General features: G+C 60.7%; 47 protein-coding genes and 1 pseudogene (1 of these 48 only partly in view). 25 read left to right on the top strand and 23 right to left on the bottom strand.

From position 1 onward, the window contains the following. Positions 1–366, top strand: partial view of a nuclear transport factor 2 family protein gene (locus tag ISP18_RS16605; RefSeq protein ID WP_380014500.1) — the 3' portion only. Its footprint begins 78 nt before the window's first position; 366 of the gene's 444 nt are visible here — the last part of the coding sequence; its start codon lies off the left edge, out of view; the stop codon is at positions 364–366. A 65-nt stretch (positions 367–431) separates the two neighbouring features. On the opposite strand, the gene ISP18_RS16600 is transcribed toward ISP18_RS16605, so the two are convergent. From ISP18_RS16600 to ISP18_RS16560, 9 genes are read right to left on the bottom strand one after another with little or no spacing between them, the layout of a single operon-like run. Next, entirely contained in the window at positions 432–1,067 is a 636-nt protein-coding gene (locus ISP18_RS16600) for a LysE family translocator (RefSeq protein ID WP_380014497.1), read from the bottom strand. Positions 1,068–1,079: 12 nt separating this feature from the next. After that, entirely contained in the window at positions 1,080–1,676 is a 597-nt protein-coding gene (locus tag ISP18_RS16595; RefSeq protein WP_380014494.1) for a 1-acyl-sn-glycerol-3-phosphate acyltransferase, read from the bottom strand. Next, positions 1,673–2,095: an alternative ribosome rescue aminoacyl-tRNA hydrolase ArfB gene (gene arfB, locus ISP18_RS16590; protein ID WP_380014491.1), complete on the bottom strand. Its 423-nt coding sequence runs from the start codon at positions 2,093–2,095 to the stop codon at positions 1,673–1,675. The genes ISP18_RS16595 and arfB overlap by 4 nt, the downstream gene beginning before the upstream one ends. Before the next feature lie 29 nt (positions 2,096–2,124). Then, entirely contained in the window at positions 2,125–2,844 is a 720-nt protein-coding gene (locus ISP18_RS16585; protein WP_380014488.1) for a pseudouridine synthase, read from the bottom strand. Between the two features lie 12 nt (positions 2,845–2,856). Then, positions 2,857–4,494, bottom strand: a complete 1,638-nt coding sequence (ubiB, locus tag ISP18_RS16580; protein WP_380015873.1) for a ubiquinone biosynthesis regulatory protein kinase UbiB — start codon at positions 4,492–4,494, stop codon at positions 2,857–2,859. Positions 4,495–4,499: 5 nt separating this feature from the next. Continuing rightward, positions 4,500–5,150 carry a ubiquinone biosynthesis accessory factor UbiJ gene (locus ISP18_RS16575; protein WP_380014485.1) on the bottom strand — a complete coding sequence of 217 codons (651 nt, stop codon included), beginning with the start codon at positions 5,148–5,150 and terminating at the stop codon, positions 4,500–4,502. A 38-nt stretch (positions 5,151–5,188) separates the two neighbouring features. Beyond that, positions 5,189–5,659: a tRNA (cytidine(34)-2'-O)-methyltransferase gene (locus ISP18_RS16570; RefSeq protein WP_380014482.1), complete on the bottom strand. Its 471-nt coding sequence runs from the start codon at positions 5,657–5,659 to the stop codon at positions 5,189–5,191. Between the two features lie 39 nt (positions 5,660–5,698). After that, positions 5,699–5,872 (bottom strand): hypothetical protein, encoded by a 174-nt coding sequence (locus ISP18_RS16565; protein WP_380014479.1) that lies wholly within the window; start codon positions 5,870–5,872, stop codon positions 5,699–5,701. A 34-nt stretch (positions 5,873–5,906) separates the two neighbouring features. Beyond that, positions 5,907–6,116 carry a hypothetical protein gene (locus ISP18_RS16560; protein ID WP_380014476.1) on the bottom strand — a complete coding sequence of 70 codons (210 nt, stop codon included), beginning with the start codon at positions 6,114–6,116 and terminating at the stop codon, positions 5,907–5,909. 286 nt (positions 6,117–6,402) lie between these two features. Here ISP18_RS16560 and ISP18_RS16555 point away from each other — a divergent pair, with 286 nt between their 5' ends. Continuing rightward, positions 6,403–6,828 (top strand): DUF4156 domain-containing protein, encoded by a 426-nt coding sequence (locus ISP18_RS16555; RefSeq protein WP_380014473.1) that lies wholly within the window; start codon positions 6,403–6,405, stop codon positions 6,826–6,828. A 7-nt stretch (positions 6,829–6,835) separates the two neighbouring features. On the opposite strand, the gene ISP18_RS16550 is transcribed toward ISP18_RS16555, so the two are convergent. After that, positions 6,836–7,447 carry a TetR/AcrR family transcriptional regulator gene (locus ISP18_RS16550; RefSeq protein WP_380014470.1) on the bottom strand — a complete coding sequence of 204 codons (612 nt, stop codon included), beginning with the start codon at positions 7,445–7,447 and terminating at the stop codon, positions 6,836–6,838. A 52-nt stretch (positions 7,448–7,499) separates the two neighbouring features. On the opposite strand from ISP18_RS16550, the gene ISP18_RS16545 reads away from it, so the two are divergent. From ISP18_RS16545 to ISP18_RS16515, 7 genes are all read left to right on the top strand, one after another. Continuing rightward, positions 7,500–8,069 (top strand): hydrolase, encoded by a 570-nt coding sequence (locus tag ISP18_RS16545; RefSeq protein ID WP_380014467.1) that lies wholly within the window; start codon positions 7,500–7,502, stop codon positions 8,067–8,069. Positions 8,070–8,447: 378 nt separating this feature from the next. After that, positions 8,448–9,512, top strand: a complete 1,065-nt coding sequence (locus ISP18_RS16540) for a LacI family DNA-binding transcriptional regulator (protein ID WP_380014464.1) — start codon at positions 8,448–8,450, stop codon at positions 9,510–9,512. Between the two features lie 35 nt (positions 9,513–9,547). Further along, positions 9,548–12,562: a TonB-dependent receptor gene (locus ISP18_RS16535; RefSeq protein ID WP_380014461.1), complete on the top strand. Its 3,015-nt coding sequence runs from the start codon at positions 9,548–9,550 to the stop codon at positions 12,560–12,562. Between the two features lie 107 nt (positions 12,563–12,669). Next, positions 12,670–14,130, top strand: a complete 1,461-nt coding sequence (locus ISP18_RS16530; RefSeq protein WP_380014458.1) for a glucoamylase family protein — start codon at positions 12,670–12,672, stop codon at positions 14,128–14,130. A gap of 212 nt (positions 14,131–14,342) precedes the next feature. Beyond that, entirely contained in the window at positions 14,343–15,590 is a 1,248-nt protein-coding gene (locus tag ISP18_RS16525) for a sugar ABC transporter substrate-binding protein (protein ID WP_380014455.1), read from the top strand. Further along, positions 15,587–16,465 carry a carbohydrate ABC transporter permease gene (locus ISP18_RS16520; RefSeq protein ID WP_380014452.1) on the top strand — a complete coding sequence of 293 codons (879 nt, stop codon included), beginning with the start codon at positions 15,587–15,589 and terminating at the stop codon, positions 16,463–16,465. Before ISP18_RS16525 ends, ISP18_RS16520 begins: the two co-directional genes overlap by 4 nt. Then, a complete protein-coding gene (locus ISP18_RS16515; protein WP_380014449.1) occupies positions 16,462–17,283 on the top strand; it encodes a carbohydrate ABC transporter permease in 822 nt (273 codons plus the stop codon). The genes ISP18_RS16520 and ISP18_RS16515 overlap by 4 nt, the downstream gene beginning before the upstream one ends. A 129-nt stretch (positions 17,284–17,412) precedes the next feature. On the opposite strand, the gene ISP18_RS16510 is transcribed toward ISP18_RS16515, so the two are convergent. Next, positions 17,413–18,504 (bottom strand): ABC transporter ATP-binding protein, encoded by a 1,092-nt coding sequence (locus ISP18_RS16510; protein WP_380014446.1) that lies wholly within the window; start codon positions 18,502–18,504, stop codon positions 17,413–17,415. 89 nt (positions 18,505–18,593) lie between these two features. Here ISP18_RS16510 and ISP18_RS16505 point away from each other — a divergent pair, with 89 nt between their 5' ends. Then, a complete protein-coding gene (locus ISP18_RS16505) occupies positions 18,594–19,946 on the top strand; it encodes a GH1 family beta-glucosidase (protein ID WP_380014443.1) in 1,353 nt (450 codons plus the stop codon). Between the two features lie 127 nt (positions 19,947–20,073). On the opposite strand, the gene thrC is transcribed toward ISP18_RS16505, so the two are convergent. The 4 genes from thrC to ISP18_RS16485 form a co-directional block, all read right to left on the bottom strand. Beyond that, a complete protein-coding gene (thrC, locus tag ISP18_RS16500) occupies positions 20,074–21,411 on the bottom strand; it encodes a threonine synthase (RefSeq protein WP_380014440.1) in 1,338 nt (445 codons plus the stop codon). After that, on the bottom strand, positions 21,408–22,397 hold the full coding sequence (locus tag ISP18_RS16495) for a homoserine kinase (protein ID WP_380014437.1): 990 nt from the start codon (positions 22,395–22,397) through the stop codon (positions 21,408–21,410). The genes thrC and ISP18_RS16495 overlap by 4 nt, the downstream gene beginning before the upstream one ends. Further along, positions 22,394–23,536 carry a homoserine dehydrogenase family protein gene (locus tag ISP18_RS16490; RefSeq protein WP_380014434.1) on the bottom strand — a complete coding sequence of 381 codons (1,143 nt, stop codon included), beginning with the start codon at positions 23,534–23,536 and terminating at the stop codon, positions 22,394–22,396. The genes ISP18_RS16495 and ISP18_RS16490 overlap by 4 nt, the downstream gene beginning before the upstream one ends. Positions 23,537–23,936: 400 nt before the next feature. Then, entirely contained in the window at positions 23,937–25,967 is a 2,031-nt protein-coding gene (locus ISP18_RS16485; RefSeq protein WP_380014431.1) for a bifunctional 2',3'-cyclic-nucleotide 2'-phosphodiesterase/3'-nucleotidase, read from the bottom strand. A gap of 164 nt (positions 25,968–26,131) precedes the next feature. On the opposite strand from ISP18_RS16485, the gene ISP18_RS16480 reads away from it, so the two are divergent. Next, positions 26,132–27,844: an LTA synthase family protein gene (locus ISP18_RS16480; protein ID WP_380014428.1), complete on the top strand. Its 1,713-nt coding sequence runs from the start codon at positions 26,132–26,134 to the stop codon at positions 27,842–27,844. 83 nt (positions 27,845–27,927) lie between these two features. Here ISP18_RS16480 and nagA read toward each other — a convergent pair whose 3' ends face one another. From nagA to ISP18_RS16460, 4 genes are all read right to left on the bottom strand, one after another. Further along, positions 27,928–29,088, bottom strand: a complete 1,161-nt coding sequence (nagA, locus tag ISP18_RS16475; protein ID WP_380014425.1) for an N-acetylglucosamine-6-phosphate deacetylase — start codon at positions 29,086–29,088, stop codon at positions 27,928–27,930. Next, positions 29,088–30,122, bottom strand: a complete 1,035-nt coding sequence (locus ISP18_RS16470) for an SIS domain-containing protein (RefSeq protein WP_380014422.1) — start codon at positions 30,120–30,122, stop codon at positions 29,088–29,090. Before ISP18_RS16470 ends, nagA begins: the two co-directional genes overlap by 1 nt. 237 nt (positions 30,123–30,359) lie before the next feature. After that, entirely contained in the window at positions 30,360–31,385 is a 1,026-nt protein-coding gene (locus ISP18_RS16465; protein WP_380014419.1) for a LacI family DNA-binding transcriptional regulator, read from the bottom strand. A gap of 94 nt (positions 31,386–31,479) precedes the next feature. After that, the gene (locus tag ISP18_RS16460) at positions 31,480–32,766 is read right to left on the bottom strand and encodes a sugar MFS transporter (protein WP_380014416.1); all 1,287 of its coding nucleotides are present in this window, start codon (positions 32,764–32,766) and stop codon (positions 31,480–31,482) included. A 410-nt stretch (positions 32,767–33,176) separates the two neighbouring features. On the opposite strand from ISP18_RS16460, the gene glk reads away from it, so the two are divergent. The 5 genes and pseudogenes from glk to ISP18_RS16435 form a co-directional block, all read left to right on the top strand. After that, positions 33,177–34,208, top strand: coding sequence for a glucokinase (gene glk / locus ISP18_RS16455; protein WP_380014413.1), 1,032 nt, complete (start codon positions 33,177–33,179; stop codon positions 34,206–34,208). A 134-nt stretch (positions 34,209–34,342) separates the two neighbouring features. After that, positions 34,343–37,153 (top strand): TonB-dependent receptor, encoded by a 2,811-nt coding sequence (locus ISP18_RS16450; RefSeq protein WP_380014410.1) that lies wholly within the window; start codon positions 34,343–34,345, stop codon positions 37,151–37,153. A gap of 143 nt (positions 37,154–37,296) precedes the next feature. After that, the gene (locus ISP18_RS16445; RefSeq protein WP_380014407.1) at positions 37,297–39,132 is read left to right on the top strand and encodes a glycoside hydrolase family 9 protein; all 1,836 of its coding nucleotides are present in this window, start codon (positions 37,297–37,299) and stop codon (positions 39,130–39,132) included. 119 nt (positions 39,133–39,251) lie between these two features. Then, positions 39,252–41,552 carry a beta-N-acetylhexosaminidase gene (locus tag ISP18_RS16440; protein ID WP_380014404.1) on the top strand — a complete coding sequence of 767 codons (2,301 nt, stop codon included), beginning with the start codon at positions 39,252–39,254 and terminating at the stop codon, positions 41,550–41,552. After that, a pseudogene (locus tag ISP18_RS16435) lies at positions 41,549–41,710 on the top strand (DUF5009 domain-containing protein); the annotation flags it as partial. The gene ISP18_RS16440 and the pseudogene ISP18_RS16435, both read left to right, overlap by 4 nt. 49 nt (positions 41,711–41,759) lie before the next feature. Here ISP18_RS16435 and ISP18_RS16430 read toward each other — a convergent pair. Beyond that, positions 41,760–42,395, bottom strand: coding sequence for a Vgb family protein (locus ISP18_RS16430; RefSeq protein ID WP_380014401.1), 636 nt, complete (start codon positions 42,393–42,395; stop codon positions 41,760–41,762). A 9-nt stretch (positions 42,396–42,404) separates the two neighbouring features. Continuing rightward, positions 42,405–43,625 carry a helix-turn-helix domain-containing protein gene (locus ISP18_RS16425; RefSeq protein WP_380014398.1) on the bottom strand — a complete coding sequence of 407 codons (1,221 nt, stop codon included), beginning with the start codon at positions 43,623–43,625 and terminating at the stop codon, positions 42,405–42,407. Positions 43,626–43,755: 130 nt separating this feature from the next. Between ISP18_RS16425 and ISP18_RS16420 the strand changes: the two genes are divergently transcribed. The 4 genes from ISP18_RS16420 to ISP18_RS16405 all read left to right on the top strand — a co-directional run bounded on the left by ISP18_RS16420 (position 43,756) and on the right by ISP18_RS16405 (position 46,323). Beyond that, complete coding sequence (locus tag ISP18_RS16420; protein WP_380014395.1) at positions 43,756–44,523, top strand: DUF899 domain-containing protein; 768 nt, start codon at positions 43,756–43,758, stop codon at positions 44,521–44,523. Further along, the gene (locus tag ISP18_RS16415) at positions 44,501–45,352 is read left to right on the top strand and encodes a DUF2182 domain-containing protein (RefSeq protein ID WP_380014392.1); all 852 of its coding nucleotides are present in this window, start codon (positions 44,501–44,503) and stop codon (positions 45,350–45,352) included. The genes ISP18_RS16420 and ISP18_RS16415 overlap by 23 nt, the downstream gene beginning before the upstream one ends. Before the next feature lie 494 nt (positions 45,353–45,846). After that, positions 45,847–46,167 carry a hypothetical protein gene (locus ISP18_RS16410; RefSeq protein ID WP_380014389.1) on the top strand — a complete coding sequence of 107 codons (321 nt, stop codon included), beginning with the start codon at positions 45,847–45,849 and terminating at the stop codon, positions 46,165–46,167. Between the two features lie 21 nt (positions 46,168–46,188). Next, the gene (locus ISP18_RS16405) at positions 46,189–46,323 is read left to right on the top strand and encodes a hypothetical protein (protein ID WP_380014386.1); all 135 of its coding nucleotides are present in this window, start codon (positions 46,189–46,191) and stop codon (positions 46,321–46,323) included. Between the two features lie 375 nt (positions 46,324–46,698). On the opposite strand, the gene ISP18_RS16400 is transcribed toward ISP18_RS16405, so the two are convergent. Both ISP18_RS16400 and ISP18_RS16395 read right to left on the bottom strand, forming a co-directional pair. Beyond that, positions 46,699–47,316: an RHS repeat-associated core domain-containing protein gene (locus ISP18_RS16400; RefSeq protein ID WP_380014383.1), complete on the bottom strand. Its 618-nt coding sequence runs from the start codon at positions 47,314–47,316 to the stop codon at positions 46,699–46,701. Between the two features lie 14 nt (positions 47,317–47,330). Next, positions 47,331–48,425 carry a transglutaminase family protein gene (locus tag ISP18_RS16395; RefSeq protein WP_380014380.1) on the bottom strand — a complete coding sequence of 365 codons (1,095 nt, stop codon included), beginning with the start codon at positions 48,423–48,425 and terminating at the stop codon, positions 47,331–47,333. A 597-nt stretch (positions 48,426–49,022) separates the two neighbouring features. Between ISP18_RS16395 and ISP18_RS16390 the strand changes: the two genes are divergently transcribed. The 5 genes from ISP18_RS16390 to ISP18_RS16370 all read left to right on the top strand — a co-directional run bounded on the left by ISP18_RS16390 (position 49,023) and on the right by ISP18_RS16370 (position 57,436). Then, positions 49,023–51,335 (top strand): TonB-dependent receptor, encoded by a 2,313-nt coding sequence (locus ISP18_RS16390; RefSeq protein WP_380014377.1) that lies wholly within the window; start codon positions 49,023–49,025, stop codon positions 51,333–51,335. A 366-nt stretch (positions 51,336–51,701) separates the two neighbouring features. Next, complete coding sequence (locus ISP18_RS16385; RefSeq protein ID WP_380014374.1) at positions 51,702–52,118, top strand: DoxX family protein; 417 nt, start codon at positions 51,702–51,704, stop codon at positions 52,116–52,118. A 101-nt stretch (positions 52,119–52,219) separates the two neighbouring features. Continuing rightward, complete coding sequence (locus ISP18_RS16380; protein ID WP_380014371.1) at positions 52,220–53,488, top strand: sterol desaturase family protein; 1,269 nt, start codon at positions 52,220–52,222, stop codon at positions 53,486–53,488. 178 nt (positions 53,489–53,666) lie between these two features. Beyond that, positions 53,667–55,208 carry an amino acid permease gene (locus ISP18_RS16375; RefSeq protein WP_380014368.1) on the top strand — a complete coding sequence of 514 codons (1,542 nt, stop codon included), beginning with the start codon at positions 53,667–53,669 and terminating at the stop codon, positions 55,206–55,208. Between the two features lie 284 nt (positions 55,209–55,492). Then, entirely contained in the window at positions 55,493–57,436 is a 1,944-nt protein-coding gene (locus ISP18_RS16370) for a M61 family metallopeptidase (protein WP_380014365.1), read from the top strand. Positions 57,437–57,671 lie beyond the last annotated feature (235 nt).

Genomic DNA, 57,671 nt, shown 5'->3' with positions numbered 1-57,671 from the left:
CAGGTCATGGAGCCAGTCCATCATTTCTTTGATGCGCTTGGCCGGCAGGACAAGAGCGGAATGCTGGCCGTGGTGGCTCCCAATGTCGAAATCACGAGCGTGCAACAAGGCGAGCTGCGCCGCAGAAATATGGACAGCCTGGCAGAGGCCATCGCTGCGCATCGAGGCGGCGCCATCGCCGAGCACATCCATGATCCCCTTGTGCACATCGACAATGACCTTGCCGTGGTGTGGGCGCCCTACAAATTTACGCTGGACGGTCACGTGAATCATTGCGGCACGGATGTCCTCACTCTTGCCAGGATCGATGGGCGCTGGATCATTATCGGCCTGTCCGACAGCGAGAGAAAAGAAAATTGCCAGTAACGGCGATGTTCTTCGTGTAAACGTTTTTTGCCGTGGGCATGCGCCCGGTTGCGATGCAACCTAGGTCAACTGCGCTGCTGCAGCGCGAGCTTCACGCCAAACGCCAGCAGCACCGTTCCGCATAGCCGGTCCATCCACTGCCCAAGCTGCGGCCGCGCCGTAAGCAGCCGGTGAATGCGTCCACCCATCAAGGCCAGCACAGTCGACCACGTTAGGCCGGTGCCGATAAAGCTCACACCCAACAGCATCAAACCAAGTTGCGGATGCGCAGCGTGCATGGAAACGAACTGCGGCAGGAACGCGAGAAAGAACAGCGCCACCTTCGGGTTAAGCACGTTGGTAAGCATGCCCTGTCGGAATGCTGCGTTGAATCCATTTCCTCGCGTTTCTGTCGGCTGACGCGTGCTGGCGCGCGACAGCAGCATGCGCAAGCCGATCCACACCAGATACGCCGCACCCAGGTACTTCAGTACGCTGAAGGCAAGCGCCGAAGTCATCAGAATGGCTGAAATACCCAGCACCGCGGCCAGCGTATGCACGATGCAGCCGGCGTTGATGCCCAGTGCCGCCGCCATGCCCACCGCGTGTCCTTCGCGCCCGCTGCGCGTGAGGATGTAGAAGGTATCGAGGCCAGGCGTAAGGTTGAGCGCGATGCTGGCGAGCAGAAAGGCTTCGTAGTGCTGAATGCCGAGTGTGCCCATGTTTTCCCCTGTCTATGCTTCGGTGTTGCGATGCTTGCCGCGATACGGACGAAACAGCGCGCGAATCGTGGCCATATCCGCGTCGGGATCGTCGCTGGCGTGGATCACTGGGCCCAGCGTGAAGCTCTTGCTGGGATAGTCGATGAAAATCGGCTGGATCGGTATGTTCGCTTCGCGCGCGATGCGCAGAAAGCCGGATTTCCAATGCGTGACGTGCTTGCGCGTGCCCTCGGGCGTAATGCCCAGCCACATGCGCTCCTGTTCGTTGAAGCGCTTCACCATTTGGCCGACCACGTTCAGAGCCGCCTTGCGGTTGATCGGAATCATGCCGATCGGGCGCAGGATCACACCCAGCGGCCCCTCCAGCACTTCGCGCTTGATCATGATGTTGATGTTGATGCCAAGTGCAATCTTCATCATCAGGCCCCACACGCCGTCCCAATAGGACGAGTGCGGCGCGCCGATCAGGATCACCTTGGGCTCGTCGGGCAGTTGCCCAAGCAGGCGCCAACCGGAAAGACGCAGCAGGCTGCGCATCAGCCACGGCCAGAAGCGGCTGTCGAGCAGGGGGGCTTGCGGCGGCACCGCCGGCAACGTGGCATCGCTCACTCAGGGCTCCAGGAACGCGATCGATTCTGTTTGATCTTCGCCCGCTGCTGCTTGCCTTCCAGGCGGCGCAACTGCGAGCCGCGGGAAGGCGTGGTGGCGATGCGCTGCTTGGGCGCGACCAACGCGCTGCGCAGGATTTCCACCAGTCGTTCGCGCGCATCCTCGCGGTTGCGACCCTGGTCGCGGAAGCGGCGCGCCTGGATCACCAGCACGCCTTCACTGGTCATGCGCCGGTCGCGGCGCGCAAGCATGCGCGCACGTACTTCCTCCGGCAAGGAAGGCGAGTTCATCACATCGAAGCGCAGTTCCACCGCGCTTTCGGTGCGATTGACGTGCTGGCCGCCGGGACCGTCGGCGCGCAGAAAGCGCACGACCAGCTCGGATTCCGGCAGGCTGATGGATCGGCTTACGGGCAACATGCCCTAAGTTTAGCCGGTCGGCATGACGCTTAGAGTCTGGTCAATGTTTCCGCGTCCGGCAGCGACCAACCGAAACGCCCCAACAGCGACTCAAACGCCTTATCGAGCGGCGCCTCCAGCACCATCGGCCGGCCATCGAGCGGGTGCCGGAAGCTCAATCGCCAAGCGTGCAGCAACATACGATGGCAGCCGAAATACTGCTTATAGAGACGGTTGTGATCACTGCGACCATGCTGGCAATCGCCAATCACCGGGTGATGGAGGTGCGCCATGTGCTTGCGGATTTGCCGGAAGCGGCCGGTTTGCGGTTCGATCAGCACCAGCGCATACCGCTGCTGCGGATAGCGGCCCAGCGCGATCGGTACCTCCACCGTTGCCAGCCGACGATACGCCGTGCGCGCTTCGCGTCGCGGACCGGTCTCGCGCGAGCCGGGCAGCGAGTAATCGACCAAGCCCTCGCCCGGCTCCGGCCAGCCGCGCACTACCGTGAGGTATTGCTTGTGCACGTCGCGGCTCATGAACTGCTCACCAAGCGCGGCGGCGATTTCAGCGGAACGCGCGATCAGCAGCACCCCGCTGGTCGCGCGGTCGAGACGATGCGCCAGATACAGCGTGCCGCCGACCTGCTCGCGCAACACGTCGACCAGGAATGTATCGGCATTGCTCACCATTTTCGAGCGATGCACGGCGAGGCCGGCGGGTTTGTTCACCGCGATCAGGGCGTCGTCTTGGTACAGGATCTCGAGCATCGGGGTGCGGTACTACCGACGCATCCATCCATTCACAAACGAAAGCAGCCCGCCCGCGCCCATGCCCAGCGGCAGCCACGGATTTTGATGGTGTCCGAACGTCCACATCACCGTGGCGCAAATAAGCAGCGTCGTACCCAGCAGTGCGCTGCCGGCCACCTCCAACATGCGCCGCACCAGGCGACGCTGATGCAAGAGATGGTCTGCATCATGAAGCAGCTTTTGTTCGCCGGCAGCAATCTGGCGCATGGCGTCGCGCACCAGGTCCGGCCATTGCGGTGCGTTATGGAACCACTCTGGAATGCGCTTGCGGACTTCGCGCAGCGTGCGCAAAGGGCTGTAGCGCTCGCGCAGGATGCGCTTGAGCACCGGATGCGCCACCGCCCAGATGTCGATATCCGGATCGAGCATCCGGCCCACGCCTTCGATATTGAGCAAAGTCTTCTGCAGCAAAATCAATTGCGGCTGCAAGGTGAGTTCAAACCGGCGCGCGGTCTGGAACAGCTTCACCACCAGTTCGGCCAGCGAAATCTGTGACAGCGGACGTGTGAAATACGGCTCGCACACCGTGCGCACGGCCGCTTCCAGTTCGTCCAGCCGTACGCTGGACGGCATCCAGCCCGCATCCACGTGCAGTTTGGCGATGCGTGCATAGTCGCGTTCGAACAGCGCGATGAAGTTCTGCGCCAGCCAGTACTGGTCGGCTTCGGGCAGCGAACCCATGATGCCGAAATCCAGCGCGATGAAGCGCGGTTCTTGCGCGCGCGTCGGGTCCACCCAGATGTTGCCGGGGTGCGCGTCGGCGTGGAAGAAGTTGTCGCGAAACACTTGCTCGTAAAACAGGCGCACGCCCTTGGCGGCGAGCTGCTTGCGATCGATGCCGGCCGCGTCGATGGCGATGATGTCGTCGCAGGACATACCGGTGACGCGCTCCAGCGTCAGCACACCTGCGGTGGTGAGCTCCCAATGCACCTCAGGCACGTAGAGATCCACGCCGCTGATGAAGTTGCGGCGCAGCAGGCTGGCATTCGCGCCTTCGCGCTGCAGATCCAGCTCATTTTCCAGCATCTTCTCGACTTCGCCGACCACATCGAGCGGGCGAATCTTGTCCGCGTTCGGGTGCCAGCGCTGCGCCATCGCGCCGAGCGAATGCAACAGACTCACATCGCGCGCGATGCGCTCGTTGATACGCGGGCGCAGCACTTTCACCACCACGGCGCGGCCGTCGTGCAAGGTGGCGCCATGCACCTGCGAGATCGAGGCGGAAGCCAGCGGCACCGGATCGAAACTAGCGTAGAGCTTGTCGATCGGCAGCTTCAGTTCGCGCTCGATGATGGTGCGCGCTTGATCGCCGGGGAACGGCGGCACCTGGTCCTGCAGCAGTGCCAGCTCGTCGGCGATGTCGGCAGGCACCAGGTCGCGCCGCGTCGACAGGATCTGCCCCGCCTTGACGAAGATCGGCCCCAACTCGTTCAGCGCCAGGCGAATGCGTGCGCCGCGTGAGAGCGGGCGCACGTCCACCACTGGCCGTCCCAGCAGGGGACGCACGAACTTGAGCGGTCGGAACAGATGCGTGGCGTCCACCAACTCATCGAGCCGGTAACGCAATAGCACAATGGCGACGCGCAGCAGGCCGGGGACTACCTTCAGCGGCGTCACGTGCGCGCTCCCCGTTGCAGGCGTTCGAGCCGCGCCAGGCGTGCTTCCAGCCGCTCGGTGCGTTCGCGCAATGTGTCGACATTGTCGAGAAAACCTTCCATTTCGCCCGGCGCCACAGCGATATGTGTTTCATCGCGCAACCATGCCGCACCATCTTGCGTGAGATGCGAGGCGGTTTCGCGCGCATGCGTCAGCCCTTCGCGCACCGCTTTGGCCAGCGGCACGCCGAGCACGTCGCCGAAAGTGCGGGCGAAGGCTTCCTCGAAATCCGGTGCGAAACCGCTGGCGAGTTTTTCGAGCCGCCTTGCCAGTTCCGCATCACCAGCAATCTCCACCTTGCCCGGCGCGAGGCTTTCGTTGTGGCGGCGAAACAGCATCGACAGCAGGCTGCCGGGCGTGGCCGCCACGCGCAGGTCGCTGCGTTCCGGTGCTGGCCCCACCTTCAGGCGACTGTCTTCGACGGTAACGGCCAGGGCCACATCCACGCCCTGCAGATGCAACTGCACGCTGCGCCCGTCGAGCGCGGCGAGCTTGGCCTGGGTGTCGAGATCAAGCGAAAGCGCGTGATTGAGCGCGGTTTCCAGCGCGCGGCCGGCCAGCTTGCGCAGCGGCCGGGGAAGCAGGTTCGGGGCAGGGGTGGCAGTCATGCCCGGAATTGTAGCCGTCTGCGGCGGGCTTGCCGTGATCAGGGATCGATCGCGCCAGGAAAGCCGAGCTGCCGCCACGCCTCGTACACCGCTACGGCCACGCTGTTGGAGAGATTCAAACTGCGGCTGTCTGCGCACATCGGCAATCGTAGCCGTTGTTCGGGCGGCAGCGCGGACAGTACTGCTTCCGGCAATCCGGCCGTTTCGCAGCCGAACAGTAACGCGTCGCCATCATGAAAGCGCGCATCGACGTGCCAGTTGCGGCCGCGCGTAGAAAACGCGAAGACGCGAGGATGATCGAGCGACGCCAGGCAGGTATCGAGATCATCGTGCACCGTAACGCGCGCGTATTCGTGGTAATCCAGGCCTGCGCGTCGTAAACGCGTATCGTCGAGTTCGAAGCCCAGCGGGCGGATCAGGTGCAGCCCGGCGCCAGTGTTGGCGCACAGCCGGATCACATTGCCGGTGTTGGGCGGAATTTCGGGGCGGAAGAGAATGACATGCAGCATGTCGCCATTATCGGATGGACGGGCGACCGCGTGTTGCGATCAGCCGGCCATCCGTGCATGCACTGCCGTTGCGCTGGACGTGGCGGCGATGGTGTGGCCGGTCGTCACCACGTACGAAGCAGGCTTGGCAGTCACCATCGCCAGCAGCGTGAGTCCACAAACCAATACGCAAGCACCGAACAAGCCGCGAAGGAACAGGGTTTCGAATTTCATGGTCATATCTCCAAAATCAGCATCAAGGGATGGATCAGCCCGCCGCGCGCACGCAGATCATGTCGTCGACAATAGGCAGCACGCAGGAAGAAGGCGCCGAGACGAGCAGGTCGACGATCGTGTTGCCGGCGGCAGCCAGACGCATCGGTGCCGGTTTGCTGGTGATCATCGCCGCCAGGATCAGGCCGCAAACCAGCATGCATGCCACGAACAAACCACGCAGGATCAGTGTTTCGAATTTCATGTCCATATCTCCGATTTCGAGGAAAGGGGACTTAAGGTCCTCGCCCTTACATCAGCAATCCCTGTGCCAGCCCTGCTTGCACCTGCAATGCTTTGATATAAAACAATTTGTTCGAACATTGCCGGAGGCGCTGGATTGTCCGCGGACACCGGACACGCCCGATCGGACAGTGTCCGCGGTACGTCGGACGCCGCCGCGCTAAGCCTGCGTTCTGCGACCAGTAATAGCGACGCGCTACGATGCCAAACGGATGTTTTCCCCTTTACTCGCTTTGATGGAGCTACCTATGCGCAAGACTCTGCTGCTGCTCGCACCTCTCGTGCTGCTCGGCGGTTGTACCTGGGGCATCAATCCCGATCCGGGCTCGAGCAGCGTTCGCACGGTGTGGAGCGGCGACGTGCCGGGCTGCCGTGACCTGGGCAAGATCACCGTGTCGGTGATGAGCCGCGTCGGGCCGATCGACCGCAACGACATCAAGGTGCGCGACGAGCTGCAGGTGCAGGCGCGCAACAGTGCGTACGGCATGCATGCGGATACGATCAAGCCGCTGGGCGATCCGGAGAACGGCACGCAGGCCTGGGAGGCTTACGTGTGCGGCAACCACCAGGTGGGTCCGTCCGCGCCGCCGCCGGCACAGAACCCGGGCACGACACCGCAACCACCGCCGCAGCAGGGCGGTGGGTTCCAGACGTATCCCGCGAAGGGCGGCTGAGCTCGACTTACTTGCCGAACACGCCATGCAGATAGCGCTGCATGGCGTACTGCATCTGCAACAGCGCCGCCTGCCGCCCGGGCATGTTCGGCTCCTCCTGAATCGCTGCAGCGCCTTTCATCATCTGCTGCACCACCACGGCGGCTGCATACGTTTCTTCATCCGAACGATGCGGTGCCCGGCGCGCCAACAACGCCTGCAATTCGGCGCGCAGGCGACGGCGAATGCTCAGGCCATCGGCGGCCGGCCGTGGCATGGATTCCACCAGCGACATGAAAGCGCGATGCCGCTTGCGAAAGGCAATCAGGAGCGTGCATAGCTGCTCGGCCCATTCCTCGATGGTCCAGTTCGCCGACGGCTCGGTGAATTTTTCCAGTTCCGCGTAGAGCGCCTGGGCGTATTGCTCAAGCAGCGCGCGCGCCAGCGCTTCCTTGGTGGGAAAGAACTGATACAGCGAACCGATCGCCGCGCCGGCGCGCGCGGCGACTTCGGTCATCGTCGTACCTTCGTAACCCTTCTCGACGAAGCAAGCGCCGGCCGCTTCCAGCAGCGCGGCAACGCGGTCGTGGCCACGTTGGCGCTGGGGCTTACGGGCGGCGGTTGAATTTTGTGAGGGCATCCTCATAAACTCCAAGGTGAGGATACCCTCACTTTATGATCCGGAGAATCCAGTGGAAAAGCTCGATCCGCGCCATACGGCGCTCGTTCTTATCGATTTGCAGAAGGGTATCGTACCGTTCGCGGGCGGCCCCCACACCGGGGCCGAAGTGCTGGACAAGGCCGGATCGCTGATCCATCGCTTTCATGAGCTGGGTTCGCCGGTGGTGCTGGTGCGCGTGGGTTGGTCCGCCGACGGCGGCGATGCCTTGCGCCAGCCGGTCGACCAACCCTCGCCGGGCAGGACTCTGCCGGACGACTGGTGGGAATTCCCTGCAGAGCTCGGCGCCATCGACAGCGACATCCGCATCACGAAACGGCAATGGGGTGCGTTCTATGGCACCGAGCTGGAACTGCAATTGCGTCGCCGCGGCATCGAGCACATCGTGCTGGGTGGTATCTCCACCAACATCGGCGTGGAATCCACCGCGCGTAATGCATGGGAGCTGGGGTTCGGCATCGTATTCGCGGAGGATACGATGAGTGCGGCCAGTGACGAGCATCATGCGTTCGCGATAAAGAACATCTTTCCGCGGCTGGGGCGAGTGCGTTCTGCCGCGCAAGTGCTGGAAATGCTCAATTAATCGTTAGCCCGCAATCGAAGCAAACGTCATTCCGGCCTTCGCCGGAATGACGGCAAGGCAAAACGCCACCACACCCGCTTCTCTTCCTGCCCCATTCGCGCACACGACACGCCTAGGCGACGCTCCGTTCACGCGCATTCCCCCTGCAAACAACCTTTCGTTCACCGCCTGATGCTGCATCGCCGCGTCAACGGGCTTTGCTTGGCGACAGCCGCCTGACGCCAAGCGGCCCTATTTGTGTGAGTTGAACATCCTGCCAAGTTATTGCACTGCAACGAAAAACGTCGCAACAACGGCTTTACAAGCCTCCATGAAAACGTTTACGTTTGCGCCGCCGCTAGGATGTAAGGCCATTCATTTCGCAAGAGGACGCTTTCGATGACGACCAAGAACGCAACCATCAAGGACGTGGCGCGCGAGGCAAACGTCTCGGTCGCTTCGGTATCGCGCGTACTCAACGGCCTAGGTGGCGTCACGCCCGAGACGCAGAAAATCGTGCGTGAAGTGGCGGCGCGGCTGAACTACATCCCGGACAACGCGGCGCGCAGCCTGATCACTGGTCGCACGCATACCATCGGCGCGGTGCTGCCGGATCTGTATGGCGAATTTTTCTCGGAACTGATCCGTGGCATCGACCTGGCAGCGCGTGCGCGTGGACTCCACTTGCTCGTATCCAGCTCACACGACGGCGTAGCTGATGCCGCCGCAGCGGTGCGCGCCATGCGTGGACGCGTGGACGGCATGCTGATCCTTTCCGAATACGTCGATGCAGCGTTCCTCGAACAAAACCTTCCGGAAAAACTGCCGGCGGTGCTGCTAGACAGCCCGGTGAAAAACACGCGCTATCCGGTGCTCAACATCGACAACCGCGCCGGCGCCATTGCCATGGTGCGGCATCTGGTTGAAGCAGGTCATCAGCGCGTGGCCTTCATCACCGGCCCCAAGACCAACTTCGACGCGCAGCAGCGCGAGAAAGGCTATCGCGCCGCCATGGCCAAGTATGCGCCGGACGCGCCGCTGGTGATCGTCGATGGTGATTTCACCGAGGAATCGGGCTATCGCGCCGCGCGCGAACTGCTGGCCAGGAAGCCGCGTCCGCAAGCCGTGTTCGCCGCCAACGACATGATGGCAATCGGTTGCCTTTACGCCTTCAAGGAAGCCGGCATCGATGTTCCGGGAGACATCGCACTGGCCGGCTTCGACGACATTCTGATCGCGCGTTACGTCACCCCGCCGCTGAGCACGGTGCACGTGAGTATCGCCGACCTGGGCCGCCTGGCGCTGGAGCGTCTCGCGGCCTTACTGAACCCGACCGACAAGACGCCTGCATCGGTCGAAACGCTGGGATGCGACATCGTCATTCGCGAATCCTGCGGCAGAAAAGCCGGCGTGACCGTCGCGCCGACGAAGCCGCGCAGGGTGTCGCGACCATCACCTACATAACGATACCCGCAGCACGATTGGGGAGGGGAGAAACAATGAAAGCCGTATCGAATTACCGGAAACTCATGTTGACGCGGTTGATCGCTGCGTCGATCACCGCCACCGTAGCTGTGCCGACGATTTCCTTCGCGCAAAGCTCGGATGCGAACTTGCGCGGTACGGCTGCGCCCAGCGTTACCGTCACGGCCAAAAACGTGGCCACTGGCTACACGCGCACGACCACCTCGGGCAAGGATGGCAGCTACGCGCTGGTGAGTTTGCCACCCGGCACGTATCAGGTCGACGGCGGTCCAGGCACGCAACATACGGTGACGCTGACCGTGGCATCGACCTCCACGCTCAACCTCGTCACCGCAGCCGCTGCGCCGCCTGTCAACGCGCAGAATCTCGGTCCGGTCACTGTCAGTGCTACAACACTGCCGGAGATGACCACGTCCGAAGTCGGCACCACGGTTTCGCAGCGTGAAATCTCCACTGTTCCGCAGATCACGCGCAACTTCCTCGAGTTTGCCGACACCGTGCCCGGCATGGTGTTCACCGTGCAGCAAAACGGCAATACCAGCCTGCAATCCGGCGGCCAGGCGCCGGCGGGCATTAACGTGTACATCGATGGTATCGGCCAGAAGAACTACGTGGAGAACGGCGGCATCACCGGGCAGAACAACACGCAAGGCAATCCGTTCCCGCAGTTGGCAATCGGCGAGTACAAGGTCGTCACCTCCAACTACAAGGCCGAATACGACCAGATTTCCAGCGCGGCGGTGATCGCGGAAACCAAGTCTGGCACCAACGAATTCCACGGCGAAGTATTCGGCGATTGGACCGATACGTGGATGCGTGCGATGAATCCGTCGGAGATAGCTGCCGGCAAGAAACAACCGTCGCACGACAAGGAATATGGCTTCTCGTTCGGCGGTCCGATCATCCAGGACAAGGCGCATTTCTTCCTGGCCTATGAAGGCAAGGAATACGACACGCCGATCGCGGTGGTTCCAGGCGCCGCGTCGCAGCAGCTGATTTCGCAGTTACCGGCGAGCGCATTGGCGCAGCTTGGGCCGGCCAGTCTGCCGTTCAAGGAAAACCTGTATTTCCTCAAGTTCGACTACGAGCCGACCAACCGCGATCGCATCGAAGTGAGCGGCAAATACCGCAACGAAACCGCGATTACCGGTACCGGCACAGGTGTGGCGGCTTCCTCCGCGCTCAACCAGATCAACTACGATCGCCGCTTCGACATTCGCTGGGATCACAGCGCGGACAGCTGGTTCAACCGCCTGCAGCTCACCTATGAAAACGCCTTCTTCAAGCCGAGCGCCATCAATCTCGGCAATGGCTCCACCTACACGGTTTACAACAACCAGAACCAGTCGATCCTGACCACCGGCGCAGCCGATCCACGCGGCACGCAGGACAAGGGCCAGAAAGGCCCGGCAATCCAGGACGACCTGACCTTCAACGATCTCGAATGGCACGGCGACCACGTTATCAAGATGGGCGCCAAGTACAAGCTGATACAACTCACGGCGCAGGATGCCGGCGAGTTCAATCCGCAGTTTTCCTATGACGTGACGCCAACGGGAACCTTGTCGACGCCTTACCAGGTGCTGTTCCCGATTACGCTTCCCGGCACCAGTCCGGTCGTCAAGACCAATGACAGGCAGTTCGGTGCGTATATCCAGGACGACTGGACAGTGGATCAGCACCTCACGCTGAACTTGGGCGTTCGTTGGGATTACGAACAAACGCCGTCGTATCTCAACTTCGTAACGCCGCAGTCAGTGGTGAATGCACTCAATTCGCAGAATCCAAACGCTGCTCCTGGCGTGACCTATGCGCAGTCGCTGGCTCTCGGCGGTGTGAACGTCAATGACTACATCAGCAATGGCAACAATCGTCATGCTCAGAAGAACGAAATTCAGCCTCGCTTTGGTTTCTCGTACGACATTAACGGCGATCAACAGCATGTGATCCATGGTGGCGCCGGTCGGTCGTATGACCGCACCATCTACGAGATCCTGCAGTTGGAGCAGACCAAGCTGGCATTGGCCGAAGCGACCATCACGTTCCCGAACCAGTATCACTCTTGCTCGCCGAGTCCCAACTGCATTGCGTGGAATCCGGCGTATCTGAACGGCATCGGCATCCTGCAGGGCCTACTGACCGGCACGACCGCCGGCCGCGAAGTGGACCTGATGAACAACAACCTGAAGACGCCGTATTCCGACCAGATCAGCATCGGCATGCGTAATCAGATCGGTGACTGGATTACCGACGTTACCTTGGCGCAGGTTAATCGCTTCGAAGGTGTTGTGTTTACGCTCGGCAACCGTTACGCGAATGGTGCGTTCTGGCAGAACGGCAACCAGGCGTTTGGCCAGAGCATTCCCGGCTTCGGCAGCCTGATCATCGCCAACAACGGCCTGACGCAAAAGACACAACAGGTGCTCGTCTCGGCTCAGAAACCGTACACGCCGGAATCGCATTGGGGCATCAACATCGCCTACACCTACACCAAGGCGAAGCAGAACAACGATAACCAGGACGTTACCGATCAATACGCGTTCGACGAGGCAACCATCCAGGATTATCCGTACGTTACCTCTGCAGTGGCGAAGCATCGCTTGGTCGTTGCCGGTTCGAACGACCTGCCGTGGGGGCTGCTATTCGGTTACAAGTTCACCCTGGCAACGCCCATTCCTGGCATTAACCTGGCTTGCTATGGAGCGCCGGCTCCGGGCAATGGCAGTCTCGGCAATGGTTGCATCCCGTTCTCATCCACTCCGCCGGGTTCGCGCTTCTTGAGCGGACCGATCTTCGGCTATCGCTCGATCGACTTCCAAATCACCAAGAACTTCAAGATCTACGAGAACGTCAGCGGCTACGTGCGCTTTGATCTGCTTAACGCGTTCAACTGGAACAATTACAGCGATTACGTCTACAACTACGGTTCGAATGGCGTGCTCAACAGAACACCGGTGACCTATGACCCGACCGGCAACATCCTGGGCACACCGCGCGAAGTGAAGCTGACGTTGGGTGTGAAGTTCTAATGCTTGCTCCCCACGGATGGGGTGTGCCTGCGAATCCCGGTACGAGCCCCTCGGCGTACCGGGATTCGCTCGCTTTTTTCCGTCCCGATAATCGACATTTTCCGCCCATGACATCCCGACATTTCCGCCATGTTGCGTTCAAGGCACTGCTTGCCGCACTAGTGTTCGGCAGCGGCGCCCAACAGTCAGCCTTGGCACGGACGGCCAAATATGACTTCGATAGCCTGCCCAAACCGCAGCAGGTGATGATGGCGGACCTGGAGCGACGCACCTTTCAATGGTTCTGGGATAGCGCCAATCCCGCCAATGGGCTGATACCGGATCACTATCCAGGACCTTCCTTTTCGAGCATTGCCTCTGTGGGCTTCGGGCTCACTGCATACGGCATAGGCGCGGAACGCGGCTACATCACGCGCGCGCAGGCGGTAGATCGCACGCTAGCCACGCTGCACTTCTTCGCCAACGCGCAGCAGGATGATAGTGAAGACGATGCGTCCGGCTATCACGGTTTCTTCTATCACTTTCTGGATATGAAAACGGGCAAACGCTTCGCGCGCTCGACGGAACTCTCCAGCGCGGATACGACGCTGTTGCTGGGCGGCGTGCTGTTCGTGCAGAGTTACTACGACCGCGATACGCCGAAGGAAAAGGAGATCCGTGCGCTGGCGGATCAAATCTACCGCCGCGTCGATTGGACTTGGATGCAGCCGCGCGCGCCGCTGATCAGCATGGGGTGGACGCCGGGCGGCAAGTTCATCGACTCGGACTGGAAAGGCTACGACGAGGGCATGCTGATCTATATCCTCGCGCTGGGTTCGCCGACGCATGCCGTTTCCGACGACGCCTGGTCGGCCTGGACGAGCACGTATCCAAAGCAATGGGGCAGCTTCTACAGCCAAACCTTTCTCAACTTCGCGCCGTTGTTCGGGCATCAGTACAGCGAAACCTGGGTGGATTTCCGCGGCATCCGCGATGCGTGGAGTCGCTCGCATGATCTGGATTACTTCGAAAACGGACGCCGCGCTGTTTACGCCCAGCGCGCGTATGCGATCGCCAATCCCGGACATTGGACGGGTTATGGCGAAAACGTGTGGGGCTTGACCGCCTGCAATGGCCCCGGCGATGTAACGCTCAACTTGCCGGGCAAGGGCGAGCGCACATTCGACGGCTACACCGCGCGCGGCGCCGGGCTGGACTATATTTCCGACGACGGCACCATCGCGCCCACCGCAGCGGGCGGCTCCATCGTCTTCGCGCCGGAACTCGTCGTGCCGGCGTTGCAGGCCATGAAGGAGCGCTATGGTGACGATGCCTATGATCGCTACGGTTTCGTCGATGCGTTCAACCCCAGCCTGGATACCGACATGCAGCCCAAGGAAGGTCGCGTGGTGCGCGGCAAGGGCTGGTTCGATACCTTGCAGATCGGTATCGACCAGGGGCCGATCGTGTTGATGATCGAGAACTGGCGTAGCGGGTTTGTGTGGAAGGTGATGCGCAGGAATCCGTATGTCCGCAAGGGGTTGTTGCGTGCGGGTTTTAGCGGTGGATGGCTGGAATCAGGCAAATAGCGCCACATGCTCAGCTCCCTCTCCCCTCCGGGGAGAGGGTTGGGGTGAGGGGACAATCTAGCGGGGAAGGTTATTTTTTACTCCAACGCATCTGAGAGAAAAGAAGCGCATCGGTCATGAGCATCATGGCAAGTACCGCCCCTCACCCCAGCCCTCTCCCCGGAGGGGAGAGGGGGCAATGGGCTTCGCTTTGTTGCGTGATCGCCTTAGTGATGGCTACCTGCCTCGCCGCGTGCACACCCCATTCCGATCCCCACACACTCACCTTCTGGACCATCGGTCGCGAAGGCGAAGCCATTACGCAGCTGCTGCCTGAATTCGAACACGAGAATCCAGGCATCCACGTAGTTCTGCAGCAACTGCCACTGACCGCTGCGCACCAGAAACTGCTCACCGCCTTCGCCGGCGACTCTACGCCGGACATGACTCAGCTCGGCAATACCTGGTTGCCGGAGCTTGTTGCGCTCGGTGCTCTGGAGCCGCTGCAAGCACGCGTGGCGCGCTCGCAAGTCATCCGTCCAGATGACTACTTCTCTAGCATCTGGTCCACCAATGTCTACGACGGCGCGCTGTATGGCGTGCCCTGGTACGTGGATACGCGCCTGCTGTTCTATCGCAGCGATTTATTGAAGGCTGCCGGCTTCAATGCGCCGCCGCGCGATTGGACCGAATGGCGGCGCATGCTGGCCGTGCTGAGTCATCCCGAGCGTGGCGTGTATGGCATTCTGCTGCCGACCAACGAATACGAGCAGCTGATGTCGTTGGCATTGCAGCAGCCCGATCCGCTGCTGCGCGATGACGGGCGTTATGGCAACTTCGAAAGCGCAGGCTTCAAACGCGCGTTGAGCTTCTACGTCGACACCTTCCGTTTGCATCAGGCGCCACCCATTACCAATGTCGAAGCGGGCAATCCTTGGGTGGAATTTGGCCGTGGCGTGTACGATTTCTACTTCTCCGGCCCCTGGAACATTGGTGAATTCCGCAAGCGCTTGCCTGCATCGGAAGAAGGCGAATGGAATACGGCACCGCTGCCGGGACCGGATGGTCCTGGCGCATCGGGTGCGGGTGGCTCCAGCCTGGTGATCTTTCGCAAGGCACGACACAAAGAAGCTGCCTGGAAGCTGATCGAATATTTGTCGCGACCGGATGTGCAGGGCCGTTTCTATGATTTGCTGGGCGATATGCCGCCACGCCGCAGTTCATGGGCCTTGGGTAGTTTGCGTGGCGATCCAAAAGCGCATGCATTCCGCGAACAACTCGAACGCGTAAAGCCGACGCCGCCGGTGCCGGAGTGGGAGCAGATTGTCAACGAAATGCAGCTCGTCGCTGCGCAGGCGGTGGCGGGCGATCTCAGCATCGATCAGGCGGCCGCCGAAATCGATCGTCGAGCCGACCGCATTTTGGAAAAGCGGCGATGGATGCTCGATCGTGCGAGGCATATAGCGGGGACAGCGCCATGAACGGCCAGCGTAGCGCGTGGCTGTTTCTGGCACCTGCTGCGATCATCCTCAGCGTGTTTTTCCTGCTGCCGGTGATTGGCGCGCTGGCTTTAAGCCTCACCGATTACGACCTCTACGCGTTAGCCGATGTCCACAATCTGCGCTTCGTCGCGCTCAATAACTATTGGGCGTTACTGCATCGGCCGCTGTTTTGGTCGGCGCTGGGGCATACCGTGTATTTCGTCGTGTTGGGCGTGCCGCTGTCGATGTTGGTTTCCTTGTGCGCCGCCTCGTTGCTGCATTCGCCGCTGGCGCGTTGCAAAGCATTGTTTCGCACAGCACTGTTCGCGCCTGTGGTCACCACAGTGGTTGCGGTCGCTGTGGTATGGCGCTACCTGTTCAACACCAAGTACGGGCTGGTGAACTATATGCTCGGTGCGATCGGCATTCATCCGGTCGACTGGCTCGGCGATCCGCATTGGGCGATGCCTGCGATCATCCTGTTCGCCGTGTGGAAGAACTTCGGCTACAACATGATCATCCTGCTGGCGGCCTTGCAAGCCATTCCGGCCGAGCTTTATGAAGCGGCGCGTATCGACGGCGCATCGGCCTGGCGACAGTTCCGCCATATCACGCTGCCGATGCTCGCGCCAACCATGCTCATGGTGGGCATCCTCACCGTTTCCGGTTATTTCCAGTTGTTCGCTGAGCCGTACGTAATCACCGAAGGCGGTCCATTGCAGAGTACGGTCAGCGTGCTATATCTGATGTACAACGAAGGCTTCAAATGGTGGAACCTTGGCTCCGCCTCGGCGATTGCCTTTCTGCTGTTCGTGATCATGTTTGTCGTGACAGCATGCATGCTTCGCATAGGGCGACGCGAGGCCGAAGCATGAATCCGCGTATCGCCAAGGCCTTGATCAACGGCATGCTGATCGGCGGCACTCTCGTTGCACTGTTTCCCATGCTGTGGATGCTGTCCGTGTCGCTGATGCGGCCGGGCGAGGCCGGCGCGTTGCCGCCGCCGCTGCTTCCCGTGCACGCCACGCTGTACAACTATCACGAGCTGTTCGTGCGCGCGGGTATGGGACGTTACCTGCTCAACAGCTTGCTAGTTTCCGCGGCCATCACGGTGCTATCGCTCGCGTTGAACTTGATGGCCGGTTACGCCTTCGCGAAGCTGCGCTTTGCTGGGCGCGATGCGCTGTTCAAGGCGGTGGTCGGCATGCTGGCCATTCCCGCACAGGTGGCGATGCTGCCCTTGTTCCTGATGCTCAAACCGATCGGCCTGGTCAACAACTACGGCGGCGTGATTGTGCCAGCGATGGCCAGCGCCTTCGGTATCTTTCTGGTACGCCAATACGCACGCGGCATTCCGGATGAGTTGCTGGAGGCGGCGCGTATCGATGGCGCGGGCGAGCTGCGCATCTTCATGCGCATCGTGCTGCCGCTGCTCAAGCCGATCATGGTGACGCTGTCGATCTACACCTTTCTTACTGCGTGGAACGATTTCATGTGGCCGCTGATCGTGTTGACCGGTCAGGAGCATTACACCTTGCCGTTGGGCTTGGCCTCGCTGGCGCGTGAACATGCCACCGATACGGAGCTGATGATGGCCGGTTCCGTGATCACCGTCGTGCCGGTGCTGGCGCTGTTCCTGGCGCTGCAGCGCTATTACCTGGAAGGGCTGCTGCTCGGCAGCGTGAAAGGCTAGATGCGTACGACCATGGCGCGCACCTATGTACTCTCATGGCCGTCATTCTCGCGAAAGCGGGAATCCATTGCTCTGATGCAAAGAGCAATGGTGGATTCCCGCTTTCGCGAGAATGACGGCCATGGGGGATTACGTGATGCGCAGTCCGCTTTCCGCATCGAAGAAGTGCAAACGATCCGCATTGAAACCAAGCTGCATAGACGTGCATGGCGCAGGCATGTGCTGCGGCGGTACGCGCGAAACAAGAGTGTTATCCCAAAAGCGAAGATTGAGAAATACCTCGTTGCCAACCGGCTCGATCACTTCCACTTTCGCTTCCATCACTGCCGCATGCGAAGCGGCTGGCTGCAGATCTTCCGGCCGCATACCAAGCACGATCTCGCGATCGCGCCAGGTTTCCAGCATGGGTGTCTGCAACGGCAGTGTTCCCAATGGCAACGGCCCATGCGGCATGGCCAAGTACCAGCCGTTTTCCCAACGCAGCCGTCCGCACAACAAATTCATGGCCGGAGAACCGAGAAAACCTGCCACGAACAAATTGGCCGGTTTGTCGTACAGGTTCATCGGCGTATCGATCTGCTGAATCTTGCCGCCGTCGAGTACCACGATGCGTTCACCCAGCGTCATCGCTTCCACTTGGTCGTGCGTGACGTAGATGGTGGTGGTGCCGAGTCGCCGGTGCAGCCGTGCGATTTCCACGCGCATCGTCAGCCGCAGCTTGGCATCGAGATTGGACAGCGGCTCGTCGAGCAGAAACACCTTCGGCTCGCGCACCAGTGCCCGGCCCAAGGCTACGCGCTGGCGCTGGCCGCCGGAGAGCGAGGCGGGCCGCGCATCCAGGCGATGTTCCAGTTCGAGCAGGCGTGCAGCTTCGTGCACGCGGCGTTCGATGTCATCCTTGCTCTTGCCGCGCAAATGCAGGCCGAAGCCAAGATTTTCCGCGACCGTCATGTGCGGATAGAGCGCGTAGTTCTGGAACACCATCGCGATGTCGCGATCCTTGGGCGCAACGTCGTTGACCACGCGCCCGTCGATGCGCAGCGTGCCGGCGGAAATCGACTCCAGGCCGGCGATCATCCTGAGCAACGTGGTCTTGCCGCAGCCGGATGGGCCGACCAGCACCAGCAACTCGCCGTCCGCGATATCGAAGCTCGCATCCTCGATGCCGACGTGACCGTTGGGATAAAGCTTGCGCACCCGCTCAAGACTGACCGTCGCCATCGAAATGCAGTGTCCTTTGTAGCGATGGGTTATTCTGACTGCGTAATCGGTTACATCAAGCCGCACTGCGGCATGGAGAGTTTCGCATCATGACCCTTAGCTATCGCTTCCCGGCTGGCTTCGTGTGGGGCGCGGCCACCTCGGCTTACCAGATCGAAGGTTCACCCCTGGCCGATGGCGCGGGACCGAGCATCTGGCAGCGCTTCGCGCACACGCCGGGCATGATGGCTAACGACGATCACGGCGATATCGCCTGCGATCACTATCGCCGCTACAAGGACGATGTGCAGCTGATGCGCGCGTTGGGTCTGCAAGGCTATCGCTTCAGCATCGCGTGGGCGCGTGTGCTGCCGGACGGCACCGGCCGCGTCAACCCGAAAGGTTTGGATTTCTATTCGCGCTTGGTTGATGAGCTGCTTGAGAACGGCATCGAACCCAACGCCACGCTGTTTCATTGGGACTTGCCGGCCACGCTCGATGACCGCGGAGGCTGGTTGAATCGCGATAGTGCGCACTGGTTCGCCGAGTATGCGGAGGTGATGTTCAAGGCGCTGGACGGCAGGGTGAAGCGCTGGTCCACCGTCAATGAGCCATGGGTGGTCACCGATGGCGGTTATCTGCGCGGCGTGCTCGCGCCGGGACATCGCAGCAAATATGAAGCGCCTATCGCGGCACATAACCTGATGCGTGCGAGCGGCGCCGCGATCCAGGCTTATCGCGCAACTGGGCGGCATGAAATCGGCGTGGTGCTCAACATCGAGCCCAAGTATCCGGCTTCGCAAAGTCCTCAAGATCTTGCCGCTACGCGTCGTGCGCACGCTTACATGAACGAGCAATTCGCCGATCCCGCCTTGCTCGGCTCTTATCCGCCGGAACTGCAGGAGATCTTCGGCGATGCCTGGCCCGACTTCCCCGCAGAGGATTTTCAGCTCACCCAACAGCCGGTGGATTTTGTCGGCATCAACTATTACACCCGTTCCGTAGTAAAGCATGATGACGAAGGCTATCCCTGCCATGCGACGCGCGTGCGCCAGGCCAACGTCACACATACCGAAACGGATTGGGAGGTCTACGAGCAGGGCTTGGTGGATACGCTAATGTGGTTCAAGCGGCGCTATGGCGATCTGCCGCTCTATATCACCGAAAACGGCGCAGCCTTCTACGATCCGCCGGTGGCGGAACGTGATGTGGTGGAAGATCCGCTGCGCGTTGCCTATTTGCGCAAGCATCTGCGCGCGCTGCATCAATGCATCGAGGCAGGCGTGAACCTCAAGGGCTATTACGCGTGGTCGCTGCTAGACAATCTGGAATGGTCGCTGGGATTTGCCAAGCGCTTCGGTTTGTATCACGTGGATTACGCGACCTTGAAGCGGACGCCGAAGGCGTCGGCGAAGTTTTATGCGAAGGTGATTGAGACGAATGGTGCCTCGCTAGCCGAATAATCCATTCTCCCTCCACTGCTTGCAGGGGAGGGTTGGGGTGGGGTGAGTACTTGCCTCAGACTTTCCCGCAAAGGTTCACCCCCTGCAAGCAGGGGGAGGGGCAGATCGCTCTTGCGGAGGGTAATCATCAAGAAGCAGCCTCAACGTGCTGCGCAGCCTTCTCCAACAGCCACCCACGCAACACCCCATCTTCCGCCGCCATCGACTCCGCCGAAGCAGAACGCTGCAGCATCGCCGCCAAAGCAGACGGCACTTCCACCGGCTTGCCGATCAACGGTTCCACCACGCTCTCGAACTTGGCCGGATGCGCAGTCGCCACCACTGCCCACGACGCATCGTCACCGGCGGCGCGTAACTGATTTAGCAGATGCATCGCCGTGGCGGTGTGCGGACAGAACACTTCACCGTGTTCGCGCGCATGCATGGCGATGGTGGCGGAGATGGTTTGATCATCCACGCTGTGCGCCTGCAGCTGCTCGCGTAAAACGTCGACTTGTGGAAACGTCCAGCGAAGACGCTCGAAATTGCTGGGCGCGCCGACATCCATGGCATTGGCTAGCGTCGCTACGGCCTCACGTGGCGCGTAATCCTGACCTGCAAAGAAATCGGGCAGTGTGGTGTTGGCATTGCAGGCGAGGCGGATTTGCCCAAGCGGCAAGCCCATCGCGCGTACCCACACCGCAGCCAACGCGTTACCAAGGTTGCCGGTGGGCACGATCACGTTCAGCGGTTCGTGGTGCTTGTGCCACCACGTCAGCGCAGCGTGTGCGTAGTAGCTCATCTGCGGCAGCAGGCGGCCGAGGCTGATGCTATTGGCAGAGGACAATGGCGATTTTGCCTGCAGGGCGGCATCGTTCAACGCGGCTTTCACCATGCGCTGGCAATCGTCGAAACGGCCCTGCACGCGCAGCGCCTGCACGTTGTCGCCGAAGCAGCCGAGCTGGTGTGCTTGTCGCGGCGAGACGCGTCCGTCGGGATAGAGAATTACCACTTCGATGCCAGGCTGGCGATGGAATGCGGCGCCGACCGCCGCACCCGTATCGCCAGAAGTCGCTACCAAGATCGTCAGCGGTGTTGCATGGTCGCCGCGCACACGACGCAAGCTGGCAGCGAGAAAGCGCGCGCCGACATCTTTGAACGCCGCGGTGGGGCCATGGAACAGCTCCAGCACTGAAGTGTGCGGATGCTGCGGCAGCGGACGCAAAGGCGTGGGGAAGGTCAGCGCCGCGGCGCAGATGGCGGGTAGCTCGCTGGCCAGCGCATCGCCGGCAAAAAAAGGCGTGAGCAAGCTGGCTGCCGTTTCGGCGAGACTGCCGCCGATTTTGAAATCTTCGATGCTGAGCGTGGGTAGATGATCCGGCACGTACAAGCCGCCATCCGGAGCAAGTCCTGCGGCGATTGCTTCACTCAAGGTGGCGACGGGGCTGGCGCCGCGCGTGCTGAGATAACGCAATGCTGCGCTCATGCGCGCTCACCAGCGTCGACGGAAGGAACAAGCGTCGCGGCGGGCCCATCGACAGGGGAGACGAAGGTATCGCTATCGAGGCCAGCCTCGGCGAACGCGCCGCGCATGGCCTCGGCGGCGGCTTCGGCTTCTGCGCGATGTTCGAACCAGCCGAACACGCTGGGACCTCCGCCGGAGATGCTGGCGCCCATGGCCTTGTGGTCCATCGCCGCCTGTTTCACACGCGCAAAATTCGGCACCAGCGGCGCGCGGCGTGGCTCGACCAGCACATCTTTCAGGCCTTCGCGTACCAGCTCCGCATCACCGCGAAAGCAGCCGGTGAGCACCAGTGCGAGGTTGGCCGACTGCGCCACGAATTCGCCAAGCACGTAATCGCCGGCCAGCGCCGCACGCGCCTTGCGCGTTTCCAGTACCACGTGCGGATGCACCAGCGCGCAGTGCCAGGTTGCCGGCACGGGCAGGCGCACCACGCGATCGCGCGTGGCAAGCACTAGACCGCCCAGCAGCATCGGGCCCACGTTGTCCCCATGGCGTCCGCCGCTGGCGACCGCCTCGCCTTCCACCGCGAAGCCATACAGCGATTCGCGCGGCAGCGACCGTTCCAGGAGGGCGTTCGCCGCCACCAGCGCGGCTACGCACGAAGCGGCCGAACCGCCCATGCCCGAACCGAGGGCGATGCCCTTGTGTAGCGAGATCTCGAAACCATGTTGCAGACCCAGCGCCTTGCGCAGCGCCATCAATGCAGCGCCCGCGGTGTTCTGCGCAGCGTCGGTAGGAAGCACTTCCACGCAGCCTTCGATGCTGGCGATGCGCACGGTGGGCGCATCGATGCGGCGCACGTCGGCGCGATCGCCCGCGCCCGCGATGCAATGTCCCAGTATGTCGAAACCCACGCCCACGTTGCCGACGCTGGCGAAGGCGGTAGCGGAGGCGGCTTGCAGGCGTTGCACGGACATGGCGGATTTCACGGCAAGAGGGGCGTTCATGCGCGCACCTCCAGCGATTCGGCAATGCGCAGCAAGTCGGCGAAAATCCCGGCGGCCGTCACTTCCGGACCGGCCCCGGGGCCCTGCACTAGCAACGGATTGTCGTTGTAACGCTGAGTGCGGAATTTCACGATGTTATCCGTAAGTCGCGTGTGCGCGAACGGGTGCGAGGCCGGCAGCACCTGCAGGCCCACCTGGGCGCGCCCTTTGTGATCGAGGCTGGCGACGTGGCGCAGCACGCCATGTTCGGCCTGCGCCTCGGCCAGGCGCGCGGCCATGGGTGCGTCGAGTTCGTCCAGGCGCGCCATGAATTCTTCCAGCGGCAGTTCCGCCAGCTCGGCCGGCACCAGGCTTTCCACCGCCACATCGTGCAAGGACATCGGCCAGCCCGCTTCGCGCGCCAGGATCACCAGCTTGCGTGCCACGTCGATACCGGAGAGATCGTCGCGCGGATCGGGTTCCGTATAGCCCAATGCGTGCGCTTCGCGCACCAGCGCGGAGAAGGGGCGTTTACCGTCGTAATGGCAGCACAGCCACGCAAGCGTGCCGGAGAACATGCCTTCCACCGACAGCAGATGATCGCCGGTATCGAGCAGATCGCGCAGCGTCTGCACCACCGGCAGGCCGGCGCATACGGTAGCTTCGTAGCGGAACCGGCCGCCGTGCTGGCTCGCCGCGCGGATCGCCTGCCAGCGCGAGAGCGGACCGCTGCTCGCAAGCTTGTTCGGCGTCACCACGTGCACACCGGAAGCAAGCCAGTAGGGATACTGCGAGGCCACCGCGTCGTTCGCGCTGCAGTCGATCAACATGGCGTGGCGCTGGCCTTCGCCACGCACATGGGCGGCGAATTGGTCGAGGTCGGTGGGGCGCCACGTCTGCGCGTCGTGTTGCGCGTTGAGTTCCGGATCGTCGCAATCCAGCCACATGCGTCGGCTTGCGGCCACGGCACATAGCTTCAATTCCAGGCCTGCTTCACGTAGCAGGCGTTCCTGCGCCGCGCGCAGTTGGGCCAATAAAACGCTGCCGACACGGCCTGGGCCGATCAGGCCGACGGCCAGCGTTCGTCGGCGCGAAACGGCGGCCTGTAACGGAGGAAGACGGTGGGGATGTTCGGCGATGAGTGATGCGCAGCTTTCCATGACGACCTCCGGTGGAGGTCCCTTACTCGCTGGCGGTTCGGTGTGTGCCGGCCCGCCTCGTCGAGGGCGGGACCGTTTGCGTGTGAAGACTATTCGCGCACAGACACCACCCCAGACCTAGTCGTTCCGGTTCCGGTAGTGGTGGTAATAATCGTGGCGATGATCGTTGTCGCCGCAACACCCATACGACCGGTAGTGATCGGTGCGGATGAGATGCGTGCTGGCGTATAGGCAGGCGACATGGGTTCGACAATAGTTGTGCGCTGCAGCGGCTGTCAACAGTTGCCTAATGAAACTATTGCATGAGGTCAAGAGGCAAAAGTTACAGAAGAAACTGTTGCTTGCCTCAGCGTTTGTATTCCCTCTCCCCTGCTGTGAGAGGGAACACAAGCTGCGGCGCTTACTTCGAAAGATCGATCGCGTACACCGCCGTTCCATCGCCGTTATCGCGCACCTGTCGGAGAGTGTGCAGCCCATCCGTTTCCGCCACCGCCTGCTTGTCGCCGGCGGAGGTGAACACCACCGTGCCCCGCGTTTTCAGTCGCGCGAAATGCCACGAAGCACGCGGCAGATCGTCGGCGCTGAGCGTGGGATGCGCCTGCAGCCACTGCGCAAGAATCTCGCGCGTGCCATCTGGCGAAGCCAGCACGATGTTGCTGCCATCCAATCCCGGAAAATGTCCGCCGCCGCTGGCGCGATAGTTGTTGGTCGCCACCACGAAGGTCTGCGACGGCTGCACAAGCTTGCCTTGATAGCTCAGCTTTTCGATGCGCTGTCCGGCCGGCTTGGATACGTCGATGACGTAGCGGATGCCGCCCTGCATCTGATCGAAATTGAAGCCCGGGTATTTTGTGTTGATCAGTTGCTGCTCGCCTTCTGCATTCGGATCGATGCGATTGAAGCGCTCGGCAGACTTTTCCAGCCATGCCTTGAGCTCAGCACCATCGATCTTCACTGCCGAAAGCGTGTTCGGATAGAAGTACAGATCCGCTGCGTTGCGCAGCGTGAGCGGGCCGGGCAGCACGTCGGTGTAATCGTCCGCACCGCCGAAGCCGTTGCGGAATGCGGCTGCCGCCGCAAGCACCGGCGTGTTTGCCAGTTCCGGATGTGTGGCGGCCAATTCACGGCGCACATAATCGATCTGCGCAGCATTCACCGGCGCCAGCGCGCTCATGTCGCCTTCGTCGGCGAAATAGCTGCTCATGCGCACCGCGCTCTGGCCAATTGGCGTGTTGACGTAATCGATCGCTGCTTGCTGCACCTTGCCGACCACCAGCTTGATCTGCGGATCGGCCGGCACGCAGTTCGTCGGCGATACGGTGGGCTTGCCCGCGATCAGCATGGGCGGACAGATCGGCCATACCTGGCTAAAGGTTTTGCTTTTGTCGATCGTCCAATGTCCTTGCTGACGCACCAGCGCCAGCCGGATCACGCCCAGATCCTTGCCGAAGAAACCACCCATCACCGCCGGCACGCCGCGCACAAAACCGTGCTCGTCGTCGACGTCGGGCATATGTTCGAAACGCGGGCCGGGGAAATCCGTGTGCTCATGTCCCATCAGCAGTACGTCGATGCCCGGCACGCCGGCCAGATGCCAACCGCCGTTTTCCATGTCGGAGGTGTATGGCGCGGTATTCATGCCGCCGTGCAGGATCGCGACCACCAGGTCCGGATGCTGCGCTTGGATTTCCGGCATGTACTTCTGCGCTGCTTCCACCACGCCGGATACAGTGACCTTACCTTCGAGATTCTGCTTGTCCCACTGCATGATCGGCGGTGGCGTAAAGCCGATGATGGCGATCTTCAGCGGCACGCTGAGCTTGCTGCCATCCGGCGTAAACGCGGCCATATTGCGCGTCACGATCGTCCAGGGTTGAACGATCGGCTTGCTGTCGCGCGCGCTATACACATTCGCCAGCACCAGCGGATAGTGCGGCCCGGCACAGCGCTGCGTGCCAGCGCCGTCCACATTCATTGGCGTGCCGGTCACCTGCGAGAGAAAGGGCAGGCCGTAGTTGAACTCATGATTGCCGATGGTGCCGCCGTCGTAACCCACCGCGTCCATCGCCTTGTAGATCGCAAGTTCCTCGCCGCAATCCACCTTGCGTACCTGCGCCTGGTAATCGGCTAGCACGCTGCCCTGGATGGTGTCGCCGGCATCGAACAGCAGGCTGTTGGTGAACTGCTCGCGCGCCTTGCGGATCAGCGTGACGGTGCGCTCGAAACCCAGCGTGGGGTCGGCTTTTTGCTTGTAGTAGTCGTAACTGAGGATGTTCGAATGCAGGTCGGTGGTTTCCAGCACCGCCACATCGACGCGCAGGCCGTCCGATAATGGCTGGGTGCGAGGCTGTTCGAGCGGATGCGGTTGACTGGCGCAGCCAGCCAGGAAGAGGGCAGCAAACAGGGCGGTAATACGGGAGCAGTGGGCCATGGGGCGGTCGGTAGCGGTAAATGCATGAACCTAGCAGATACGGGTGACAATTCGCGCCTGCTGCGGGCACCAGCGGGGCGGCCGAAAGGCTCTAAAATGACAACAATTTGACAACCAACAATACGCACCGTCCCGCCGGTGCGGTAATAGGGGGAAAGCCACCCATGCCGTTGATTCCGTTTCGCGCCTCGCGAAGCCGCTTGGTTGTTGTCTGCGCATGGGTGTTCTTCGCCGTCTGCGTGTGGTTCACCGCCTGGCAGGAGCCTTTGCTGGAGCAGCGCCTGTTCGTGCTCACGCTGATGCTGAGCGTATTCGGCGTGTCGCTGTTCGTGTTCGCACGCATGGCTTTCGCACTGGTGTTCAGCGGCGGTCTGTTCCTGCTGCTGCGCGCCATCACGGTGCTGAAGGAGCAGTACCTGGAGTCCCCACTGATGCCGGCGGATTTCGTGTACTACGTGCGATCGAGTCTGTTCGAAACCCTGCGGCGTTATCCGAATATCTACAGTGTCGGTCTTTGCGTCGGCATTGCCGTGCCGATCGTGCTGTGGCTGGCTTGGTATTGCGATCGGCAACTGTTCCTGCATCTGCGCAAAGTGCCGCGCGCTTTGCTGCGTGTCGGCGGCATCGCGCTGTGTGCGCTGGTGTTCTGGATATGTTTGCTTCCCGCCGGCCCCTTCGAGCAGGTGCATGCGCGCGGTGCGTGGGAAAAGATGTCCGATGATGCGGATCTCACCAATTTCTTCGTGAACCTGCGCGACTCCAGCGTGCGTGTGCCGGCGGCTTCGGATGATGCGACGGCCGCACGCGACTGGCAGGCCACCGCCACGGAACTGCCTTCGGCGATCGATCCCAGTCACTATCCCGACATCGTGCAGGTGTTGGAGGAAAGCACCTTCGATCCCGCACCGTACACGCATTGCACCGCGCCCGAATGCAACGTAGCGATGCTCAAGCCGGACGCACGCACGCGCGGCACCGGCATGCTGCGTGTACATACCTTCGGTGGCGGCACCTGGGTCAGCGAGTTCGCCGCGCTCACCGGCTTGCCGCAGGATATCTTCGGCCCTGGCGGCATGTACGCGCCTTACGTGCTCGCGCCGCACGTACGCAATTCGCTGCCGCTGCTGCTGAAAAAGCTGGGCTACCTCACCGTAGCCATCTATCCCACCCACGGCGAATTCCTCAACGGTCGCGATGCCTACAAAGCCTACGGCGTGGATCATTTCTACGGCGCAGGCGAACTTGGTCTGGACGACTGGGATGAAACCGACGCGCAGATGTTCGACGCTGCCAAGCGCGTCTACGACAAACTGAAGAAACCGGGCCAGCCGATCTTCATGATGATCCTCACCATCAACCAGCACGGTCCGCACGACGATCCGATGTCGACGTTACCGAAGCAGTTCCAGAACCTGCTGCAAGGTCTGCCGCCGGCCACGGCGCTGAACTTCGACACGTACCTGCAGCGCCTCCACGATTCGGACGTGGCGATGAAGGACCTGGAGCACAACTTCCTCGATCGCGAGCAACCGACTGTGTTGGTGCACTTCGGCGACCATCAACCTTCCTTCGACGACCTGATGCGCACGCTGCCGCGCACCTTGCCGCCGGCTCTGGTGCCGTACCAGGACTACATCACGTATTACATGGTCAAAAGCAACGTACCTGGCGCGCCGCTGCCCACCTATCCGATGCTGGATATCGCGCATTTGCCGGGCATGGTGCTGAAGGCGGCGGGCTTGCCGGAGGATTCGTATTTCTCCGCGCTGTCGTCACTGCGCGAGCGATGCGACGGGTTGTATGCGGATTGCGTGGACAAGAAGCTGGTGAAGTCGTATTACGGTTGGATCTTCAATCGGCTACGCGTATACCAGTGAGACCGGAGCCGCGTAGGTTGGGGTAAGGCATAGTCGAACCTCAACCTACGCGTTTTTACGGTTATGGCGGAAGATTCGCAGCCTCAATCTACCGGATGAGAGACGCCACCCACCCACGTCTCCCGCACCGTCAGCGAATCATCCATCACTGCAAAATCCGCCTGATACCCGGCTGTGATGCGCCCATGCGTGCGATCGAGCCCGATCCAGGCCGCCGGATAGCTGCTCGCCATGCGCGATGCTTCCGCCAACGGCAAGCCAAGCATCTGCACGGTATTGCGTACGGCACCGGCCATATCGAGACCCGAACCGGCGAGCACGCCGGCTTCGTTCTGGCAGATGCCGTCGCGCATCACGATGGTCTGGCCGTTGAGCACGTAATCGGGACGATCGGCACCGACCGGTGGCATGGCATCCGTAACCAGCACGCACTTGCCGCGCGGCTTGGCGGCGATGGCGACGCGCAGGGTGGCCGGATGCACATGATGGCCGTCCACGATCAGGCCGCACCAGCTGTGCGGATCGTCCAGCGCCGCGCCAACTACGCCCGGATCGCGGCTGGTGAGCGGCGTCATGGCGTTATAGAGATGGGTGAAGCCGCATACACCCGCGTCGAGCGCGGCGCGCGTGGTGGTGTAGTTGGCGGCGGTATGACCGGCTACAACGACGACACCTGCGCCGCTCAGACGCGCGATCACTGGCAGCGGCACCTGGTCCGGCGCCAGCGTCAGCATCACTGGACCCTTATGCGGCGCGATTAGTGCCTCAACGTCGTCATCGTCGGGCAGGCGGAACAGGTCGGCATTGTGGATGCCTTTGCGCGCGTTGGCGAGGAAGGGGCCTTCCACGTGGATGCCGAGAATGCCGGGTATGCGCTGCTCGATCGCATCATCCACGGCTTGCAGCGCGGCGCGCATTTTTTCAGCGGTATCGGTGATGAGCGTGGGCAGCATGCCGGTGGTGCCGAACTTGCGATGCGCTTCGGCAATGCCGCGCAAGGTTTCCACCGTGGGTGAATCGTTGAACAGCAAACCACCGCCACCGTTTACCTGTACGTCGATAAAGCCGGGCAGCAGCAGATTGCCGTGTAAGTCGTGTTTCTGCGCTTCAGCAACGCGCGGATCATCATGCGCGACGATCGCGACGATGCGCTTGCCGCGCACCAGCACGACCAAGCCTTCGCGCGGGCCGTGATCGCCGAGCACGCGACCATTGACGAGGGCGATAAGCGGACTCGGAGGCATTACACGGTCTCCGTGACCTTGCGAAGATGCGGCGGCACGTCTGGATCGTAACCGCGAGCGAGCGACAAGGCGCTCGCGGCGCGATAGAAACTCTGCACGGCCAGCAGCGGCGTCACGATGGGTTCAATGCCGGAAGGAAGCGGCAGCACGTCGGCATCGTTCGCGCCCGGCGCAGCGACCCATACGCGCGCACCGCGCGCACGGAATTCAGCGGCGACGGCAAGCGTGTTTTCCAGCGTGCCGTCGTCCTGCGCGAAGAACAGCACCGGAAAGCCTTCGCCCACCAGCGCCATCGGGCCGTGCTTCACTTCGGCGGCGCTGAAGGCTTCCGCGTGCAGGCCGCAGGTTTCCTTAAGCTTGAGCGCGGCTTCCAGCGCCGCGCCGAAACCGTAGCCGCGACCAACCACGAACAGGTTGTGCACGTTAATCAGTCCCTGTTCCAGCGCGCTCCAGTCACCTTCCCAGCCGCGCCGCAGATCGTCCGGCAGGCGCGCGACGGCGGCATGCAAGGCGTCGTCGTTCGACCAGTGCGCGGTCAGCTGCAGCACAGCAGCCAGCGTGGCCAGATAGCTCTTGGTCGCCGCGACGCTGCGTTCGGGACCAGCGCGCAGCGGGATCACCGTGTCGGCCAGGGCGGCCAGCGGCGAATCTTCCACGTTCACCAGCGCCAGCACATAGGCGCCGGCTTTCTTCGCCGCTTCCGCGCTGCGCAGCAGATCGGGACTCTTGCCCGATTGCGAGATCGCCACGAACAACGCGCCATCGAGCTTCAAGTTCGCATCGTAGATGGAAGAAATCGACGGCGATGCCGAGGCGGTAATCAAGCCCAGGCGCGTTTCGAACACGTACTTCGCATACGCCGCCGCGTGATCAGAACTGCCGCGCGCGCAAGTCACGATGAAGCGCGGCGGATTCGCGCGCAAACGCTCGCCGAGTGTTTTGAGTATGGATGCATTCTGCGCGAGCTGTCGTTCGACGGCGGCGGCGCTTTCCTGCGCCTCGTTGTACATCAGAGTGTCACGAGCGGATTTCATGGAGGCTCCGGGGAAAATACGACGCGCAGCGCTCTGCTTCCTCTCCCCTGCGGGGAGAGGATTGAGGTGAGGGGGAAGCCTCGCCGTATGGCAGGTAAGTGCGTCTGAGATGGATAAAAAATTTTTTGAAGATTGAGGTGAGAATCTTGCGAGCGTCTCCCCTCACCCCACCCCTTTTCCCTTGGGAAAAGGGAAAAGATGAAATGTTCTCCCCGGAGGGGAGAGGGAGTAGTGCTGTTATGTCTGCCGCGGCGGCGCCGTCGAACCGCGCACCACCAGCTCCGGCATGAAGCCCTCGTTCGGCAGTTCGGCATCCTGCTGCAAGCCGCTGATCAAATGCAGCGCCGCGTGTCGTCCAATCTCGCTGGTCGATTGCCGTGCGGTGGTCAGCGCCGGCCACGCCTGCTTGGAAAACGGGCTGTCCTCGAAGCCGGCGATGGAAAGATCCCACGGTACGTCCAGCCCGGCCGAGCGGGCCGCGGCCAGCACGCCGGCGGCAATCTCGTCGTTGCAGCCGAAGATCGCCGTGGGCGGCTCCTTCAATGCCAGCAACTTGCGCGCACCGCGGAAGCCGTCGTCGAAGGCATAGCGGCCGGGCAGAATCATTTTGCGATTGAGCGGAATGCCGTAATCCTTCAGCGCATCCGCATAGCCCTGGTAACGCTCCGGGCTGGAACGGTGATGCGGTTCGCCCCACAAAAAGCCAATGCGCGTATGGCCGAGCTGGATCAAATGCTCGGTGATCGCATACGCCGCGTCGTGATCGTCCACGTACACGCAGGGCATGCCGTCCTTCGGATCCTCGCGCGCGGCGATGATGCGCACGAAATCCACGTCGTTGGCTTTCAGCGTGGCAAGCAGGGCCGATTGTTCCGACATCGGCGGCGCCAGGATCAATCCGGCCAGGCGAGCACGTTGCACCAGCGAGACCAACTCCTCCGCCAAGCCTGGTGCGGCCGAGTCGCAGGGATAGATCTGCAGGCCGAAGCCACGCTCGCGGCAGGCCGACAACACGCCATTCTGCATGTCGATGACGTAGTGCGCGTTCGGATTGTCGTAGACCAGGCCGATCGCGTACGCGTGGGAACTGCTGCGCAGGCTGCGCGCGGAAGGGTCCGGACGATAGCCGAGCTGCTCGATCGCCCGTTCCACCTTTTCGCGGGTCTCGGGCCGTACCGCCGCCTCGTGGTTGATGACGCGCGAAACGGTCTTCAACGAAACGCCGGCGTGCTTGGCGACGTCCTTGATGGTGGGGCTGTGCAACGAGAGATCCTCCCGGGTATCGGGTGGGCATCGTAGCCCAGTGACCGGGTGTAGTGGTGGTGTAGGAGCGAACGCCTGACTTCACGAAGCCGCCTTAGCCGGCATGATTGCCCACGTTATGGCCGCGCATGCCGTAGTACAGGATGTAGAGGTAGCACGGCACGATGACAATCACGAACGCGAGCTGGAAATCGATGTGCTGCTTGAGATGCACGAACGCTTGCGGCAGCAGCGCCCCACCCACGATGCCCATGATCAGCACCGCCGAGCCCAGCTCGGTATGGCTACCCAGCCCCTTGATCGCCAGTGGGAAGATGGCCGGCCACATCATGGCGTTGGCAAAGCCCAGTGCGGCAACAAAGGCTACCGATACGTAGCCGTGCGTAATGTAGGCGCCGATAGCGAACACCACACCGAGCACCGCGGATACAGCCAGATAGCTCTGCTGCGAGATGACTCGCGGAGTCAGTACTGAGCCGAAGAGGTAGCCGGCCAGCATGGCGGCCATGGTGTAAGTGGTGAAGTGCGAGGTCACTTGCAGCGGCAGACCAAAGCCCTGGCCGTACGTGTTGATGGCATCGCCTGCCATCACTTCCACGCCCACATAGAGGAACAGGCAAAGCACGCCCAGCCACAAATGCGGGAAGCTGAAAATGCCGCCTTTGCTATGCCCGATCGAACGTTCGCTGTTGGCGCCGGAAGGTTTGATCTCCGGCAGCGAGGAAAGGAGGATCCAGATCGCCAGCACCACCAGCAATCCGGCCAGGCTCATGTACGGCCAGAACACGCGCGCGGCGAATTCATTGAGCAGGCCTTCGCGTGCCGGACCTTCGGCCATGTTGGTCACTTGGCCCAGGAAGGTATCGATGCCCGTCATCACCAGTGCGCCGAATGCTAGCGGCGCCAGTGCACCGGCCACCTTATTGCAGATGCCCATCAGCGCAATACGCTGCGCAGCGCTATCGATCGGGCCAAGAATGCTGATGTAGGGATTGGAGGCCGTCTGCAGCAATGACAAACCTGCGCCGATCAGGAACAAACCAGTCAGCGCACCTGGATAGATGCGAATGCGCACGAACTCGCCGAACAACGCCGCACCAATCGCCATGATGAAAAGGCCCAGCGCCATGCCCTTTTTCATGCCGGTGCGCTTGAGCACCGCGCCCGCGGGCAGCGCGAGTACGAAGTAGGACACGTAGAACGCGAAAGGCACCAGAAAAGCATTGATGTCGTCGAGCGTAAAAGCCACCTTCACGAACGAAATCAGCGGTCCGTTGAGCCAGGTGAAAAATCCCATGATGAAGAACAACACACCGATGATCATCATCGGTAGCAAAGTCGACGTGCGTGGCGCGTCGGCGGTGTAAGTGGTTGACGACATGTAGCGCTTTCCCCGTGGCTGAACCCGATGCCGGCGACCGACATCACCGGATGACCTTTATTGTCCTTGAGGCACAACGTTGTCAATCGACGGCTTCCGAGCGCTTCGACAACGTGCGTCATTTAGACCTGTCGGGCGCCCGGATGTGATGCGTCGCAGCAGGTATCCGAATAGGTCTTTCGGCCTAGATGATCAGGGCAAAAACTTTTACATGTCAAAGGATTAAAAAATTTCATCTGCAACCATGGCGTCAGGCATTTCGCGGTGCGGCACAAGTCCCTACAGGTCGTATGTTGCTGCCTGTTGACAGCGTTGTCATTCCTGACCAGACTCCGCCATCAGAGACGTGTCTGGAGGGTTGCCCTGAAAGTTCAGTGGGGCAGACACGATAAAAAGCGTGAGGAGGGGGCGTGGCTCAGGCTGTCGTACATGGCAAGGCGCAATCGGCACGATCGCCGGAACCGGCCTTTCTGGCCGCCGACGTAGGCGGCACACATGCGCGTATCGGGCTGGTCAGCCCGCGCCCGGATGGTCGCCGCCCGGTCACGGTGCTGGAATACCGCCGCTATGCCTGCGCCGAATGGCCCAGCCTCACCGCGGTACTGAAAGATTTCGTTGGCCAACTCAGCGCAGGCACGCGCGTGGAGCATTGCGCGGTGGCCAGCGCCGGTTACGTGCTGGGCGATGCCATCGTTAACGACAATCTGCCGTGGCCAGTGTCCATTCGCGACATCCGCGAAAGCTTGGGCATCTCCAGTCTGGCGGTGATCAACGATTTCGAAGCGGTCGCCTACGCCACCCAGTTCATGACCCAGGCCGACACCGTGGCGGTGATCGAGACCAGCGCACCGCAGGTAGCCGGCCCGGTGCTGGTGATGGGCCCGGGCACGGGCCTAGGCTCAGCCGTGCTACTGCCCGGCAAGCCGCACGCCACCGTGTTGGCGACGGAAGCGGGGCAAGTATCGCTGGCGCCCGGCAACGAATTGGAAATCGAGATTCTGCGCTGGCTGGCGCGCGATCGCGCGTATGTGTCTTATGAGCATGCGTTGTCCGGCCCTGGCTTGCTCAATCTATACAACGCCATCTGCGAAGTGCGTGGCACAACACCGAAGCTGCACATGCCAGCCGAGGTAACGCTCAGCGCCGTCGAGCGTACGGATGCCGCAGCGGTTGAAGCCTTGAACGTGTTCTGCGGACTACTCGGCAGCTTCGTCGGTGATCTCGTGCTGCTGTATGGCGCGCGCGGTGGCGTGTACCTCGCCGGCGGCATCCTGCCGCAGATCCGCGACCTACTGCTGTCGAGCACCTTCGCCGAACGCTACTTCAATAAGGGGGTAATGCGCCCTTTTTTACAGCAGGTACCTGTTCGACTGATGGAGCACGGCCAGCTCGGCGTGATCGGCGCTGCTGGTTTGTATCTGGACGGTCAGCACACGCATTGAGGCGCGTGCCGATCGAGGTAAAGGGTAGAGGAAGGTTTAGGAAACGAACCGGGCGCAAGCCCATTACGCCACGCAGTACGGACATGCCGCGAACATTTTCCGTGCTGAAAAAACGCCTCTGAGGGGAGGAAGTCATGTCACAACGTAAGAACCTGCTTACCGCGAGCATTATCGCCGGTCTATGTTGTTTGTCCGGTGCGTTGCATGCACAGGATACGAGTCAACAAACCACTACGCAGACGTCACAACAAGCCACTACGCAGACGCCTGAGCAGCAATCAGCAGAGCAAGCCAGAAAGGCGAATGCCAAACAGCTAGAGACCGTTACCGTCACCGGTATCCGCGCCAGCCTGCAGGCATCGATGGATACCAAGCGCAATGCTGACGCCATCGTCGATGCGATTACCGCAACGGACATCGGCAAGTTCCCCGCCACCAACGTGGCCGAAGCGCTGGAGGAAGTGCCTGGCGTCACGCTCGACCATTCGCTCGCCGCAACCCAGCGTGTGAGCATCGATGGCATCGATCCGAGCTTGAACCTCACTTACCTCGACGGCCACCCGGTCGCGCAAGCCCTGTGGCTTTATGGCGACAGCCCGAACCGCGGCTTCAACTACTCGCTGCTGCCGGCCGAAATCCTGGGTAAGCTGGAAGTTTACAAGAGCCCCGAAGCGCGTCTGCCGGAAGGCAGTCTCGGTGGCTCGGTATTCATGCACACGGTGCAGCCGCTTGACGTGCCAGCCAACACGCTTAGCGGCTCGTTCGGTACGAACTACAACGACATGACCGACAAGAACCGTCCGAACGGTTCGGTGTTCTATAGCTGGCACAACGATGCCAAGACCTTCGGCGTCGATGTCTCCGCCCAGCACTATGAGCAGGACACCTCGCGCCAGGGCCAGGAAATTTTCAGCTACACGCCGGTGTCGTCGATCGCGGCGGTGAATCCCGCCATTGCGGCTGAAGTAGCGTCCGGTCAGCTCAAGGGCTCCGATCAGATGCCGACGGAAATCAACTCCGCCAACTTCCAGCAGATCGAAAAGCGCAACAGCATCCTAGTCAATCTGCAGTACAAGCCGAACGAGCATTTCGACAGCACGCTCAGCTTGATGTACATGAACGATAGCCTGAACAACCTCAATACCTCGTTGTACCCGATTGCCGGCTTCAACTTTGCCGGTATTTCTCACCTGACGGCCGGCCCCAACGGCATTGTCACTTCCGGTACTCAGGTGGGTACGCCGTGCTACCAAGTGACCACTTGCACGAGCACCGCCGAGAGCTTCCAGGACAACGATGCACGTCATTCATTCATCCGCACCAAGGGCATCGACCTGCGTGCGAACTACTATGGTGATGGCTGGCGTCTCGGTGGGCAGGTTGGCGTAAGCACGTCTGAAAATCACATCAGCCAGGCCTTCAAGGAACTGTTCTACGGTGGCGGCTTCAACTGGAGCATTCCGAACGGCTTTACGTATACGGATGCTTCCACGGCCAACAATCCAAACTACTGGGCCGATAACGACTTCGGCGGCAATATCGGCTACAAGCTGTACAAGGCGCGCGACGAATACGGTCAACTTGATTTCAGCAAGGATTTCGACGGCTTCTTCAACGAGCTGCAAGTGGGTGCCCGTTATGCCTCGCACTGGGAAAGCCAGAGTCTGCTGATCTACCGCGGCGTGCCCAATATGACGCTGAACCAGATTGGCTATGGCGGTCTTACCAATCTGCAGGGTGCCTCCGCGATCGGATTGACGGGTAGCTCGGTACAGCACGTCCAGACTTGTGGCTATACCTGCATTTACAACGCCGTGCTCAACAACGGCCCGCTCGTGGCAAACGACCCGGTGGATTACTGGGACAACACCTTCAACGTGCAGCAGCAGAACACAGCTGTCTATGGCCAAGTGAATTTCGGCAACGACAATTTGCACGGCAATATCGGTGTGCGCTGGGTGCGGACCAAGGTCACCTCGTATGGCTATTACATTCCGACCAGTTGCCTGACGCCGGGTGCAGACGGCAATGTTTCGTGGGATTGCGCTTTTGGGCCGGGGACCGGCTACGTCGGCCAGACCTCCACGCATAACAACTGGCTGCCTGCGTTCAATATCGCGTACAACCTGACGCCGGATATCATCCTGCGCGGCGCAGCGTCGGAAACCATCGCCTACGCACCTTACAATCAGTTGGCGCCCTACTTCGAAGCTAACGACACCACGCTCACCGCCACCGGCGGCAATCCGAATCTCAAGCCCTACCGTTCGCTCAATGCAGATCTCTCCGCCGAGTGGTACTTCAATCCGCACTCGCTCGTCGCGATATCCGCTTTCTACAAGAACGTCCTGAACTACGTCGTCAACGCGTCGTCGTTCGAACAGCGTGAGAACGGTTCGTGGGGCACGTTCTATCCGGGCCCGATCGGCCAGATGCTGGTCAATAACGGGCAGTGCAATACGTCGGGCATGTGCACATACAGCGTATCGGCTCCCATCAATGGTGGCCGTGCAAAGGTTAGGGGCGGTGCGATCACCTATCAGCAGGCCTTTGGTGATAGCGGCTTTGGCGTCCGTGCCAACTACACGTACTCCAATGCACGCACTGCCTCGGGTGGCGACTTGCCTTACAACTCCAGGAACTCGTATACGTTGGCGCCGTACTTCGAGCTGGGCCCGTATAGCGCAAGCCTCTCCTACAACTACCGCAGCAAGTATCTGGCCGGCGGTTATGTGGCCGGTGCGCCGGACTCTTATACCGCTAGCTACAAGGAGCTGGATGCTTCTGCAGCGTATGCCTTCAACAAGCACTTCTCCGTGTCCTTCGACATGCTGAATCTTCTGAACTCAACGTACAGGCAGTACCTCGGGCAGACCAGTGCGGAACTCCTCAACGAGTACGCGAGCGGTCGGGAATTCATGCTCGAAGCACACTTCAAGCTCTGATGTAACGCACCACCTTTCTTCTTCCCCGCCAAGGACCTGGTGATGGTTTGCCAGGTCCACTTTTTTTCAGGGAAGACGACGGCAACAATGGCTCGCAACACTGTTGTGCCGGTGTTGCGAAATGTCACTGCGGAGGCTGGTGAATGAAGCTTGTTATGCAATGTGTCGTAGCTTGCATGGGTTTATATGCATTACAGGGATGGGCGGCGGAGCCAACCATCCTGGTCGATCAGGTCGGCTACGAGCGACAAGCAGCCAAGCAAGCGATCGTATCGGCTGATGCAGGGCAATCCCTGCATAATTTCCAGGTGATCGACACCAGCACCGGCAAGCCGGTGTATTCAGGCACGCTGCAGGACACTGGCTCCATCTACAACTGGGGCAAACAGCATTATTGGCGTGCCGATTTCTCTTCGTTGAAAACGCCGGGCCGCTATGTTCTTCAGCTGAAGGACCACGATGCCTGCGTGCGCTCCGACGACTTCCTGGTGCAGGACGATGTGCTGGAGCGCAATACGCTTTCCAACGTCATCTACTACTTCAAGGGCCAGCGCGCCAGCGGTGAGATGGACAAGGCGGATCGTCGCCTGCCGCATCCGGACGGCGAGCCGGGCACACTGGATATCCATGGTGGCTGGTACGACGCGACGGGCGATTACGGTATCCATTTGTCGCACCAGAACCTCACCTCCTATTTCAATACGCAGCAACTGCCGCTGGTGGCGTGGAGCCTGTTGCGCAGCTATCAGCAGCTGGAAACTCGCCACGATCAGAATTTCAGCCAGTATCTCCGCCGCCTGCTCGATGAAGGTTTGTTCGGCGCGGATTTCCTGGTGCGCGACAAGCGGCCGGATGGTTCCTTCTACGAATCGATCGATGCGCCGGGCAAGGAAAAGCTGGCGCAGGATCGCCGCATTGGCGATCCCAACTGGCGCACGCAGATCAAGCGCAGCGCAGGCGACGTCGGTGCGCGAACGGAACAGCCGCCGCGCGGTCCGCATGCGTACGAGTCAAGTTTCCGGGCAGGCGGCGGCATGGCGATCGCTGCGCTGGCACTCGCCAGTACCATGAACCTGGACGGTGATTTCAGTCGACAGGACTACTTGCATACGGCCGAGGCGGCGTACCACTTCCTGGATGCGCACAACAAGGAACTGCTCAACGACGGCGTGGAAAACATCGTCGACGATTACTGCGCGCTGCTGGCGGCGACCGAACTCTTTCGCGCTACGCATGATGAAACCTGGCGACAGACCGCGGACCGCCGTGCTCAGAGCCTGATGGCGCGCCTGGTCACGCACGATGGACAAAAGGATTACTGGCGTGCCGATGCGGGCACGCGCCCGTTCTTCCATCCCACCGACGCCGGCTTGCCGGTGGTGGCCTTGCTGGAATACGAACCGATCGCCACGCCCGAGAAGCAAGCGGCTGTGCGCGATGTCGTCCGCCGCTCGCTCCGCTACGAATTGCACGTAACCGATGAAGTAAACAATCCGTTCGGCTATGCGCGCCAGCTAGTGCGCATGGGCAACGGCACGGTGCGCACTGCGTTCTTCTTTCCGCACGACACGGAAGCTGCACCCTGGTGGCAGGGCGAGAACGCCCGCATCGCCTCACTGGCCGCTGCAGCTCGTATGGCTGCACCGTTGTTCGTGGACGATCCCACCTTCCATGCGCAACTGGAGCAATACGCCTGGAACCAGTTGCACTGGATTGTTGGCCGCAATCCGTACGACACCAGCATGCTGATGGGCAGCGGCCAGCGCAATGCGCAGTACATGTTCTTCCGCTCCTACGAGTACACCAGCGCGCCCGGCGCCATCACCAACGGCATCACGGCGGGACTGGACGACGAGGACGGCATCGCCTTCAATCTAGGTTACGCCCAAACAGGCCGCGACGACGATTGGCGCTGGACGGAGCAGTGGCTGCCGCACGATGCGTGGTATTTGTATGCGGTGAGCTTGCCGCATGATTGAATGAGCTGGGTATATTCGGTATCTGCGCATTTCGAAGCGCCTCGACCTCTGCCGGAATGACGACGAAGCAAGGGCAGCCCTTGAGGAAGAGCCGCCCATCTCGACTAACAGGAACACGCATGCGATTCGCTGCTTTACTTCTTTGCCTGACCTTGTGCGGCCTCGTTCAGGCCGATCCCGTATCGCTGATCCCGTTGCCTGCGCAACTTCAGCGCACTGAGGGCTCATTCAAAGTCGACAGCAGCACATCCATCATCGTGCCCGCACACGATGAAGCGGCACGCCAATCCGCGCAGTATCTTGCCGATCTCGTGGCACGCACGCGCGGGTTGCATCTTGAGGTGGCGGAAGGAAAAGCCACCAGCCAAGCCATCGTCTTCCAACGCAACGCCAAAGCAGCCGGCGCTCACGCCGAAGGCTATACCCTCGACGTCTCCGCACAAGGCATCCGCATCGAAGCGCATGACGATGCCGGCCTGTTCTATGGCGCCGTCACCCTGTACCAACTGCTGACGCCGAATACGCAATCGGGCGCGGTTGATGTGCCTGCGTTGCATATCAGTGACTCGCCCCGCTTCGCCTGGCGCGGCGTGATGCTCGATTCTGCGCGCCACTTCCAGTCCGTCGTCGACGTCGAAAAGTTGCTCGACCAGATGGCTCAGCACAAGCTCAACGTTCTGCATTGGCATCTCACGGACGACCAAGGTTGGCGCATCGAGATCAAGCGCTATCCGGAACTCACGCGCATCGGCGCCTGGCGCACGCCTCCGGATGCCGGTCATGACGGTGAGCCGGAGCGCTACGGCGGTTTCTACTCGCAGGAACAGATCCGCGAGGTAGTGGCCTATGCCGCCGCACGCCACATCACCATCGTGCCGGAAATCGACATGCCTGGGCACGCGCAGGCTGCAGTGGCTTCGTATCCCGAGATCGGCGTCACCGGCAAGCGTCCGCCGGTATCGGTCGATTGGGGTGTGAATCCCTATCTCTACAACGTCGACGATGCGAGCTTCAAGTTCATCGACAATGTGCTCGACGAAGTGCTGGCGTTGTTCCCCTCGCATTACATCCACGTCGGTGGTGACGAGGCAATCAAGGATCAATGGAAGGCATCGCCGGTCGTCCAGGCGAAGATCCGCGCATTGCACCTGAAAGATGAGGATGCGCTACAAGGCTGGTTCATCGGCAAGATCGGCAGTTATCTTGCCGCGCATGGCCGCCGGCTGATCGGCTGGGATGAAATTCTCGACGGCGGTGTGCCGGCCGATGCCACCGTGATGTCATGGCGCGGCACCGACGGCGCCATCAAGGCCGCCAAGCTGGGACACGACGTGGTGATGTCGCCCGCGCCTGACCTTTACCTGGACAGCCTGCAAAGCAACCTGTCCGACGAGACTGCCGGCCGCGATCCGGTACGTAGTCTGGAAAACGTCTACCGCTTCAAGCCGGTGCCTACCGTGTTGAACAAGGCTCAGGCTGCGCATGTGCTGGGCGCGCAAGCCAACGCGTGGACGGAACATATGCCGAGCATGCAACACGTGGAGCATGCCGCTTTCCCACGATTGGATGCGTTGAGCGAAGTCGTCTGGTCGCCTGCGTCCACGCACGATTGGAAAGATTTTCTCGGACGTTTACCGGCACAGTTCCAGCGCTATGCCGCGCAGAAAGTTGACTATGCCGATAGCGCGTTCGCGCCGGTCATCAAAGTCGACACCAATGCAACGTTGAAAGAAGGCAAAGCGGAAGTGGCGCTTTCCAACCAAGCCGGGTATGGCGACATCCGCTACACCACAGACGGCAGCGCACCGGATGATCATGCTTCGCTCTACAACAAACCTTTCACTGTGACATGGCCCGCAACGATCAAGGCGGCCGCCTATGCAAGCGACGGCAGCGTACTTGCCGCCACACGCACGCGCGTGATCGATCGCGCTCATCTGTTGACGCGCGCTGGCAGGGAGCTTTCCAACTGCGCAGGCAGCGATTTCCGCTTGCACGTGCAACCCATGCCGGACGCCACCAGCATGACGCCGGTATACGCCATCAACGTCTTCGATACCTGCCAGCAATATCTGGCGGCGCCGCTCGACGGCATCAGCTCGATTCATGTCGAAGTGGCGAGGCTTGAGCGCAACTACGCGCTCGCGCACGACATCAAACTGGTGGTATCACGGCCGTATAGCACGCCATACGGCGAGTTCGTGGTCCATCAAGATCGCTGCGATGGCCCCGTGCTGGCTGCGGCGCCACTGCCGAATCCCGCAGCAAGCGCGAGACGTTTTGCACTCGATGCCCCGCTGTCCACGCAACATGGTGAGCACACGCTCTGCCTGGTGTTCACGGCACCAACCGATGGACCGCTGTATGCCATCGATCGTTTCTCCCTGATCCCCGCTGGCGGAGCCAAAAGTTCTCCGTGAACACGCCATCGCGCCGCCTGCTTTCCTTGGATGCGTTGCGCGGTTGTACGGTCACGGTGATGTTGCTGGTCAATGATTCGGGCGACTGGGAGCACGTCTATGTGCAACTGGATCATTCACCCTGGAACGGCTGCACGCCGGCGGACCTGATCTTTCCGGAGAAACAAACAGTCCGATTCTTTTCTGGCTGTGTAGCAGCGCTATCCGTCACAGAGCTCTGCGCGGCCGACGCACAACACGCACCTTCCCGCTATTTCCACCGCCGCAGAAGAACTGGTCACCACCATCGGACTCGAGTCCCGACACGCCCACGCCCGGGGGCATGTCGAGCTGCTCCAGCACTTCTCCCGTTTGTGGATCGATGCGGCGCACGCTGCCTTCATCGCTTTCCCAGGTCCCATGCCAGAGTTCGCCGTCGACCCAGGTGACGCCGGTGACGAAGCGGTTGGATTCGATGGTGCGGAGGATCGCTCCCGTTTGGGGATCGAGCTGATGAATCTTGCGGTCGCGGTATTGCCCTATCCACAGTGAGCCTTCGGCCCAAGCAAGCCCCGAGTTGCTGCCGCCGGGTGCGGGAATGATGGCGAGTATGCGGCCGGTCTGCGGATCGATCTTTTGGATGCGGTCCTCGGCAAGCTGGAACAGGTGCTGGCCGTCGAAGGCGGTTCCGGCGTGTGCGGGTACGTCGATCGAGCGCAATGTATTGCCGTTTGCTGGATCGAAGGCAATCAGTTTTTCTCCAGCGGCAAACCACACATGCTTGCCGTCGTAGGTGACGCCGCCTACCTGGTCGACACCCGAAAAGGGACCATATTCGCGAAGGATTTCGGCTGATTTGTTCATGTGGCGATCCTAATCGCTGGGCAGCGGAGCTGGGAGTAACAAGGTCGTCGCGAATCCGGGGACAGGCGGCGTCATCCAGCGGCGCGCACGCCCTTTGCCAAACACGTGCACCTTGCCTGTGAGGGCCAGTGTGTCGAGCGCACGCTGCACGGTGCGCTGGCTGGCACCGAGCGCCAGCGCCAGGGATGAACTCGACCAGGATTCGCCATCGGCGAGCAGTGCAAGCACGGCCGCGTGCTTCTCATCGACGGGTCGTTCCAGCAGCACTACTTCGCTCGCGCGGTGCGGTAGCAATGCAAAACCTTGCGTCGTTGCGCTCACGTCAGCCAATGGTTGAAGCAAGGCGCGGAGCCGTCCGATTTCGACGCGCAATCGGGCGCGATGCGATTCATCGGAGTGTTTGGCACGGAAGGCCAGTGCGATAAGCGTGTTACGTGGGACATCCGCAGGCCACGCTTCGCTGAGTCCGCGGGCGAGCGCGAATAGCACCGGGCGTTGTGCAAGTGAAACGATCGTGTCCGCGTCGCGCACCACATGACGGCATGCATCCACGATCAGTGCTCCTGTTGCGAACAAGGCTTCCACTTGCTCGAGCAGCAGGAGTTGTTCCTTGCCGCGCGCGATCAGGCGTGCAACAGGTGTATTCAGCGCGCGGAATGCGCTTTCGATCTCCGCCGCCAACGCAGGAATGGCGGCGAGATGCGCGGCGCTCGTGGCCCGATCAAGTGCGGCGCGTGCTGTCTTCGCCTGTAGGTGACGCATCGCGATCCCGGCCGCGATCAGCTCGTGGGTGGCCTGCAAAGCAGACGGCAACGAAGCAGGATCCAGTTCGGCCAGCGCGCGTTCGGCGTCGTGCAGACGCCCGATCAGCAGCAGGCGGCGCACATCCAGATAGCGCGCATGCGCGGCATTCACGCGATCACCGTGGGCTTCCAGGGTGGCACGCGCTGCATCGAGCGTCTTGGCCGGCCAGCCCAGGTCGCGCGAGACCAGCGCAATCTCGGCTTCGGCGACGATGCAGCGGGCGCGTGCCACCGCTTCTTTCACGCCGAATGCACGTGCTGCGCCGCGCAACAACGTCTTTGCGCGAACGAAATCACCCAGTTGCGCCATGGCGATGCCGCGCAGCGCGAGCGCGGGCGGGTCGTCGCGCAAGGCGACCCGATTCAGCGCACCGAGAGGATCACCCGCGGCAAGTGCACGTGCTGCCGCCGTGATCAGCGAGTCCATCGGAATCCCGCCACACTTGTCACTCCCACTGTCTGATCGCCCCGGTTCAGTCTATCCCACGACTACCCACCGACATGTCGAATCGGGGGCGGCTCAAACGACATACCTATAGACAGCGGAGATCAGGGCGATGACCACACATAAGACCGGAACGCGAGAGCAGTGGCTGGCAGAGCGGCTGAAGCTGCTGCAGGCCGAAAAAGAGTTGACGCGGCGCAGCGACGAACTGGCGCAACGGCGGCAGGCGCTGCCGTGGGTACGGGTCGACAAGACCTATCGGTTCGAGACCGACGAGGGCAGCGCGTCGCTGAAGGACCTCTTCAAGGGACGCTCGCAACTGCTCATGTATCACTTCATGTTCGGGCCCGACTACCAGGCGGGCTGTCCGTCCTGCTCGGCGATAGCGGACGGCTTCAACGGTTTCGCCGTGCACTTGGAGCATCACGACGTAGCGTTCTGGGCGGTATCGCGCGCGCCGCTGGCGAAACTGCAAGCGTACAAACGGCGGATGGGCTGGACGTTTCCGTGGGCGTCGTCGAGTGGTGGCGATTTCAATTTCGATTTCAACGTCGCGTTCACCGAGCAGCAGCAGCGCGAGCAAAACATCGAATACAACTACCAGCGCAACGGCTTCTTCGCGTTCGACGCAGCGTCGGCGCCTGAACCTGTGACCCAGTTCGCGGCCATGTGCGGCACCGATGCACCCACCTACGTGCGCGATCTCCCGGGCATGAGCACCTTCGTGCTTGAGGATGGTGTCGTGTACCACGCCTACTCCAGCTATGCACGTGGACTGGACGGCCTCTGGGGCATGTACCAGTGGCTGGATCGCGCACCCAAGGGTCGCAACGAAGCGGACATATGGTGGCGCCGTCATGATGAGTACAAGCAAGGCTGAGTGCTGCCGTCACGTCATGGAGGGGCCGGCGATCTCGTCACGCGGAACGCGAGCTTCGAGCCACGCGTTCCTCGGCGTTGCGGCGCTGCTCTTCGCCGCCAGCGCAGTGACCACGGTCGTCGGCTGCACCACCATGTCGGCGATGGGCGGGATACCGATGCCCGGCGGCTGGAGCATGTCGATGACATGGATGCGGATGCCGGACCAGAGCTGGTCTGGCACCGCGGCGGCATTCCTCGGCATGTGGATGGCGATGATGACTGCGATGATGCTGCCGTCTCTGGTTCCCATGCTGTGGCGCTATCGCCAGGCTTTGATAGGAACGAGCCGGACGCGCTTGGACGGGCTTACCGTGCTGGTTGGCTTGGCTTACTTCTTCATATGGAGCGTGTTCGGAGCACTGATTTTTCCACTAAGTGCCGCGCTAGCAGCGTTTGCAATGGAGCATCCAACGCTGGCGCGTGCCATGCCGATCGCGGCTGGTGTCGTCGTGCTGATCGCCGGTGCAATGCAATTCACTGTGTGGAAAGCGCGGCATCTCGCCTGCTGCCGGGACGTGCCGAAGCATGGTTGCAGCATGCCGACGAATGCCATTGCAGCTTGGCGGCATGGCCTGCGCTTGGGTGTGCATTGCAGCTGTTCCTCAGCCGGTCTCACGGCAATCCTGCTCGTGATCGGTGTGATGAATCTCACCGCGATGACTGTTGTGACGGCAGCCATTACCGCTGAACGTCTTGCGCCGGGTGGCGAGCGCGTCGCACGAGGCATCGGGGCCGTAGTCATCGGTGCGGGGATGTTTCTGTTGGTGCGGGCAGTGGGGTTTGGATGAGTCTTTGTTCGTTGTCCCGACGCACGCGCACCGCTGTCTGGGAAAATTCCATGAAGCTTGATCGCGCCGCAAACCTGCTCTTCTCCTCGAAAGCATAACCATATGGCCGACGACATGAACACGGACGCCCTCAAGTCGCCGAAACTCGATCATTGGTACAAAGTTTTGATGGCTCTAAGCGGTGCAGTGTTCATTGCGGCAATTACGCTGCCATTGCAGATCCCGAATCGTCCTTTTGCTCTAGGCTCCTTAGGAGTCTTCCTATTTGGGCTAGGCGAGTGGAAAAATCATCCGCTACAGACTCGTTTATATCCGGGGTACTACACAACGCACTACCCGCGACACGCGAGCGTCTTGGGCATCATATTCGACCTGATTGGTCTCGCACTCCTAGGATGGGCTGTGTATCTGCTATGGTGTAACTGACCGAATAAAATTCACCTCTAAAACCCTGCCACAGCGCCGGGTTTTTTTGTTGCCCAAAGGAATCCCACATGGCAAACCCCATCGAGAACACGGAAGACGTAATCGACAGCCGCGACGTCATCGAGCGAATCGAGGAATTAGAAGCGGACCTGCGAGACCGGCACGAAGTCGGCGGCTTCATGTCCGACTTTGACGACTGGATTGCGGACAGCCGCGACGACAGCGGCCCGGTACACGCTGCGTTCCCTGACGACGGCGGGAACGTCGTGGATCTGATCCAAGAACTATACGACCTCCGCAAATTGGCCGAGGAAGCCGAACACTCCGCTGACTGGCCGTACGGCGAGACGCTCATCCGCGAAAGCTACTTTACCGACTACATCGAGTAGCTGGTGGAGGACTGCTATGAGATGCCGAAGGAGATGAACAGCGGCAAGTGGCCGTGGTGCCACATGACGATGGACTGGGAAGCCGCCGCCGAAGCCGCGAAGGTGGGCTACAACGAAGTCACGTTCAACGATGTGACCTATCTGATTCGCGTATAAGCAAAACGCGATGTCCCTTAATCTCTGTCAGGGGGATGTCAAATGCGACTTCGAGACCACCTTCCCATTTCCGTCAAACTCAACCGACCATGCCTCGATGTCCATTCCCATACGGTTCTCAAACCAGAACCGCTCAACGCAAGGAGCTTCGCACGCATATGCAGTGTAGCGTCGGAAGGGTACCCCACCGCTTTTCTCACGCACGGATGGGTTTCCGAGGGCTTCGATAACTTGTTGTTCTGTGTTCCCTTTGTTGACCTTATCGAAACCTCGCGTCTTGACAGTTGCGATCATGCTACACGTTGATACGTACAGGAGCGGCACAAGCACGATTATCCATGCCGTCCATACAATGGTCTTGTGCTTAGCCATTTATTATTGCTTCTGAAAGCCAGGGAGAAGGGCTTGTAGTTCTGGTGGAACAGGGCTGCCCTGCGGAATAAACCACTGTTGAGCGCCCGGCAGCGTCCCTACATCACGTGAGAGGCCGCCCGGAAACGGGATGTCCTGAGTAGGTACTCCGCCCGCGTTGAGCGCCAAGTTGGTTCGTGCCGCACAGTTATCGAATTTCCCCACACTATTCATGCCCTGAAACTGACTGTAAAACTTAATCATCGCCGCATCTTGCTGAGGTGTAGTCGGGATGAGCGTAACGACTTGGTTGCGAAGTAGGCTCTGAGCCTTAATGTATGAAGCGGGATCGCTTCCTAGTGGAGTGTCATTGCCGTAGGAGTAGAGTCCGGCGCCTGTTACCGCATTGGCAACGTGACCGAACACATTAATGCTTCCAGGAATCTGACCGCCGGCAATTACCAAAGCGTTCTCGCCGGTAGGATCAATAGCATCGAGTGGCGCATTACCGACGTAAGCATAGGTCGAGACGCCTCCATTGAGACCTATCGGATCGCTCTGAATGTAACGGCCCGTGCCTGCCTCGTAATCACGCGCACAAACCCCGCTAGTCAGCGATACGGCCAGTGCTGCAAGCAACAACTTCTGACATCCATTCATTGTGTCCCCTTTGCAAGCGCGTTGGCTCGCATAGCATCGGCTCTGGTGAGTGCATCAGGATCGTTAACCCAGCCCATACTCTCAGCGAGAGCAGCTTCATTGTGCGACATCTTCATGTACTTTTCAGCAAGATCGCGCGCCTCAGTTCGCTGAGCTTTGACCTCATAGGCTTGAGCGAGGTTCTTCGGATAATAGGGGTCTTGAGGATCGAGTTCTTGCGCCTTCTTTACGTAAAGAATGGCTCGATCCCAATATCCGGCTTTTGAAAATACGACGGCGTTCTCTTCAAGCAAAAGCCCAAGCCACTGACGACGGGTCAACGTCCTGAGAAAGGCTCCGCCCTTGATTGCGCGATCATTGATGTTGAGCCAGTGCGCGTAACCCGCGTCAGAGAGCCAAGAAATTTGCCTCCCCGAGACCTCGATGTTGATCGCCCCGCCCGGCAAGCTCGGATCGACGTAGCGTAAGAAGGAATGCTCTGGCGCATGCACCGCATAGACTGGATAACCCAATCGCTGCGCTATAGCCATGTAGAGCATGGGCAGCGTCTCGCACTGCCCCATGTGTCGGTCCATGATCCGGTTAAGAAAATAGTTGTCTCGGTTCTTCCGACCGTCCGGCGCGAAGTCGTATTGCGCACGAAATTCAAAGTGGTAGTAAGTGTTGAGAGCCTGGATGACAGAGATAGGATCGTGTTTACCAAAACGTTCAATGGTCGCCTTCGCGTGCCTAGCCATATCATTGAGCTGGGAAGAATAAGCAACCACGTCTAGATTTGGATAAATCTCTTTCGCAAAGGTAAGCGCAGCGACTCCCGTATCAATCTGATCCTCGGGAAGGTTCAGAATCTTTTGTATGTCAGGCGGAAAAGTGCCTGCATCTGTCTTCGACTTGGGGAAGTACGCAGGTAGTTGCGCTACCTCTGCCTGCTCCTCGCGGAAGTGCGAAGCAATGAGCGCGGCATTCATTTGCTGCGCGCTCATTCCATTCATTGCGCTTATGTCTTCCACGCTTTGGGCATTGGCAACCCCAAGCAAGCCAATGCCGGCAACACATAGCGCAATAGAAACCGCCCCCAGATAACGCACCATCCCTGATCCCCTGGTCATCATGTCTAAATTACGACACAAGGCCGTGAATTTATTGTCAACACGCTTTTGAAGTCGCCCGCTTCATCGACCGCCATACACGCGGGATGCTCCGATACCTGACTCCACGGACCTCCCAATCTGTCCCAGGAGATCACTGCATGCCTCACTTCGTGCGGTCATACAAGACCGTCGTCGCTTACTGTGTCTTTGTCATATCGCTAGGGCTGTTGGCGGCCGTATTTGATTCCCCCTTTGATCAATGTGGCCGCTTTCTTTGGGCTGGGCTCTTTTCCTTAGGTATCTACGCCTAGAAAGTAGTCATTTCGGGCCATAGAAAATCATCTCGGGAATGATGATTGCAGCGAAAAATGTCGTCTCGCTGTCGAGATGCTTACAAAGCTAATACTGCGAAACATGCTCGACACATCTCTTAAATATGGACGTCCAAATACATCCATATTTCTGTAAAGCCGCATTCACGAATGTGAGCAACACTTAACGTTGCGCTGTCCAGGGGCGGCGCCTTCTGCTCCGAATCCCATAAACAAAGTATGCGGCGACCCGCTGCAGGGTCAGCTGCGCAAAGGATATTTCCGAATGTCAGTTGGACAGATCTCGATTCGCATGTCCGCTCTCGCGCTCGCCGTGGTTGCGGTGCTGCATGGTGTGGTGGCTTTTGCAAGTGATACGACTGCCGATACCACGGCAGCTGCTGCGGCCGATGCGTCTGCGGCGAATAAGAACAAGGCCAAGTCATTGGAGGCCATTTCGGTGGTGGCGCCGGGCGAGACGATCCAGGTACAGAGCGTGTCCAGCGTGGACATCAAGGCATTGCCGCCGGGCAGCAGCGCGTTCAAGGCGCTGGATCAGTTGCCGGGTGTGAACTTCCAATCGTCCGATCCGTGGGGTGCTTACGAGTGGTCCACGCAAATTACCTTGCACGGCTTCGACCAGAGTCGCTTGGGCTTTACGCTGGACAATATTCCGCTGGGCAACATGAGTTATGGCGTGACCAACGGTCTGCAGGTTACTCGCGCGATCACCAGCGACAACCTGAGTTCGGTGGAAATTGCACAGGGCGCCGGTGCGCTGGGCACGCCGTCGAGCAGCAATCTGGGCGGCACGGTGCAGTTCTTCTCGGCAGATCCGGACGCGGTAGCAGGTGCGCGTGTCAGCCAGGCCTTTGCTTCGGATAGCACGTATCGCACGTTCGTGCGGCTCGACAGCGGTGATTTCCACGGCTATTCCATGTACGTGTCGTTCGCTCGCGCCGATACCGGCAAGTGGAAAGGTTACGGCGATCAGCAGGACAACCAGATCAACCTGAAGAGCCTGTATCAGTGGGGCGACGGCAATCGCGTTAGCCTGTTCTTTGACAGCTCCAAGCGTAAGGAATACGACTACCAGGATCTGTCGCTGACCAGCCAGCGCGTGCTCGGCTGGAACTACGATTACTGGCAGCCGGATTGGAACCAGGCGGTGCAGACGGCGTGGGCGATCCAGGGCAAGGGCTCGTATCCGGCTTCGTTGAATGGCCTGCCTGCGAACTACGACAAGGGCGATGTCAACTATTACGCCGGCGGCGGTATCCGTCGCGACAACCTGGTGGGCCTCAGCGGACAGTTCAATCTGGGCGGCAGCGCTACGTTGAACCTCGGCACCTACTACCACAATGATCGCGGCGAAGGTCAGTGGGCCACGCCGTACGTGTCTTCGTCGGCCACCGTGCCGATTGCCATGCGCACGACCGATTATGGCCTGGATCGGACCGGTGGCACGGCTTCGCTGACGTTCAACGTCGCCAACAACGACATCGAGATCGGCGCCTGGGTGGAAGATGCGAACACCAATCAGGAACGCAACTACTTCGACTTGAACGGTCAGTACACCTTCCTCAGCAATTTCTACGATTCCGAGGAACCGTTCCTGCGTGGCTTCTTCCAGAACTACCAAACCACCACGCGCATGGGCTACATCCAAGACACGCTGCATTTCATGGATGACCGCCTGACCGTGAACTTCGGCACCAAGGCGCTGGATGTGACCACCACGGCCAAGTCGCTGGTGCCGACCAGTGCGCTTTCCGCAGGCCGCATTTCCGCCAAGGACAGCTTCCTGCCGCAGGCCGGTGTGGACTACAAGATCGACGAGCACCAGGACGTGTATGCGTCCTACACCAAGAACATGGCCGCATACGGTTTCCTGCCGTTCTCGCAGTCGCAGACGTCGTTCGACAGCGCGAAGAGCAACTTGAAGCCGGAAGAATCGCAGACCTTCGAGTTCGGTTACCGCGTGCAGGGTGCCGGCTTCGAGGCTTCGGCCGATGCGTACTACACACACTTCACCAATCGCCTGCTGGCGGTGACGCCGTGCAGCGCGGTGCAGACCTGCTCGGCCATTATCAACAACGTGGGTTCGGTGAAGAGCAAGGGTATCGACCTGGCGTTGATCTGGAAGCCGATCGAGCACATGCGCTGGTTGAACACGCTGTCGTACGACAACTCCAAGTACCAGAACAATTACTTGGACAACGGCGTGATCGACACGGCTGGCAAGTACGTGGTGGGTACGCCGGTGTGGATGTTCACCAGCGCGCTGAACTACAGCATCGATGGATGGAGCTTCAATATCGACGGTAAGTACACTGGTCGTCGTTACATCACCTACATCAACGATTCGGCGGTACCGGCGTACTGGCTGTTCAACGCGGGTGTGAATTACGACATTGGCGCCTGGTCGATCCTCAAGGATGTGAGCCTCGGTTTCAACATCACCAACCTCGCCAACAAGCACTACTTCGCGACCACGGGTACCAACGGCTACGTGGCCTCCGATCCGAACGGCTACAACCAGACGCTGCAAGCGGGTGCGCCGCGACAGTACTTCTTCAATATCAACGCCAAGTTCTGAGGCTGTTCAAATGTCCCCTTTCCCTTTGAAGAGGGGACGGCAGTTAGGGCCAATCCGCCTTGGTCATCCGTGTACGCCCCCATGGCCGTCATTCCCGCGAAAGCGGGAATCCATCTTCGCCTTTGCATCAGAGCAAATGGATTCCCGCTTTCGCGGGAATGACGGCCATTGGGTTACCTGACTGCGCTTCACCCTCGTCCCAGGTCATGTCTGGGGCGACGCGCTCTCCAATTGAGAGATAGATCACGCTTGCGCTTGGACCGCGAAGCGATTTGTTCCATAGTGGTACCCGGGCGATCCGCCCGAAAATCGCGTCGTGGGCGGATTGGCACCCGTCTGCGCTGTTCTCTGCAAGGGAGAATGATCATGCGATACACACAGCTGTTCGAACGCCATAAGGACGAACTGCTTCTGGTTGCCCGCGTGCTGTTGATGGCCCTGTTCGTGGTCTTCGGCTTGGACAAATTCCTGAATTTCTCGGGTACGGCCTCGTATATGGAAGCCGTGGGTCTGCCGTTCCCCACGTTGTCCGCCTTCATTGCGCTCGTCATGGAATTCGTCGTGGGGCTGGCCATCCTGATCGGTGCGTATACACGACCGCTGGCCTTGGCGCTGGCCTTGTATACGGTCATCACCGCCTTGATCGGCCATCGCTTCTGGGCGCTGACGGGAGGTCTTCGTCTGGATACGATGATCCATTTCTACAAGAACATGTGCATTGCCGGCGGCTTGCTGCTGCTGTGCATCACGGGCCCGGGCAAGTATTCGGTAGATCGGCGGTAGGGATCTAGGGCTACGGGATTGCTCGCGATAGCGGCGTGCTGGCGTTAGGCTTCACCCTGCGCCAACGCACGCGGCGGCTAGACAATGCAAACAGGGCTGGCATGATCACTCCCGAACGCATCATGGCCTGGGCGATACCGGGCTTCTTCGTGTTGATCGGCATCGAGTTGCTGGTTGCGAAGTGGCGCGGACGCCATGTGTATTACCTCAACGATGCGATCAACAGTCTTGGTCTGGGCACGATCTCGCAGATCGTTGGCGTGTTCACCAAGCTGTTCACCATCGGCATCTACGGCTGGTGCGCCGCTCATCTGGCGCCATGGACGCTTTCCGCGAACGGCATTTGGGTGTGGGTCAGCGGCTTGCTGCTCTACGACCTGCTTTATTACTGGCTGCATCGCCTCGGGCACGAAGTGAACGTGCTGTGGGCAGCGCACGTAGTGCACCATCAGAGCGAGAGCTACAACCTCACCACGGCCTTGCGCCAGACCGGAAGCGGTTTCCTGCTCGGGTGGATCGCCTATCTGCCGATGGCACTGCTCGGTTATCCAGTAGAGGTGTTCGCGATCATTGCGCTGATCGATCTGCTCTATCAGTTCTGGGTGCATACCGAAGTGGTCGGCCGGTTGGGCTGGTTCGATCGCGTGTTCTGTTCGCCGTCCAATCATCGCGCGCATCATGCGGTGAACGATCGCTACCTCGACCGCAACTATGGCGGCATTCTCATCGTATGGGATCGCCTGTTCGGTAGCTTCGTGGAAGAAAACGACGAGGATCCGCCGATTTACGGCACGCGTTCGCCGCTGCAAAGCTGGAACCCGCTGTGGGCGAATGTCGAGGTGTACTGGGCGATGCTCAAGGACAGCTGGCATGCGCATAGCTGGATGGACAAACTCAAGGTTTGGATCAAGCCGCCGGGCTGGCGTCCCGCGGATGTGGCGGCGCGGTTCCCGAAGCCGGCGTTCGACATAAGCCATGCGCGCTATAACCCGCAGCTGTCATTGTCCTGGAAGTTGTACTGCTTTGTGCAGTTCGGGGTGCTGTTGCTGATCGGCGTGAATTTTCTGGATGCGGCGCCGAAGTTGGCACTGGTTCAAGCCGTCACTTATGCCGCTTACCTGGTCTACAGCCTGTATGCACTCGGCTTTCTGCTGGAAGGCCGTGGCGCGGGTATCGGATTGGAACTGTTGCGCACCATTGGCACAGCGCTCGGCGTGATGCTGATGGGGCGCTGGTTCGGCACAGGGCATCTCGATGCGCGCGTAGTTATCGCCATCGCAGCCGTATTCGGGGCCAGCGCAATGGCGTTCGCATGCATCGCGGGTTTTCAGCGACATCGCACTGACGTAACGCATCCGGCTTCCGCGTAGCCTCGTGGGCTAGGATGGCAATCCCAGCATTGGGCAGCAAATAAAGCTGAGATTTTCATTCCAACTTACAAGCCAAGCTGCATTGCAGCATGGAGGCTGCTGTCAGAAATGACCGCAGGCAGCCGTACAGACTGTGCGCTTTCGCTATGATCGGCGCTTTGGTTTGGGAGAACTGCCGATGAGTGTCCTGAGCAGGATGCTGCGCCACAAGTCCGTCGAGCAATTACAGTCGGAAGCGGGCCGGCGTGGTGATTTCCGCCGTGTGCTGGGTCTGTGGCAGCTCACGGCCATCGGCATCGGCGGCATCATCGGCGTCGGCATCTTCGTGTTGGCGGGGCAGCAGGCGGCGGCGAATGCAGGGCCTGCGGTGGCGCTCAGCTTCATCATCGCCGGCTTCGGCAGCGCATGCGCTGCACTGTGTTATGCGGAATTTGCCGGGCTGATTCCGGTCACCGGCAGCGCCTATACCTACGGTTATGCAGTGCTAGGCGAATTCGTCGCCTGGATCATCGGCTGGGATCTGCTGCTGGAATATGCACTTGTCGTTGCCGTCGTGGCGATCGGCTGGTCCGGCTACGTGCAGGTGCTGCTCGGTTCGGTCGGCATCCATCTGCCGGATTGGGCGCAGCAAAGCATGAGCGCGCAGACGATGGAGTATTACCTGCAGCAGTTATTCGGCGCGCACGGCACGCAGGCGATTGCCGGCCCGAGCGATGGCCACCGCTTCAACGTGATCGCTGCCGCTATCTCGCTGCTGGTCGCTGCATTGCTGACTGTCCGCACGGAATGGGGGGCGCGCTTCAATACCTTCGTGGTGACCATCAAGGTCATCGGCGTATTGCTGGTGGTGGGCGTGGGCGTCTTCTATGTGCACACTGCGAACTGGCAGCCATTCATTCCCGCACGTATCGTCGACGCGCAGGGCATGGGGCATTTTGGCTGGGCCGGCGTGCTGACCGGCGCAAGCGTGGTGTTTTTTGCTGTGTTCGGCTACGACACACTCACCACGGCGGCAGAGGAAGCCAAGCATCCGCAGCGCGATCTGCCGCGCGCGGTACTGCTATCGCTGGTGGTGGCGATGGTGCTGTATATCGCCGTGTCGCTGGTGCTCACCGGCATCACGCATTACAGCCATCTGGGTGGCGATGCATCGGTATCCCAGGCGTTCGAATCGATCGGTCTGCATTGGTTGAGTGTGACCATTGCCGTTGCGGCGGTGATCGGGGTTACCAGCGTGCTGTTCGCCTTCATGCTGGGCGCGGCGCGCATCTGGTTTGCGCTGGCGCGCGACGGTTTGCTGCCGCAATGGTTTGCGCATATCCATCCGCGGTTCGGCACGCCGGCGCGGCCCACGGTGATCCTTGGCGTATTCACCGCACTGGTCGCGGGCCTGCTGCCGATCGGTGAAGTGGCGGAACTGGTGAACATCGGCACGCTCAGCGCCTTCATCATTATCTGCACTGCGGTGCTGGTGTTGCGCATTCGCAAGCCGCATGTGGCGCGCAGCTTCCGTGCACCTGCGCTGGTGCTGGTCGCGCCGCTCGGTGTGCTGTTTTCGCTGCTGCTGATTTTCGGGGTGCCGTGGTCGGATACGGATGGCTGGCAGCGCATCGGTGGATTGCCGTGGATCACTTTCGAGCGCTTCATTATCTGGATGGCGTTGGGCTGCGTGATCTATTTCGGGTATGGCATGCGTCATAGTCGCGTCGAAGAACGGTAACCCTCACGGCCGTCATTCCCGCGAACGCGGGAATCCATTTTTGCCTTTCGCCAAAGAGCGAGATGGATTCCCGCTTTCGCGGGAATGACGGCCATTGGGGGCTCGCCGCAGGATTTTTCCGCTTGCCTGATCCTGGGAAGGACGCGACAACATGACCTCTGGCAGGGGAAGAGACGTAGGGTCTTGGCTCTACCATCGCCGGCAATCCGCCTAAAAGGCGGTCATTGTCCATCTACTGTCCTTGCGGGCTGTCCCGTTAGGACGGTGCCTGCCGGAGTCGTCGAGTGAAGTTCCAAGCCCTGCGTTTCAGCCTGATCGCCGCTGCCGTGATGGCGGCCTGTTCCCTCTCGGCCACGGCCGCTGCGCAATCGCAAGCGGCGTTTTCCAGCGAGGTGCCGGAGCCGGCCGATCAGCCCTATTCGGGCATGTTGACGGTCAACGTGGATCTCACCGATGCGGGCAAACGCATCTTCCGTTCGCACGAAACCATTCCGGTAAAGCCCGGCGCGCTCACGCTGTTCTATCCGAAATGGATTCCGGGCGAGCATGCGGCATCGGGTCCGGTCTCGAACGTGTCGGGCCTGATCATTCGCGCGAACGGCAAGCAGCTGCCGTGGCGCCGCGATCTACGCGACATGTACACGATCCATCTCGACGTACCGCAGGACGCGAATCAGCTTGATCTGGAATTCCAGTTCCTTTCGCCTGGCGAAGGCGAAGGCAGCAACTTCGGTGCGAGCGTGTCTTCCTCGCCCGATCTGGTCGACATGGAGTTCAACCAGGTGGCGTTCTATCCGGCTGGTTATTACACGCGCCAGATTCAGATTCAGCCGACCGTGCAGCTGCCGCAGGGCTGGAAATTCGGTTCGTCGCTGGAAGTGGACAGCCAATCCGGGAGCACCATCCGTTTCAAGCCGCTGAGCTTCAACAACTTCGTCGATTCACCGTTGATCGCCGGTGCGAATTTCAATCGCGTCGACCTCACGCCCAGCGGCGGCGCGCCGGTGTATTTGAACGTGGTGGGCGATGCGGCGAAGGACGTGAAGCTTACCGACAAGCAGCTCGACCAGCAGCGCAAGGTGGTGGCGCAGACCAATTTCCTGTTCGGTGGGCATCACTACAGCCATTACGACTTCTTGCTCACGCTGTCGGATCACACGGGTCATTTCGGTCTGGAACATCATCAGGCCAGCGATGACCGCCTGCCGGCCAATTTCTTCACCGATGACGACATGCACCTGCTGGCCGCCAGCCTGATGCCGCACGAATTCGTGCACTCGTGGAACGGCAAGTTCCGCCGTCCTGCCGATCTGTGGACACCCAACTTCAACGTGCCGATGCAGGACGATCTGCTGTGGGTGTATGAAGGCCTCACCGATTACTGGTGCGGCGTACTCACCGCACGCGCCGGGCTGTGGTCGCCGGAGCAGTATCGCGATTCCATGGCTAACATCGCCGGCGAGATGACGTATCGCACCGGTCGCGCATGGCGCCCGCTGCAGGATACCGCCGACGCCGCGCCGCTCACCTATTACGGCTCGCAAAGCTGGATCAACTGGATCCGCGATACCGATTTCTATCCGGAAGGCCAGTTGCTGTGGCTGGACGTCGACACCAAGATCCGCGAGCTCAGCGGCGGCAAGCATTCGCTGGATGATTTCGCGCATGCCTTCTACGGCATGGACAACGGCAGCTACGTCACCAAGACCTACACCTTCGACGACGTGATCAGCACGCTCAACCAGGTGCAGCCGTTCGATTGGGCCAAGTTCCTGCGCGACCGTCTCGACTACACCGGCGCCGAACTGCCCGAGCAGGGCATCGAACGCGGCGGCTGGAAGCTGGTGTTCAACGACACGCCGAATGCCGAGGAGAAGGCCTCCGAAGGCATCAACCACGGCGCCAACCTGGCTTATTCGATCGGCCTGATCGTCAGCCAGAAGGGCAGCATCCGTGACGTGCAGTGGAACGGTCCGGCGTTCAAGGCCGGGCTGGTGCCGGGGCTCACCGTTGTCGCCGTGAACGGCCGTGACTTCTCCGGCGACGCGCTGAAGGATGCGATCACCGCGGCAAAGAGCTCGCAGGCGCCGATCGAGCTGCTGGTGAAGAACGTTGACGTGTACAGCACGGTGAAGGTGGACTACCACGGTGGGCTGCGCTATCCGCACTTGGTGCGCGCGGATGGCAAGGATCTGATCGGGGCGATCGTGGCACCGAGGGCCAAATAAGCAGGGAACGGGGAAACAGGGAACGGGGAACGTACAGACCGCGCGAGTCCGAGCATTGCCTAAAAGCACTTGACCTTAGGACACGCGGCCTCAAGCTCTTCCCCGTTCCCCGTTCCCCGTTCCCCGTTCCCCGTTCCCCGTTCCCCGTTCCCCGTTCCCCGTTCCCCGTTCCCCGTTCCCCGTTCCCCGTTCCCCGTTCCCCGTTCCCCGTTCCCCGTTCCCCGTTCCCCGTTCC

The sequence above is a fragment of the Dyella humi genome (assembly GCF_044904605.1).
Lineage (GTDB): Bacteria > Pseudomonadota > Gammaproteobacteria > Xanthomonadales > Rhodanobacteraceae > Dyella_B > Dyella_B humi.
The sequence above is the reverse complement of the archived record's forward strand: the minus strand, read 5'-3'. Positions and strand labels throughout refer to the sequence as shown.

Excerpts from the sequence above, each read along its gene's own strand:
- ISP18_RS16410 (WP_380014389.1), top strand. The coding sequence starts at position 45,847 with ATGGCAAACCCCATCGAGAACACGGAAGACGTAATCGACAGCCGCGAC.
- ISP18_RS16470 (WP_380014422.1), bottom strand. The coding sequence starts at position 30,122 with ATGAAATCCGCTCGTGACACTCTGATGTACAACGAGGCGCAGGAAAGC.
- ISP18_RS16565 (WP_380014479.1), bottom strand. The coding sequence starts at position 5,872 with ATGAAATTCGAAACCCTGTTCCTTCGCGGCTTGTTCGGTGCTTGCGTA.
- ISP18_RS16550 (WP_380014470.1), bottom strand. The coding sequence starts at position 7,447 with ATGCCCTCACAAAATTCAACCGCCGCCCGTAAGCCCCAGCGCCAACGT.
- arfB (WP_380014491.1), bottom strand. The coding sequence starts at position 2,095 with ATGTTGCCCGTAAGCCGATCCATCAGCCTGCCGGAATCCGAGCTGGTC.
- ISP18_RS16380 (WP_380014371.1), top strand. The coding sequence starts at position 52,220 with ATGATCACTCCCGAACGCATCATGGCCTGGGCGATACCGGGCTTCTTC.
- ISP18_RS16405 (WP_380014386.1), top strand. The coding sequence starts at position 46,189 with ATGCCGAAGGAGATGAACAGCGGCAAGTGGCCGTGGTGCCACATGACG.
- ISP18_RS16585 (WP_380014488.1), bottom strand. The coding sequence starts at position 2,844 with ATGCTCGAGATCCTGTACCAAGACGACGCCCTGATCGCGGTGAACAAA.
- ISP18_RS16495 (WP_380014437.1), bottom strand. The coding sequence starts at position 22,397 with ATGAACGCCCCTCTTGCCGTGAAATCCGCCATGTCCGTGCAACGCCTG.
- ISP18_RS16515 (WP_380014449.1), top strand. The coding sequence starts at position 16,462 with ATGAATCCGCGTATCGCCAAGGCCTTGATCAACGGCATGCTGATCGGC.
- ISP18_RS16490 (WP_380014434.1), bottom strand. The coding sequence starts at position 23,536 with ATGGAAAGCTGCGCATCACTCATCGCCGAACATCCCCACCGTCTTCCT.
- ISP18_RS16540 (WP_380014464.1), top strand. The coding sequence starts at position 8,448 with ATGACGACCAAGAACGCAACCATCAAGGACGTGGCGCGCGAGGCAAAC.
- ISP18_RS16520 (WP_380014452.1), top strand. The coding sequence starts at position 15,587 with ATGAACGGCCAGCGTAGCGCGTGGCTGTTTCTGGCACCTGCTGCGATC.
- ISP18_RS16460 (WP_380014416.1), bottom strand. The coding sequence starts at position 32,766 with ATGTCGTCAACCACTTACACCGCCGACGCGCCACGCACGTCGACTTTG.
- ISP18_RS16555 (WP_380014473.1), top strand. The coding sequence starts at position 6,403 with ATGCGCAAGACTCTGCTGCTGCTCGCACCTCTCGTGCTGCTCGGCGGT.
- ISP18_RS16430 (WP_380014401.1), bottom strand. The coding sequence starts at position 42,395 with ATGAACAAATCAGCCGAAATCCTTCGCGAATATGGTCCCTTTTCGGGT.
- ISP18_RS16390 (WP_380014377.1), top strand. The coding sequence starts at position 49,023 with ATGTCAGTTGGACAGATCTCGATTCGCATGTCCGCTCTCGCGCTCGCC.
- ISP18_RS16560 (WP_380014476.1), bottom strand. The coding sequence starts at position 6,116 with ATGAAATTCGAAACACTGATCCTGCGTGGTTTGTTCGTGGCATGCATG.
- ISP18_RS16485 (WP_380014431.1), bottom strand. The coding sequence starts at position 25,967 with ATGGCCCACTGCTCCCGTATTACCGCCCTGTTTGCTGCCCTCTTCCTG.
- ISP18_RS16425 (WP_380014398.1), bottom strand. The coding sequence starts at position 43,625 with ATGGACTCGCTGATCACGGCGGCAGCACGTGCACTTGCCGCGGGTGAT.
- nagA (WP_380014425.1), bottom strand. The coding sequence starts at position 29,088 with ATGCCTCCGAGTCCGCTTATCGCCCTCGTCAATGGTCGCGTGCTCGGC.
- thrC (WP_380014440.1), bottom strand. The coding sequence starts at position 21,411 with ATGAGCGCAGCATTGCGTTATCTCAGCACGCGCGGCGCCAGCCCCGTC.
- ISP18_RS16375 (WP_380014368.1), top strand. The coding sequence starts at position 53,667 with ATGAGTGTCCTGAGCAGGATGCTGCGCCACAAGTCCGTCGAGCAATTA.
- ISP18_RS16440 (WP_380014404.1), top strand. The coding sequence starts at position 39,252 with ATGCGATTCGCTGCTTTACTTCTTTGCCTGACCTTGTGCGGCCTCGTT.
- ISP18_RS16575 (WP_380014485.1), bottom strand. The coding sequence starts at position 5,150 with ATGACTGCCACCCCTGCCCCGAACCTGCTTCCCCGGCCGCTGCGCAAG.
- ISP18_RS16450 (WP_380014410.1), top strand. The coding sequence starts at position 34,343 with ATGTCACAACGTAAGAACCTGCTTACCGCGAGCATTATCGCCGGTCTA.
- ISP18_RS16570 (WP_380014482.1), bottom strand. The coding sequence starts at position 5,659 with ATGCTGCATGTCATTCTCTTCCGCCCCGAAATTCCGCCCAACACCGGC.
- ISP18_RS16480 (WP_380014428.1), top strand. The coding sequence starts at position 26,132 with ATGCCGTTGATTCCGTTTCGCGCCTCGCGAAGCCGCTTGGTTGTTGTC.
- ISP18_RS16510 (WP_380014446.1), bottom strand. The coding sequence starts at position 18,504 with ATGGCGACGGTCAGTCTTGAGCGGGTGCGCAAGCTTTATCCCAACGGT.
- ISP18_RS16395 (WP_380014380.1), bottom strand. The coding sequence starts at position 48,425 with ATGGTGCGTTATCTGGGGGCGGTTTCTATTGCGCTATGTGTTGCCGGC.
- ISP18_RS16445 (WP_380014407.1), top strand. The coding sequence starts at position 37,297 with ATGAAGCTTGTTATGCAATGTGTCGTAGCTTGCATGGGTTTATATGCA.
- ISP18_RS16600 (WP_380014497.1), bottom strand. The coding sequence starts at position 1,067 with ATGGGCACACTCGGCATTCAGCACTACGAAGCCTTTCTGCTCGCCAGC.
- ISP18_RS16535 (WP_380014461.1), top strand. The coding sequence starts at position 9,548 with ATGAAAGCCGTATCGAATTACCGGAAACTCATGTTGACGCGGTTGATC.
- ISP18_RS16530 (WP_380014458.1), top strand. The coding sequence starts at position 12,670 with ATGACATCCCGACATTTCCGCCATGTTGCGTTCAAGGCACTGCTTGCC.
- ISP18_RS16525 (WP_380014455.1), top strand. The coding sequence starts at position 14,343 with ATGGCTACCTGCCTCGCCGCGTGCACACCCCATTCCGATCCCCACACA.
- ISP18_RS16415 (WP_380014392.1), top strand. The coding sequence starts at position 44,501 with ATGATGAGTACAAGCAAGGCTGAGTGCTGCCGTCACGTCATGGAGGGG.
- ISP18_RS16385 (WP_380014374.1), top strand. The coding sequence starts at position 51,702 with ATGCGATACACACAGCTGTTCGAACGCCATAAGGACGAACTGCTTCTG.
- ISP18_RS16420 (WP_380014395.1), top strand. The coding sequence starts at position 43,756 with ATGACCACACATAAGACCGGAACGCGAGAGCAGTGGCTGGCAGAGCGG.
- ISP18_RS16505 (WP_380014443.1), top strand. The coding sequence starts at position 18,594 with ATGACCCTTAGCTATCGCTTCCCGGCTGGCTTCGTGTGGGGCGCGGCC.